56 protein-coding genes and 2 tRNA genes (1 of these 58 only partly in view) are annotated in these 55,656 nt (G+C 71.7%); 30 read left to right on the plus strand and 28 right to left on the minus strand.

Annotation, left to right across the window (positions count from 1 at the left end; genetic code table 11):
* Positions 1-539, minus strand: a 539-nt coding sequence (locus tag ABZ027_RS16315) for a LacI family DNA-binding transcriptional regulator (protein WP_356768644.1), incomplete at its 3' end; no start/stop codon positions are given.
* Between the two features lie 154 nt (positions 540-693).
* Here ABZ027_RS16315 and ABZ027_RS16320 point away from each other — a divergent pair.
* Entirely contained in the window at positions 694-1,863 is a 1,170-nt protein-coding gene (locus ABZ027_RS16320; RefSeq protein WP_356768646.1) for a Gfo/Idh/MocA family oxidoreductase, read from the plus strand.
* Between the two features lie 113 nt (positions 1,864-1,976).
* Positions 1,977-2,636: a hypothetical protein gene (locus ABZ027_RS16325; RefSeq protein ID WP_356768648.1), complete on the plus strand. Its 660-nt coding sequence runs from the start codon at positions 1,977-1,979 to the stop codon at positions 2,634-2,636.
* Positions 2,637-2,649: 13 nt separating this feature from the next.
* Here the strand turns inward: ABZ027_RS16325 and ABZ027_RS16330 are convergent, their stop codons facing one another.
* The gene (locus ABZ027_RS16330) at positions 2,650-3,684 is read right to left on the minus strand and encodes a LacI family DNA-binding transcriptional regulator (RefSeq protein WP_356768650.1); all 1,035 of its coding nucleotides are present in this window, start codon (positions 3,682-3,684) and stop codon (positions 2,650-2,652) included.
* A gap of 135 nt (positions 3,685-3,819) precedes the next feature.
* Here ABZ027_RS16330 and ABZ027_RS16335 point away from each other — a divergent pair, with 135 nt between their 5' ends.
* From ABZ027_RS16335 to ABZ027_RS16350, 4 genes are all read left to right on the plus strand, one after another.
* On the plus strand, positions 3,820-4,986 hold the full coding sequence (locus tag ABZ027_RS16335) for a phytanoyl-CoA dioxygenase family protein (RefSeq protein WP_356768652.1): 1,167 nt from the start codon (positions 3,820-3,822) through the stop codon (positions 4,984-4,986).
* Positions 4,987-5,001: 15 nt separating this feature from the next.
* On the plus strand, positions 5,002-5,778 hold the full coding sequence (locus ABZ027_RS16340; RefSeq protein WP_356768654.1) for an SDR family oxidoreductase: 777 nt from the start codon (positions 5,002-5,004) through the stop codon (positions 5,776-5,778).
* An 89-nt stretch (positions 5,779-5,867) separates the two neighbouring features.
* On the plus strand, positions 5,868-6,872 hold the full coding sequence (locus tag ABZ027_RS16345) for a Gfo/Idh/MocA family oxidoreductase (RefSeq protein WP_356768656.1): 1,005 nt from the start codon (positions 5,868-5,870) through the stop codon (positions 6,870-6,872).
* Positions 6,869-7,891: a Gfo/Idh/MocA family oxidoreductase gene (locus tag ABZ027_RS16350; RefSeq protein ID WP_356768658.1), complete on the plus strand. Its 1,023-nt coding sequence runs from the start codon at positions 6,869-6,871 to the stop codon at positions 7,889-7,891. The genes ABZ027_RS16345 and ABZ027_RS16350 overlap by 4 nt, the downstream gene beginning before the upstream one ends.
* Before the next feature lie 82 nt (positions 7,892-7,973).
* Here the strand turns inward: ABZ027_RS16350 and ABZ027_RS16355 are convergent, their stop codons facing one another.
* The 4 genes from ABZ027_RS16355 to ABZ027_RS16370 all read right to left on the minus strand — a co-directional run bounded on the left by ABZ027_RS16355 (position 7,974) and on the right by ABZ027_RS16370 (position 12,267).
* Positions 7,974-8,996 carry a Gfo/Idh/MocA family oxidoreductase gene (locus ABZ027_RS16355; protein ID WP_356768660.1) on the minus strand — a complete coding sequence of 341 codons (1,023 nt, stop codon included), beginning with the start codon at positions 8,994-8,996 and terminating at the stop codon, positions 7,974-7,976.
* Positions 8,997-9,215: 219 nt separating this feature from the next.
* The gene (locus ABZ027_RS16360) at positions 9,216-10,166 is read right to left on the minus strand and encodes an ATP-binding cassette domain-containing protein (RefSeq protein ID WP_356768662.1); all 951 of its coding nucleotides are present in this window, start codon (positions 10,164-10,166) and stop codon (positions 9,216-9,218) included.
* Between the two features lie 5 nt (positions 10,167-10,171).
* Entirely contained in the window at positions 10,172-11,242 is a 1,071-nt protein-coding gene (locus ABZ027_RS16365) for an ABC transporter permease (protein WP_356768664.1), read from the minus strand.
* A gap of 5 nt (positions 11,243-11,247) precedes the next feature.
* The gene (locus ABZ027_RS16370) at positions 11,248-12,267 is read right to left on the minus strand and encodes a sugar ABC transporter substrate-binding protein (RefSeq protein WP_356768666.1); all 1,020 of its coding nucleotides are present in this window, start codon (positions 12,265-12,267) and stop codon (positions 11,248-11,250) included.
* Between the two features lie 298 nt (positions 12,268-12,565).
* On the opposite strand from ABZ027_RS16370, the gene iolC reads away from it, so the two are divergent.
* From iolC to ABZ027_RS16385, 3 genes are read left to right on the plus strand one after another with little or no spacing between them, the layout of a single operon-like run.
* The gene (iolC, locus tag ABZ027_RS16375; protein WP_356768668.1) at positions 12,566-13,618 is read left to right on the plus strand and encodes a 5-dehydro-2-deoxygluconokinase; all 1,053 of its coding nucleotides are present in this window, start codon (positions 12,566-12,568) and stop codon (positions 13,616-13,618) included.
* Between the two features lie 58 nt (positions 13,619-13,676).
* Positions 13,677-15,566: a 3D-(3,5/4)-trihydroxycyclohexane-1,2-dione acylhydrolase (decyclizing) gene (iolD, locus tag ABZ027_RS16380; protein ID WP_356768670.1), complete on the plus strand. Its 1,890-nt coding sequence runs from the start codon at positions 13,677-13,679 to the stop codon at positions 15,564-15,566.
* Between the two features lie 38 nt (positions 15,567-15,604).
* Complete coding sequence (locus ABZ027_RS16385) at positions 15,605-16,390, plus strand: GntR family transcriptional regulator (RefSeq protein ID WP_356768672.1); 786 nt, start codon at positions 15,605-15,607, stop codon at positions 16,388-16,390.
* An 18-nt stretch (positions 16,391-16,408) separates the two neighbouring features.
* On the opposite strand, the gene ABZ027_RS16390 is transcribed toward ABZ027_RS16385, so the two are convergent.
* From ABZ027_RS16390 to ABZ027_RS16405, 4 genes are all read right to left on the minus strand, one after another.
* Positions 16,409-17,518 (minus strand): class I SAM-dependent methyltransferase, encoded by a 1,110-nt coding sequence (locus ABZ027_RS16390; protein ID WP_356768674.1) that lies wholly within the window; start codon positions 17,516-17,518, stop codon positions 16,409-16,411.
* A gap of 289 nt (positions 17,519-17,807) precedes the next feature.
* Positions 17,808-18,470, minus strand: coding sequence for an NUDIX domain-containing protein (locus ABZ027_RS16395; RefSeq protein ID WP_356768676.1), 663 nt, complete (start codon positions 18,468-18,470; stop codon positions 17,808-17,810).
* A 135-nt stretch (positions 18,471-18,605) separates the two neighbouring features.
* Positions 18,606-19,535: a carbohydrate kinase family protein gene (locus ABZ027_RS16400; RefSeq protein ID WP_356768678.1), complete on the minus strand. Its 930-nt coding sequence runs from the start codon at positions 19,533-19,535 to the stop codon at positions 18,606-18,608.
* Positions 19,532-20,218 (minus strand): class II aldolase/adducin family protein, encoded by a 687-nt coding sequence (locus ABZ027_RS16405; protein ID WP_356768680.1) that lies wholly within the window; start codon positions 20,216-20,218, stop codon positions 19,532-19,534. The genes ABZ027_RS16400 and ABZ027_RS16405 overlap by 4 nt, the downstream gene beginning before the upstream one ends.
* A 61-nt stretch (positions 20,219-20,279) precedes the next feature.
* On the opposite strand from ABZ027_RS16405, the gene ABZ027_RS16410 reads away from it, so the two are divergent.
* Positions 20,280-20,930 (plus strand): TetR/AcrR family transcriptional regulator, encoded by a 651-nt coding sequence (locus tag ABZ027_RS16410; protein WP_356768682.1) that lies wholly within the window; start codon positions 20,280-20,282, stop codon positions 20,928-20,930.
* On the opposite strand, the gene ABZ027_RS16415 is transcribed toward ABZ027_RS16410, so the two are convergent.
* From ABZ027_RS16415 to ABZ027_RS16440, 6 genes are all read right to left on the minus strand, one after another.
* Positions 20,924-21,658, minus strand: coding sequence for a DinB family protein (locus ABZ027_RS16415; RefSeq protein WP_356768684.1), 735 nt, complete (start codon positions 21,656-21,658; stop codon positions 20,924-20,926). The two genes, ABZ027_RS16410 and ABZ027_RS16415, sit on opposite strands and share 7 nt — an antisense overlap.
* A 167-nt stretch (positions 21,659-21,825) precedes the next feature.
* On the minus strand, positions 21,826-23,013 hold the full coding sequence (gene ugpC / locus ABZ027_RS16420; RefSeq protein WP_356768686.1) for a sn-glycerol-3-phosphate ABC transporter ATP-binding protein UgpC: 1,188 nt from the start codon (positions 23,011-23,013) through the stop codon (positions 21,826-21,828).
* Positions 23,014-23,103: 90 nt separating this feature from the next.
* Positions 23,104-23,937: a carbohydrate ABC transporter permease gene (locus ABZ027_RS16425; RefSeq protein WP_356768688.1), complete on the minus strand. Its 834-nt coding sequence runs from the start codon at positions 23,935-23,937 to the stop codon at positions 23,104-23,106.
* Positions 23,937-24,884, minus strand: coding sequence for a sugar ABC transporter permease (locus tag ABZ027_RS16430; protein ID WP_356768778.1), 948 nt, complete (start codon positions 24,882-24,884; stop codon positions 23,937-23,939). The genes ABZ027_RS16425 and ABZ027_RS16430 overlap by 1 nt, the downstream gene beginning before the upstream one ends.
* A gap of 2 nt (positions 24,885-24,886) precedes the next feature.
* Complete coding sequence (locus tag ABZ027_RS16435; protein ID WP_356768690.1) at positions 24,887-26,197, minus strand: ABC transporter substrate-binding protein; 1,311 nt, start codon at positions 26,195-26,197, stop codon at positions 24,887-24,889.
* Positions 26,198-26,465: 268 nt separating this feature from the next.
* Positions 26,466-26,539: transfer RNA gene (locus tag ABZ027_RS16440), tRNA-Pro, on the minus strand.
* Between the two features lie 126 nt (positions 26,540-26,665).
* On the opposite strand from ABZ027_RS16440, the gene ABZ027_RS16445 reads away from it, so the two are divergent.
* Both ABZ027_RS16445 and cobF read left to right on the plus strand, forming a co-directional pair.
* Positions 26,666-27,187 carry a DUF309 domain-containing protein gene (locus ABZ027_RS16445; RefSeq protein ID WP_356768692.1) on the plus strand — a complete coding sequence of 174 codons (522 nt, stop codon included), beginning with the start codon at positions 26,666-26,668 and terminating at the stop codon, positions 27,185-27,187.
* Between the two features lie 90 nt (positions 27,188-27,277).
* Entirely contained in the window at positions 27,278-28,063 is a 786-nt protein-coding gene (gene cobF / locus ABZ027_RS16450; RefSeq protein ID WP_356768694.1) for a precorrin-6A synthase (deacetylating), read from the plus strand.
* Between the two features lie 15 nt (positions 28,064-28,078).
* Here cobF and ABZ027_RS16455 read toward each other — a convergent pair whose 3' ends face one another.
* Both ABZ027_RS16455 and ABZ027_RS16460 read right to left on the minus strand, forming a co-directional pair.
* A complete protein-coding gene (locus tag ABZ027_RS16455) occupies positions 28,079-28,822 on the minus strand; it encodes a cobalt-precorrin-6A reductase (protein WP_356768696.1) in 744 nt (247 codons plus the stop codon).
* A 29-nt stretch (positions 28,823-28,851) separates the two neighbouring features.
* Complete coding sequence (locus ABZ027_RS16460) at positions 28,852-29,625, minus strand: sulfite exporter TauE/SafE family protein (protein ID WP_356768698.1); 774 nt, start codon at positions 29,623-29,625, stop codon at positions 28,852-28,854.
* Positions 29,626-29,786: 161 nt separating this feature from the next.
* Between ABZ027_RS16460 and ABZ027_RS16465 the strand changes: the two genes are divergently transcribed.
* From ABZ027_RS16465 to ABZ027_RS16480, 4 genes are all read left to right on the plus strand, one after another.
* Complete coding sequence (locus tag ABZ027_RS16465) at positions 29,787-30,596, plus strand: lysophospholipase (RefSeq protein WP_356768700.1); 810 nt, start codon at positions 29,787-29,789, stop codon at positions 30,594-30,596.
* A gap of 65 nt (positions 30,597-30,661) precedes the next feature.
* Entirely contained in the window at positions 30,662-30,919 is a 258-nt protein-coding gene (locus ABZ027_RS16470) for a WhiB family transcriptional regulator (protein ID WP_356768702.1), read from the plus strand.
* A complete protein-coding gene (locus ABZ027_RS16475) occupies positions 30,916-31,398 on the plus strand; it encodes a DNA starvation/stationary phase protection protein (RefSeq protein ID WP_356768704.1) in 483 nt (160 codons plus the stop codon). The genes ABZ027_RS16470 and ABZ027_RS16475 overlap by 4 nt, the downstream gene beginning before the upstream one ends.
* A gap of 51 nt (positions 31,399-31,449) precedes the next feature.
* Positions 31,450-31,782: a DUF3140 domain-containing protein gene (locus tag ABZ027_RS16480; RefSeq protein WP_356768706.1), complete on the plus strand. Its 333-nt coding sequence runs from the start codon at positions 31,450-31,452 to the stop codon at positions 31,780-31,782.
* A gap of 141 nt (positions 31,783-31,923) precedes the next feature.
* On the opposite strand, the gene ABZ027_RS16485 is transcribed toward ABZ027_RS16480, so the two are convergent.
* The gene (locus ABZ027_RS16485; RefSeq protein WP_356768707.1) at positions 31,924-32,379 is read right to left on the minus strand and encodes a potassium channel family protein; all 456 of its coding nucleotides are present in this window, start codon (positions 32,377-32,379) and stop codon (positions 31,924-31,926) included.
* Positions 32,380-32,586: 207 nt separating this feature from the next.
* On the opposite strand from ABZ027_RS16485, the gene ABZ027_RS16490 reads away from it, so the two are divergent.
* From ABZ027_RS16490 to ABZ027_RS16510, 5 genes are all read left to right on the plus strand, one after another.
* On the plus strand, positions 32,587-33,465 hold the full coding sequence (locus ABZ027_RS16490; RefSeq protein ID WP_356768709.1) for a hypothetical protein: 879 nt from the start codon (positions 32,587-32,589) through the stop codon (positions 33,463-33,465).
* Positions 33,466-33,607: 142 nt separating this feature from the next.
* Entirely contained in the window at positions 33,608-34,420 is an 813-nt protein-coding gene (locus ABZ027_RS16495; protein ID WP_356768711.1) for an SAM-dependent methyltransferase, read from the plus strand.
* Positions 34,421-34,472: 52 nt separating this feature from the next.
* Positions 34,473-35,873 (plus strand): glutamine synthetase family protein, encoded by a 1,401-nt coding sequence (locus ABZ027_RS16500; protein WP_356768713.1) that lies wholly within the window; start codon positions 34,473-34,475, stop codon positions 35,871-35,873.
* A 1-nt stretch (position 35,874) separates the two neighbouring features.
* Positions 35,875-37,008: an amidohydrolase family protein gene (locus ABZ027_RS16505; RefSeq protein ID WP_356768715.1), complete on the plus strand. Its 1,134-nt coding sequence runs from the start codon at positions 35,875-35,877 to the stop codon at positions 37,006-37,008.
* A 24-nt stretch (positions 37,009-37,032) separates the two neighbouring features.
* Complete coding sequence (locus tag ABZ027_RS16510) at positions 37,033-37,560, plus strand: NUDIX hydrolase family protein (protein WP_356768780.1); 528 nt, start codon at positions 37,033-37,035, stop codon at positions 37,558-37,560.
* A gap of 48 nt (positions 37,561-37,608) precedes the next feature.
* Here the strand turns inward: ABZ027_RS16510 and ABZ027_RS16515 are convergent, their stop codons facing one another.
* The 3 genes from ABZ027_RS16515 to pdxA form a co-directional block, all read right to left on the minus strand.
* Positions 37,609-38,307: an SDR family oxidoreductase gene (locus ABZ027_RS16515; RefSeq protein WP_356768717.1), complete on the minus strand. Its 699-nt coding sequence runs from the start codon at positions 38,305-38,307 to the stop codon at positions 37,609-37,611.
* Positions 38,304-39,113, minus strand: coding sequence for a DeoR/GlpR family DNA-binding transcription regulator (locus ABZ027_RS16520; protein ID WP_356768719.1), 810 nt, complete (start codon positions 39,111-39,113; stop codon positions 38,304-38,306). The genes ABZ027_RS16515 and ABZ027_RS16520 overlap by 4 nt, the downstream gene beginning before the upstream one ends.
* 94 nt (positions 39,114-39,207) lie before the next feature.
* On the minus strand, positions 39,208-41,526 hold the full coding sequence (gene pdxA, locus ABZ027_RS16525; protein ID WP_356768721.1) for a 4-hydroxythreonine-4-phosphate dehydrogenase PdxA: 2,319 nt from the start codon (positions 41,524-41,526) through the stop codon (positions 39,208-39,210).
* Between the two features lie 218 nt (positions 41,527-41,744).
* On the opposite strand from pdxA, the gene ABZ027_RS16530 reads away from it, so the two are divergent.
* The 8 genes from ABZ027_RS16530 (at position 41,745) to ABZ027_RS16565 (ending at position 49,952) form a co-directional block, all read left to right on the plus strand.
* The gene (locus ABZ027_RS16530; RefSeq protein WP_356768723.1) at positions 41,745-43,319 is read left to right on the plus strand and encodes an ABC transporter substrate-binding protein; all 1,575 of its coding nucleotides are present in this window, start codon (positions 41,745-41,747) and stop codon (positions 43,317-43,319) included.
* A 3-nt stretch (positions 43,320-43,322) separates the two neighbouring features.
* On the plus strand, positions 43,323-44,252 hold the full coding sequence (locus ABZ027_RS16535; protein WP_356768725.1) for an ABC transporter permease: 930 nt from the start codon (positions 43,323-43,325) through the stop codon (positions 44,250-44,252).
* 1 nt (position 44,253) lies between these two features.
* Positions 44,254-45,168, plus strand: coding sequence for an ABC transporter permease (locus ABZ027_RS16540; protein WP_356768727.1), 915 nt, complete (start codon positions 44,254-44,256; stop codon positions 45,166-45,168).
* Positions 45,169-45,171: 3 nt separating this feature from the next.
* On the plus strand, positions 45,172-46,035 hold the full coding sequence (locus tag ABZ027_RS16545) for an ABC transporter ATP-binding protein (protein ID WP_356768729.1): 864 nt from the start codon (positions 45,172-45,174) through the stop codon (positions 46,033-46,035).
* Positions 46,032-46,943 (plus strand): ABC transporter ATP-binding protein, encoded by a 912-nt coding sequence (locus ABZ027_RS16550; RefSeq protein WP_356768731.1) that lies wholly within the window; start codon positions 46,032-46,034, stop codon positions 46,941-46,943. Before ABZ027_RS16545 ends, ABZ027_RS16550 begins: the two co-directional genes overlap by 4 nt.
* Positions 46,940-47,920: an aldo/keto reductase gene (locus tag ABZ027_RS16555; RefSeq protein WP_356768732.1), complete on the plus strand. Its 981-nt coding sequence runs from the start codon at positions 46,940-46,942 to the stop codon at positions 47,918-47,920. The genes ABZ027_RS16550 and ABZ027_RS16555 overlap by 4 nt, the downstream gene beginning before the upstream one ends.
* An 83-nt stretch (positions 47,921-48,003) precedes the next feature.
* Positions 48,004-48,783, plus strand: a complete 780-nt coding sequence (locus tag ABZ027_RS16560; RefSeq protein ID WP_356768734.1) for an aldolase/citrate lyase family protein — start codon at positions 48,004-48,006, stop codon at positions 48,781-48,783.
* Positions 48,780-49,952, plus strand: coding sequence for an exo-alpha-sialidase (locus tag ABZ027_RS16565; RefSeq protein WP_356768736.1), 1,173 nt, complete (start codon positions 48,780-48,782; stop codon positions 49,950-49,952). Before ABZ027_RS16560 ends, ABZ027_RS16565 begins: the two co-directional genes overlap by 4 nt.
* Positions 49,953-50,128: 176 nt before the next feature.
* Here the strand turns inward: ABZ027_RS16565 and ABZ027_RS16570 are convergent.
* The 5 genes from ABZ027_RS16570 to tdh all read right to left on the minus strand — a co-directional run bounded on the left by ABZ027_RS16570 (position 50,129) and on the right by tdh (position 54,152).
* Positions 50,129-50,202 (minus strand) — tRNA-Pro (locus tag ABZ027_RS16570).
* Between the two features lie 207 nt (positions 50,203-50,409).
* Entirely contained in the window at positions 50,410-50,766 is a 357-nt protein-coding gene (locus ABZ027_RS16575) for an MmcQ/YjbR family DNA-binding protein (protein ID WP_356768738.1), read from the minus strand.
* A gap of 135 nt (positions 50,767-50,901) precedes the next feature.
* Positions 50,902-51,804, minus strand: a complete 903-nt coding sequence (locus tag ABZ027_RS16580; RefSeq protein WP_356768740.1) for a LysR family transcriptional regulator — start codon at positions 51,802-51,804, stop codon at positions 50,902-50,904.
* Between the two features lie 40 nt (positions 51,805-51,844).
* Entirely contained in the window at positions 51,845-53,068 is a 1,224-nt protein-coding gene (locus tag ABZ027_RS16585; RefSeq protein ID WP_356768742.1) for a glycine C-acetyltransferase, read from the minus strand.
* A 55-nt stretch (positions 53,069-53,123) separates the two neighbouring features.
* Positions 53,124-54,152, minus strand: coding sequence for an L-threonine 3-dehydrogenase (tdh, locus tag ABZ027_RS16590; protein WP_356768744.1), 1,029 nt, complete (start codon positions 54,150-54,152; stop codon positions 53,124-53,126).
* Positions 54,153-54,463: 311 nt separating this feature from the next.
* Between tdh and ABZ027_RS16595 the strand changes: the two genes are divergently transcribed.
* Complete coding sequence (locus ABZ027_RS16595; protein ID WP_356768746.1) at positions 54,464-55,069, plus strand: GPP34 family phosphoprotein; 606 nt, start codon at positions 54,464-54,466, stop codon at positions 55,067-55,069.
* A 39-nt stretch (positions 55,070-55,108) separates the two neighbouring features.
* Here the strand turns inward: ABZ027_RS16595 and ABZ027_RS16600 are convergent, their stop codons facing one another.
* Positions 55,109-55,656 carry the 3' portion of a GAF domain-containing protein gene (locus ABZ027_RS16600; protein ID WP_356768748.1) on the minus strand. The gene runs 34 nt beyond the window's last position, so the window shows 548 of its 582 coding nt (coding positions 35-582); its start codon lies beyond the right edge, outside the window; it ends in the stop codon at positions 55,109-55,111.

A 55,656-nucleotide genomic window follows, 5' to 3' on the forward strand; every position in this document is an offset into this window, starting at 1 on the left:
TGATCCGTATGCCCGCGCCCGTGGTCCGGCGCATGCTGGTGACTCAGGGGGCGCAACTGAGGGACCCGGAAGTCCACCCCGTCCGGCACCGGTTCACGGGCGCCCGCGACGACGACCGGCATCCGTGCGGCGACCGGGCCGAGCGCGGCCGGGTCGGGGAGGGTGCCGACCACGACCAGGCCGTCGACCTGGAGGTCCAGGAAGGGCCGGGCTAGGTCATGGCCGGTGCGACGGTTGAGACGGGCGTCGCCCAGCAGCATGTGCAGACCGTAGTCGTGCAGCAGCGAGTTGAGGCCGTCGAGCAGGTCCACGAACCAGGGGTTGCGCAGGTCGTTTAGGAGGACGCCCACGGTGCGGGTGCGCTGCTCGCTGAGGCTGCGGGCGGCGGCGTTCGGCCGGTAGCCGAGTTCGCGGACGGCCCGCAGCACCGCCTCCCGCCGCTCCGGCCGTACCCGCTCGGAGCCGCGCAGCACCAGCGAGACCAGCGACTTGGAGACACCGGCACGCTCGGCCACGTCCCGGATCGTCGGCTGTCTCATGCCCTGGACCGTTCCACGGCCCATCGGCCTTGTCAAAGGGCGGTGAAGGGCGGTGAAGGGCGGACAGAGGGCAGGCGACGGGGCTTGACACCCATCGGCGTGTTGCCCAGGGTGGGCGGGAAGAGGAATGGACCGGTCCAAAAGAGGGTGGCTCATGGTGGATACGCTCGGTGTCGCCGTCGTCGGGTTCGGCTGGATGGGCCGGGTGCACACGCAGGCGTACGCCCGGGTCCCGCACCACTATCCGCGGCTCGGGCTGCGCCCGGAGCTGGTGACCGTCGCCGAGGAGGTGCCCGGCCGGGCCGAGGAGGCCGCCGAACAGTTCGGCTTCGCCTCCACGACCCGTGACTGGCGGGAGGTCGCCGCCGATCCGCGGGTCCAGGCGGTCAGCATCACGGCCCCGAACTTCCTGCACCGCGAGATCGGCGTGGCGATGGCGCAGGCCGGCAAGCACATCTGGATCGAGAAGCCGGTCGGCCTCACCGTGGCGGACGCCCGGGCGGTGGCCGACGCGGTCACCGCGGCGGACGTCCAGGGCGCGGTCGGCTTCAACTACCGCAATGCGCCCGCCGTCGAGACGGCCCGGTCGCTGATCGCCTCCGGCGACATCGGCACCGTCACCCATGTCCGGATCCGGCTGTTCAGCGACTACGCGGCGCACCCCGAGGGGGCGCTCAGCTGGCGGTACGAGCGGGAGCGCGGCGGCAGCGGAGTGCTGGGCGACCTGGCCTCGCACGGCGCCGACCTGGCCCGCCATCTGCTCGGCGACATCACCTCCCTCACCGCCGACACGGCGATCTTCGTGCCGGAACGGGCCCGCCCTACCGGTGTCACCGCCGGCCACAGCCGTGCCTCGGGCGGCGAACTCGGCCCGGTGGAGAACGAGGACTACGTCAACTGTCTGCTGCGCTTCGCCTCCGGCGCCCGCGGCGTGCTGGAGGCCTGCCGGGTCTCGGTCGGCGAACAGAACAACTACGGCTTCGAGGTGCACGGCACCAAGGGCGCGGTGTTCTGGGACTTCCGCCGGATGAACGAACTCGGCGTCAGCCGCGGCGACCGCTACCAGGACCAGCCGGTCAGCACGGTGTATGTCGGCCCGGGCGACGGCGAGTTCGGCGCGTTCCAGCCCGGAGCGGCCAACGCGATGGGTTACGACGACCTGAAGGTCGTCGAGGCGTACCGCTTCCTCCGGTCGGTCGCCGAGGGGACCTCGCACGGGGCCACCCTCACGGACGCCGTGCACAGTGCCGCCGTACTGGACGCCATGGCGCGGTCCGCCGAGAGCGGGACCTGGGTGGACCTACACCCGGGAGAGTGGCCTTAGGACCACCCCGGATCCGGTTGGCAGGCCCCGCGACGGCAAGCCCCGGGGACGGCAGGCTTCGAGATGTCGGCACACACGCCGGCCGATCCGCCTCACCGACTCCGGGGGAATCCATGAACGAGAGCTTCGTCAGGCGCCTGACGGGCGTCACGGGCATCACCAGCGCCGCCGTCCTGATCGTCGAAGTACCGCTGTACTTCGTCTACTCGGGCCCGCCGCCGGACGCGAACGTCCTGACCAGGCTGCTGCTGCAAATTGTCGCGCTGGCCGTGCTGGTGGTGTTCATGACCGCCTTCCGGGAGCTGGTCAAGCGGGTGAGTCCCGCCCACGAGTGGGTCGGGTCGATGGCCTTCGCCACCGGGCTGGTCTACGCGACGGTCACCCTGGTCTCCAGTGGTCTGGAGGCGGGCGCGGTCATCGCGGCCGACCGCCCGATCGACCCGACCATCGACGTCAGCGGCACCTACATCCTCTATGGGTCGATCTCCCGGCTGATGCTCGCGCTGTTCCTGACCGCGTTCGGGTACGCCGTCTCCCGCACCCGACTGCTGCCGCGCTGGACCGGCCGGTCGGCGTACGTCCTCGCGGGGATCAACGTGGCGTTCGTGCCGTCCCTGTTCTTCGGCAACACACCGGCCCACTTCTACGCGGCGAACGGCTGGGGCACCACCGCGCTGATGGGGGCCGTGCTCAGCTACTGGCTGCTGGCTCTGGGCGTCTCCTTCTACCGGAGCGCCGGAACTCCGGCAACGGTGCCGGTGCCGACGCGCTGAGAGCGGCGGCGCCTCACCCTGCCGTCGCCTGGGGCGGCATGTTGTACGGCGTGACCACCTGGATCGCCGACGGCAGGGTCGGGCCGGCCGGCGGCAGGGCACCGTGGGCGCGCATCACGATGCGGCAGGCCTCGCGCATGTCCTGGCGCAGGTCGTGGTGGAGGACGGCGGACAGACGGTGCTCACGCAGCAGACGGGTGTTGTCATGGTCGAGGTCGTGCGCCACGAAGACCGCGCACGGGCGGTCCAGGTCCTCGAAGGCCCGCAGGGTGGCGATGTTGCCGCCGCCGATCGAGTAGACCGCGCGGATGTCCGGGTCGCGTCGCAGCGCGGCCCGGACCAGGTCGTACTGGGTGGCGTCCAGCCCCTGCCCCTCGGCGATCTCGACCAGGGCGCGCCGCGGGTGCCGGGCGCGCATCGCGCCGCGGAAGCCCATCTCGCGCTCCTCCTCGTTGCGGAAGAAGCCGCTGCTGAGGCTGGTGAGCACATTGCCGGGACGGTCGCCGAGCCACTGGCCCATGAGGTAGGCGGCGGTCGCCCCGGCGGCCCGGTTGTCTATGCCGACGTAGGCGAGGCGCGCCGAGGAGGGCAGGTCGGTGACGAGGGTGACGACGGGGATGCCCGCCTGAGCCAGCCGTCCGACGGCGGCGGCGACCTCGGGGACGTCGGGCGCCTTGAGCACCACCCCTTGCGATCCGCGCCGGGCGATCCGCTCCAGGGTCCTGGTCAGTTCCTCCACGGGGCCGGTCTCCCGGAAGTGGAAGCGCGAACGCACGACCGCCGGGTGCAGGGAGGGCAGCTCGGCCTCCAGGGCGGCCCGTACGGCGGTGGAGAACCGCTCCGGGGTCTGCATCACGATGTCGATCATGAAGGTGCGGCCGACCAGCCGGACCTGGGTGCGCTGGCGGTCCAGGTCCGCGATGGCCTGACGGACCTCACGTTGGGTGCTCTCCCGCACCCCGCCCCGACCGTTCAGGACCCGGTCGACGGTGGCCTCGCTCAGGCCCGCCTGACGTGCGATCTCACGGATCGGGAAGGGGTGGCCCACCGACGGCTCCTTGAGGGGTTTTTGATGGCTTGCCGCTGGTTGTTCGAGGGGTTTGTACTGACAAGAATGACAGAGCCGTGTCGCTGCCCCGTGACCGGACCCGTGTCGCATCCCGTGACCGAAAGAAGGACGACGATGTCCCTCACCGCCGCTCAGCAGCGGGCCTGGCTGACCGAGCAGGACTGTGATCTCGACGTCTTCCGCTCACTCGTCGAGCGCACGACGGACCTCGCCGACCATCCGCACGCCTCGGCCGTGGAGGACAACGTCCTCGTCTACGACAGTGAGCGCCTGCGCGCGGCGGGCGCGACCCGTGAGGTGCGGGCCGAGCTGATCCACGCTCTTACGGACGGCCCCGGCATCGTCGTCCTCCGGGCCGCCTTCCCGGACCCGGCCGTCGTCGACCGGCTCACCGGCGTCTTCGACGCCCTGATCACCGAGCAGCGCGCCTCGGGCGCCGCCGCGGGCGACCATTTCGCCGCGCCGGGCGCCAACGACCGGGTGTGGAACGCGCTGGAGAAGGCGGCCCTCTACGACCCCGAGGCGTTCGCCGACTACTACGCCAACGACATCCTCGCGCTGGTCTCGGGCGCCTGGCTGGGCCCGGGCTACCAGGTGACCTCGCAGGTGAACGTGGTCAACCCGGGCGGCGCGGCGCAGACCGTGCACCGCGACTACCACCTGGGGTTCCTCTCGAACGAGGCGGCCGCCGCCTACCCCGGGCATGTGCACCGTCTCTCGCCCGCGCTCACGCTGCAGGGCGCGGTGGCGCACTGCGACATGCCCGTGGAGTCGGGCCCGACGCTGTACCTGCCGTACTCGCAGACCTTCGAGCCCGGCTACCTCGCCTGGCGGCTCCCGCGGTTCCAGGCGTACTTCACGGCGCACCACGTCCAGCTCCCGCTGGCGAAGGGCGACGCCGTCTTCTTCAACCCGGCGCTGTTCCACGCCGCCGGCACCAACCGCACGCCGGACGTGCGACGCGTGGCCAATCTGCTCCAGGTGTCCTCGGCCTTCGGGCGGGCGATGGAGACGGTGGACCGGGAGGCGGTGACCAACGCGGTCTACCCGGTGCTGCGCAGGCGTCTGGCCGACGGTGTGGGCGAGGAGTGGCTGGAGCGGGTGATCGCGGCGAGCGCCGAGGGCTACCCGTTCCCCACCAACCTCGACAGCGACCCGCCCGTCGACGGGCTGGCACCGCCATCCCAGGCGGACGTCGTACGGCGGGCGCTGGAGCAGGGATGGACCCCGCGGGCGTTGCGTGACGAGTTGCGGGCCGGCGCCGTACGGCGCGAGAGCTGAAAGGGCTTGGACAGCATGGGACTTCTCGACGACAAGGTCGTCCTCGTCAACGGCGGAAGCCAGGGCGTGGGTGCCGCCATCGCCCGGGCCGCGGTCCGGGAGGGGGCGCGGGTCGCCGTCACCGGACGGCGACCGGAGCCCGGTGAGGCGCTGGTGGCGGAGCTGGCCGCGGCCGGCGGCAAGGCCATGTTCGTCCGGGCCGACCTGGCGGACGCCGAGCAGGCGAAGGGGTCCGTGGCCGAGGTGGTCGGGGCGTACGGCCGCGTCGACTGCCTGGTGAACTCGGCCGGCCTCACCTCCCGGGGCACGCTCCTCGACACCACGCCCGAGCTGTTCGACCAGCACATCGCGATCAACCTCAAGGCCCCGTTCTTCGCCATGCAGGCCGCCGTCGCGGACATGGTGGGCCGGGGTGCGCCCGGCACGGTCGTCAACATCATCACCTCCTCCGCGCACGGCGGGCAGCCGTTCCTCGCCCCGTACGTCGCAGCGAAGGCCGGGCTGATCGGCCTGACCCGCAACGCGGCGCACGCGCATCGCTTCGACCGGGTGCGGATCAACGGCCTGAACATCGGCTGGACCGCGACCGAGGGTGAGGACGCCACGCAGAAGGCCTTCCACGGCGCCGGGGACGACTGGCGCGAGGAGGCCGCCGCCCGGCTGCCGATGGGCAAGCTCGGCCAGCCGGACGAGATCGCCGACTTCGTCGTCCTCCTGCTGTCGGAGCGGTCCGGGGTGGTCACCGGTTCGGTGATCGACTGGGACCAGAACGTCCTCGGCGGCCTCGACTGACCTTCCCCCTCCGCTCGTAAGAACCCGCTCGTCAGAGCCCGCTCGTAAGAACCGCTCGTAAGACCCCGCACCCAAGGAGCAACACCGTCATGCGCATCGGAATCCTCGGCCTCGGCCGCATCGGCGCCTTCCACGCCGAAACCCTCTCCGGGCTCGACGCGGTCGAGTCGCTCGTCCTGGCCGACCCGTTCGCGGACGCCGCCAAGTCCGCCGCCGAGCGGTTCGGCGGTGAGGTCGTGGACTCCCCCGAGGCCGTGCTGGCCGCCGGGGTGGACGGCATCGTGGTGGCGGCGGCCACCGACGCGCACCCCGCGCTGATCCTGGCCGCCGTCGAGGCGGGTGTGCCCGTGTTCTGCGAGAAGCCCGTCGCGAAGACCATGCGCGAGGGCGTCGAGGTGCTCAAGGCCGTCCAGGGCACGAACGTGCCGATCCAGATCGGCTACAACCGCCGCTTCGACGCCGGCTTCGTCGCCGCCCGTGCCGCCGTGCAGGGCGGCGAGCTGGGCACGCTGCACACCGTCCGGTCGACCACACTGGACCCGGCGCCGCCGCCGGCCGCGTACATCGCCGCCTCCGGGGGCATCTTCCGGGACTGCTCGGTGCACGACTTCGACATCATCCGCTGGGTGACCGGCCGGGAGGTGACCGAGGTGTACGCGGTCGGCGGCAACCGGGGCGCCGACTACATCAAGGAGGCGGGCGACGCCGACACCACAGGCGCGATCCTCACCCTGGACGACGGAACCATCGCTGTGGTCTCCAACTCCCGCCACAACGCCCGGGGTTACGACGTCCGCATGGAGATCCACGGTTTCACGGACTCCATCGCCGTCGGCCTGGAGGACAAGCTGCCGCTGCGTTCGGTCGAGCCCGGCGTGACCTTCCCGGCCGGTACCCCGCACGACTTCTTCATGGACCGCTTCACCGCGGCCTACCGTGCCGAACTCACCGCGTTCACCGAGGTCGTGGCCGGCACCCGGCCCTCCCCGTGCACGATCGAGGACGCCCTGGAGGCGGGCTGGATCGCCGACGCGTGCACGCTGTCGCTGCACGAGCACCGCCCCGTCACCATCCAGGAGGTACGGCAGGCATGAGCGGACCGGGTCCACAACCGCTGCGCATCGGCGTGCTGGGCGCGGCACGCATCACCGAACGCTCCCTGGTGGACCCGGCCAGGGCGGCCGGCCACCGCCTGGTCGCGGTGGCGGCCCGCGAGCGGTCGCGGGCCGAGGCCTTCGCGACGGCCCACGGCGTGGAGCGGGTGGCGGACTCCTACGCCGACCTGCTCGCCGACCCCGAGGTCGACGTCGTCTACAACCCGCTCGCCAACGGCCTGCACGGGCCGTGGAACCTGGCCGCCCTCGCGGCGGGCAAGCACGTCCTGACGGAGAAGCCGTCGGCGAGCAACGCCGAGGAGGCAGCCGAGGTACGGGAGGCGGCGGTGAAGGCGGGCACCGTCTTCATGGAGGGCTTCCACTACCTCTTCCACCCGGTCACCCGGCGCCTGCACGAGATCCTGCGCAGCGGCGAACTCGGGGAGCTGCGGCGGGTGGAGACCATGGTCGCCATACCGGCGCCGGAGGACGGCGACCCCCGCTGGTCGCTGCCCCTGGCCGGCGGCGCCGTGATGGACCTGGGCTGTTACAGCCTGCACGCGGTGCGGATGCTGGCCCCCTGGGCGGGCGGCGCGCCGCGGCTGGGCTCGGCGCGGGGCGGGCAGCGGGCACAGGCGCCCGGCGTCGACGAGTGGCTGGACGCCGAGCTGGAGTTCCCGGGCGGGGCCACCGCGTCGGCGCGCTGCCACATGGCGTACGACCGACTGGAGATGAGCTGCCGGATCATCGGTACCCGGGGCGAGGCGAGCGCGCCGAACTTCGTGCTGCCGCAGCGGGACGACCGGGTCGTGGTTCGGACGGCGGAGGGTGAGCGCACCGAGCGGCTCGGTACGCGGTCGTCGTACGCGTACCAGCTGGAGGCGTTCGCGGCGGGTGTCCGCGAGGGCACCGAGCTGCCGCTCGGCCCGGACGACGCGGTGGCGACGATGACGCTGATCGACGAGTGCTACCGCACGGCCGGTTTCGAGCCGCGGCCGCGCACTGCGCTCGCGGACTGAGAGTCCCTGGGGGTTTCGTGGAAAGCGGGCCGGGAATCCCCGGCCCGCTTTCCACCACCCGGCCAGGAGAGTCGACAGCCCGTCACCCCCGGTACAGCGCGGGCCGGTCGAGCAGGTCCACCTCGACCCGGCCGCCCTCCCGCAGCGAGCGCACCCCGGCCTCGCACACCGCCGCCGCCGCGTAACCGTCCCACACGCTCGGGCCGGTGACCTCGCCGCGACGGGTGGCGTCGACCCAGGCCTGGATCTCGCGGTCGTAGGCGTCGGCGAAGCGTTCCGTGAAGTCCTGGTCGATCGTGCCGCCCCAGCGGCCTGCCATGTTGGTGACCATGGCGTGGCCGTCGCCGACGCGTGCGGTGCCGCGTTCGCAGACCACTTCGGCCTGGACCTGGTAGCCGAAGCCGCAGTTGACGAACATCTCGACGTCGACGATCGCGCCGCCGTCGGTCTCGAACACGACGAACTGGGGGTCCTGGAGGTCGTCGGGCGCGTTCGCCGACCGTAGCGGACGCAGCACGGTGACCGCCGTGATCTCGTGCCCGAACAGCCAGCGGGTCACGTCCGTCTCGTGCGCGACGGAGTCGCTGATGAGCATGTCGCTGGTGAACCCGGGCGGACTGGCCGCGTTGCGATGCCGGTTGTGGAGCATCAGCGGACGGCCCAACTGCCCCGTCTCCAAGAGGGACTTGAGCTTCATGTACTCGGCGTCGTAACGCCGCATGAAGCCGACTTGGACCCTGCGTCGCCCCAGGCTCACCTCCGCCTCCATGACCCGCGCCGCGGAGGCCGCGTCCGGGGTGAGCGGCTTCTCGCACAGGACGGGCAGGTCGCGCTCGAAGGCCGCCAGCAGGGCCGCCTCGTGGGCGGGGCCGGGGGAGGCGACGAGGACGGCGTCGACGTCGGCCGCCGCCATCGCGGCGACGGGGTCGGTGTGGGCGGCGCAGCCGTCGACGGATGCCGCGACGGCCCTGGCGCGTTCCGCGTCGACGTCCACGACGGCGGTCACCCGGGCTCCGCTGACGAGTCGCTGGATCCGGCGCACATGGTCGGCGCCCATTCTTCCGGTGCCGATGACGGCGATTCCGAGCGGATCACGCTGGGTCATGGTCGTCCCTCCGGGATGGTCGGGCGCCGCGGGACCTCAGGAACGTACGGGTGCGACCGCGATCGGCGGTGGCCGGCCCGGCTCGCACGGCTCCCTGTGCTGTTCGACGATCACGAACGGTTCCCCTACGGGGCTCCCGGACCGGAGGGGCCGCGGTGCGGGCCGGTGAGGACCCTGCCCGCGGACACCTTCAGGTTCCGTCCGTCCGGGACGGCCGTCTCAGGCCTTCTCCTCGGCCTTCTCCTCGGCCTTGTCCTCGCCCACGGTGGTGGCGGGGGCAGGGGTGGTGGCGGGCAGGTCGCCCTCTTCGGGGAGCTCGTCCACGTCGACGCCGCGTACCTGGGCGAGTTCGTGTTTGAGCGCGGTGAGTTCGGCGCCGCCTGCCATGTGGTTGGTGAGATCTTCGAGGCTGACCTGGTCGCGGGAGGCGTTCAGATCCATGGTGCCCAGGCGCAGGACGCTGAAGTGGTCGCCCACCATGTAGGCGTGGTGGGGGTTGTGGGTGATGAAGATGACGCCGAGGCCGCGGTCGCGGGCGGCGGCGATGTACTTCAGCACCACGCCGGACTGCTTGACGCCGAGGGCGGCGGTGGGCTCGTCGAGGATCAGGACGCGGGCACCGAAGTAGACGGCGCGGGCGATGGCCACGCACTGGCGCTGACCGCCGGAGAGGGTACCGATGGGCTGTTCCAGGTCGTCCAGGACGATGCCCATGTTGCGCAGTTCCTGGTCGGCGGTCTTCTTCATCGCCTCGATGTCGAGACGGCGCACGGGCCAGGGGCCCTTGGTCATCTCCGAGCCGAGGAAGAAGTTGCGCCACACCGGCATCAGCGGGACGGTGGCGAGGTCCTGGTAGACGGTGGCGATGCCCTTGTCGAGGGCCTCGCGCGGGGTGGAGAACCGCACGGGGGTGCCGTCGACGAGGAAGTCGCCCTCGGTGTGCTGGTGCAGCCCCGAGATGATCTTGATGAGGGTGGACTTGCCGGCGCCGTTGTCGCCCAGCACGCAGGTGACGTTGCCGGGATGGACCCTCAGGTCCACGCCATGCAGGGCGCGGATGTTGCCGTACGCCTTGCCCGCCCCCCGCAACTCGACGATCGGGACGTCCTGCTGCTCGGGCTCGGTGTCCGCGAGGACGGCTCCGTGCGTACCGGTCTTGTTGGTCGTCATAGGGGTCACCTCCGGGTCGCCGACTGGCGGACCCACAGATTGATCAGGACGGCGCCCAGGAGCATCACGCCGAGGAAGGCCTTGAACCAGTCGGGGTTCCAGCCGGCGAAGACGATGCCCTGGTTCACCATGCCGAACATGAAGGCGCCGAAGACCGGGCCGATCGCCGAACCGTAGCCGCCGGTCAGCAGACAGCCGCCGATGACCGCCGCGGCGATGTAGATGAGCTCCTGGCCCACGCCCTCGCCGGACTGCACGGTGTTGAAGGTGAACAGCTGGTGCATCCCGACGAACCAGGCACCGAAGCCGACCAGCATGAACAGGGAGATCTTGGTGAAGGTCACGGGCACGCCGACCGCCCGTGCGCTCTCCTTGTTGCCGCCGACCGCGAAGATCCAGTTGCCGTACTTCGTGCGCAGCAGCACCCAGGTGGCCAGCGCCGCGAAGATCAGCCAGTACACCACGGTGATCTTCACCGTGACACCGCCGACCTGGAAGGTCGAAGCGAAGATCTTCTTCGCCTGGTCGAAGCCGTCCATGGTGCTGATGTCGTCGGTGGCCACGTTGGTGGTCACCAGCTTGGTGACCGCGAGGTTCACACCCTGCAGGATCAGGAAGGTGCCCAGGGTGACGAGGAAGCTCGGCAGGCCGGTCTTGACCACCATCCAGCCGTTGAAGAAGCCGATCGCCAGCGACACGACCAGCGCGGCGATCACACCCATCCACACGTTCAGGGTGAGTTGGTAGCTGAGCATGCTCGCGGTCAGCGCCGAGGTGATCACCGCGACACCGGACGACAGGTCGAACTCGCCGCCGATCATCAGCAGCGCGACCGGCAGGGCCATGATGCCGATCGTCGACGACTGGTACAGGACCGTGGACATCGCGCTGCCCTCGCGCACCGGGGGCGCGGCGATCAGGAAGAACACGTACACGGCGGCGGCGCCGAGGAAGACCCCGACTTCGGGGCGGGCCAACAGCCTCAGGACCAGGGGGCGTTGCGAGGTCCGGCCGTCGGACTGCTTCGGGCCGGGGGCCGGCGGTGCGCTCACCGCCGGCTCAGCCTGCTGGGTCATACCGCTCACCGAGTGCCCTTCGCGGCGTACGCGGCCACCTTGTCGACGTTGGTCTTGTCGACGAAGGCCGGACCGGTCAGCACGGGCTGCTCACCGCCGCCGCTGTAGTTGCCGTTGTTCTTGTAGAGCCACAGGGAGTCCACCGCGAGGTAGCCCTGGAGGTAGGGCTGCTGGTCGACGGCGAACTGGATGGTCCCCTTGTCGATGGCTCCGGTCAGTTCCTTGTTGAGGTCGAAGGTGGCGATCTTCGCCTTGCTGCCCGACTCGGACACCGACTGCACCGCGGTCAGCGCGAAGGGGGCGCCCAGGGTCACGACGTAGTCGATGGACTTGTCCTGGCTGAGCTTGGCGGTGATCGTCGACTTCACGGACGGCATGTCGGCGCCGTTGACGAAGAGCGTCTGGGTCTTGCCCTCGAACGTCTTCTTCACGCCGTCGCAGCGCTGGGTGAGGCCGATGTTGCCCTGTTCCTGGACGACACAGACGGCGCTCTTGGCGCCGGCCTCGTTCAGCCGCTTGCCGAGCGCCTCGCCCGCGACGGTCTCGTCCTGGCCGAAGAACTCCATCAGGCCGAGCTTCTGCCAGTCGCTCACACCGGAGTTGAGGCCGACCACGGGTATGTTCGCGGCCTTCGCCTTGCTCACGACGTCCTTCATGGCGTCCGGCTTGGCGAGGGTGATGGCGATGCCGTCGACCTTCTGGTCGATCGCGTTCTGCACCAGGTTCGCCTGGTTGCCCGCGTTCGGGTCGGCCGAGTAGACCAGCTTGATGTTGTCCTTGGCGGCGGCGGCCTCCGCGCCCTTGCGGACGATGTCCCAGAAGGTGTCGCCGGGCGCCTGGTGGGTGACCAGCGCGACGGTCATCCGGGGAGTGGTGGCCTTGCCCGCGGAGGCACCCGACCCGCTCTCCTCGGCCTTCTTGCCGCCGGAGCTGCTGGAACAGCCTGCGAGGGTGAGGGCCGCCGCCGCGGCCACCGCCACTACGGGTACGACTCTGCGGGAACGGAAGCGAGAAGAGCGGTCCATCTTTCCTGCACCTCACTGTGCGACGGGAGAACGTCGGGAAAGGGAAGGGATCACGGGGATCCGAGGAGGCCCGGGACCTGGAGGGTTCCGGGTCGTGCGCCGCGAAAAAGCGACAACTGCGCTGGGACGGGATCCAATCCCTTGACACGGCCGCTGTCAATACTTTGTCAAGACATCATTTCACGAGCAGGTCCGAATGTAAGTACAAAGTATTGACAGTGTCACCCTTCGGGTCCTACACCTGGGACAACGGGTCCCGAGGACCCGCGTCCCCAGTCCGGACCGAGGAGCGTCGCGCATGGCAGGTTCAGCCCAGCACTTCGACGTGATCAGTATGGGCCGTATCGGAGTTGATCTCTACCCGCAGCAGTCCCAAGTGCCGTTGGCGCGCGTGGAGACCTTCGGGAAGTTTCTCGGCGGTTCGGCGGCGAACGTGGCGGTCGCCGCCGCCCGGCTCGGCCGCCGCGCCGCGGTGATCACCCGCACCGGCGACGACCCCTTCGGCACCTATCTCCACCAGACGCTCACGGAGTCCGGCGTCGATGACCGCTGGGTGACGCCGGTGGAGGGCCTGCCGACCCCGGTGACGTTCTGCGAGATCTTCCCGCCGGACCACTTCCCGCTGTACTCCTACCGTCGGCCGAGCGCCCCTGACCTGCGGATCCACACCGACGAGTTGGACTACTTCGCCATCCGGTCGGCCCGGATCCTGTGGATCACAGGTACCGGTCTGAGCGGGGAACCGAGCCGGTCGGCCACGCTCGCCGCGCTCAAGGCCCGCGGCCCGTCCGGGACGACCGTCTTCGACCTGGACTGGCGGCCGGCCCTGTGGGACGACACCTCCTGGGCGGATCCCGAGGAGGCCCGCCCGTACTACAGGGAGGCCCTGCGGCACGCCACCGTCGCCGTCGGCGATCTCGACGAGTGCGAGGTCGCCACCGGAGTCCGCGAACCGCGGGCGTGCGCCGAGGCGTTGCTCGCGGCGGGCGTCGAACTGGCCGTGGTGAAACAGGGCCCGGACGGCGTGCTCGCCGTGCACCGGGACGGTACGGCGGTAGCGGTACCGCCGCTTCCGGTCGAGGTGGTCAACGGGCTCGGCGCGGGCGACGCGTTCGGCGGCGCGCTGTGCCACGGGCTGCTGTCCGGCTGGGACTTGCCGGACGTCATGCGGTACGCCAACGCGGCCGGCGCCCTGGTCGCCTCCCGCCCCGCCTGCTCCACCGCGATGCCGACCTGTCCCGAGGTCGAGGACCTGCTCGACGGCGTACCGCGGCCACGCGCGGCGCAGCGGCTCCCCGCCCAGCCTTACCCCTCGGACCCGGGCGCGACGGTCCCGAGCGCGACGGCCTGACCGGAATCCCTCGTGAGCGCCCGCCCCCTCTCCCCCGCCCCTTCCCAGTGAGGTCCCGATGAGTCAACCCACGAGCGTCCGCCTGACCGTCGCCCAGGCGCTGGTGCGGTTCCTGTCCGTCCAGTACACCGAGCGGGACGGCGTACGGCACCGGCTGATCGCCGGTACCTGGGGCATCTTCGGTCACGGCAACGTGGCGGGTGTCGGCCAGGCGCTTTTGGAGGCAGGCATCGGGGAGGGGGCCGCGATGCCGTTCCACCAGGGCCGCAACGAGCAGGCGATGGTGCACGCGGCGGTGGGTCACGCACGTCAGCTCAACCGCCTCTCCGCGCAGGCGGTGACCACCTCCATCGGGCCGGGCGCGACGAACCTCGTCACCGGCGCGGCCCTCGCCACCGTCAACCGTCTGCCGGTGCTGCTGCTGCCCGGCGACTACTTCGCCACCCGCGCCGCCGACCCGCTCCTGCAGCAGCTGGAGCACCCGACCGAGGCCGACGTGTCCGTCAACGACACCCTGCGCCCGGTCTCCCGCTTCTTCGACCGCGTCACCCGGCCCGAGGCCCTCATCCCCTCGGCGCTGAACGCCATGCGGGTGCTGGCGGATCCCGCCGAGACCGGCGCGGTCACCCTCGCCCTGCCGCAGGACGTGCAGGCGGAGGCGTACGACTGGCCGGCCGAGTTCTTCGCCGACCGGGTGTGGCGCGTACGGCGTCCCGCGCCCGACCCGGTCGAACTGGCCGAGGCGGTACGGGCGATCCGGGCCGCCGAACGCCCGCTGATCGTCGTGGGCGGCGGCGTGCACCACAGCGAGGCCGAGGCCGCGCTGCGGGCCCTGGTGGACGCCACCGGCATCCCGGTCGCCTCCACCCAGGCGGGCAAGGGCTCGCTGCGCCACGACCATCCCGCCGACCTCGGCGGCATCGGCCACACCGGCACCGCGGTGTGCGACGACATCGCCCGCGCCGCGGACCTGGTGATCGGTGTCGGAACCCGCTACAGCGACTTCACCACCGCCTCCGGCACGCTCTTCCAGCACCCGGGCGTCCGGTTCCTGAACCTCAACATCACGGCGTTCGACGCCCACAAGCTGGCGGCCAGAACGCTCGTCTGCGACGCGAGAGCCGGCCTGGAAGCGCTCACCGCGGGCCTCGACGGCCACCGGGTGGATCCCGCCTACGCCACCGAGTACGGCGCCGGCAAGGAGCGCTGGGAGCGGGTGGTGGCAGCCGCCTACCGTGCCGACGACGAGCACGCCGTGCCGACCCAGACCCAGGTGCTGGGCGCGCTTGACTCCGTGGTCGGCGACGACGACGTGGTGATCAACGCGGCCGGCTCACTCCCCGGCGACCTGCACAAGCTGTGGCGGGCCCGCAGCCCGCGCCAGTACCACCTGGAGTACGGCTACTCCTGCATGGGCTACGAGATCCCGGCCGCGATCGGCGTCCAGCAGGCCGCCCCGGGCACCGCCGTGTGGGCGCTGGTCGGCGACGGCACGTACCTGATGATGCCGACGGAGATCGTCACCGCCGTCCAGGAGGGTCTGCCGGTCAACCTGGTCCTGATCCAGAACCACGGCTACGCCTCCATCGGCGGCCTCTCCGAGTCGGTGGGCGGTGAGCGTTTCGGCACCGCCTACCGTTACCGGGCCGCCGACGGCACCTTCTCCGGCGCCCCGCTGCCCGTCGACCTCGCCGCGAACGCGGCCAGCCTCGGCATGGACGTACTGCGCGCCAAGACCGTGCGGGAGCTGCGCGAGGCGCTGGGCACGGCCCGCGCCTCGGACCGTCCGACGTGCGTGTACGTCGAGACCGGCACCGATGGCCCGAGCGCTCCCCCGGCCGAGGCCTGGTGGGACGTGCCGGTGGCCGAGACCGCCTCCCGCGCGGCCGCCGTACGGGCCCGCGAGGCGTACGACCGCGAGGTCGCCACCCGCCGCCACCACCTGTGATGCCCCGCTCCCGGCCTTTATCAGAGGAAGGTACGTCCATGGCGAAGACCGGCGGCGACCCGCGATCCGTGGCCGCCCCCGCGCTCGGCTCCCTGGACTTCGCGCTGGACCGCTCCAGTCCGGTGCCGCTGTACTACCAGCTCGCCCAGCAGCTGGAAGCGGCGATCGAGCACGGCGTCCTCGCCCCCGGCAACCTCCTGGGCAACGAGGTCGACCTGTCCGTACGCCTCGGCCTGTCCCGTCCGACGGTCCGCCAGGCCATCCAGTCCCTGGTCGACAAGGGACTGCTGGTGCGCCGCCGCGGGGTCGGCACCCAGGTGGTGCACAGCCAGGTCAAGCGCCCACTCGAACTCAGCAGCCTCTACGACGACCTGGAGGCGGCCGGTCAGGGACCCGCGACCCGGGTGGTGCGCAACGAGGGCGTCGCCGCGTCCGCCGACGTGGCGGCCGCCCTCGGGATCGCCGAGGGCAGCGAGGTCACCTGCCTGGAGCGGCTGCGCTCCACCCACGGCCAGCCCGTGGCCTTCCTGGTCAACTACCTGCCCGTGGGCCTGCTCGACCTCGACACGGCCCGCCTGGAGTCGACCGGCCTCTACCGCATGCTGCGCGCCGCCGGCATCACCCTGCACAGCGCCCGCCAGACCGTCGGCGCCCGCAGCGCCACCGCCGAGGAGGCCGACCTCCTCGACGAGAGCGAGTGCACCGCCCTGTTGACCATGCAACGCACCGCGTACGACGACACCGGCCGCCCGGTCGAGTACGGGACGCACATCTACCGCGCGTCCCGGTACACCTTCGACTTCCAGCTACTGGTCCGACCCTGATCCCCCTGAGCCCCGACGTCACCGCACGGCAAGCCGCCACAGGGAGGTGACCTCGGCCGCGCGGGCGGTGTGCAGTGGATCGCGGGGGTCCCGTGACCTCGGGTGCCTGGGGCGGGTGTCGAGCCGGCCGGTGACGCGCAGGCCCGCCTCGTCGATGAGGGCGAGCAGGTCCTGACGGCTGCGCAGGCCGAGGTGTTCGGCCAGGTCGGAAAGGACGAGCCATCCTTCGCCACCTGGGGTGAGGTGGGCGGGGAGCCCGTCGAGGAAGCCGCGGAGCATGGCCGAGTCGGGGTCGTGTACGCCGCGTTCGAGGTCCGAGGCGGGCCGTCCCGGCAGCCACGGCGGGTTGCAGACGACGAGGTCGGCGCGGCCGTCCGGGTACAGGGCCGGTCCGGTCACGGCGACGCGCGCGGCGACGCCTAGCCGCCGGACGTTGTCGCGCGCACAGGCCAGGGCGCGCGGGCTGATGTCCGTGGCCACGACCTGTTCGAGGCCGCGCCCGGCGAGGACGGCGGCCAGCACGCCCGTCCCGGTACCCAGGTCGAATGCGGTTCGGCCATGGACGGGAGCCTGCGCGACGAGGTCGACATACTCACCGCGGACCGGGGCGAACACCCCGTAGTGCGGGTGGACCCGGGCCTTGAGGACCGGGACCGCCACGCCCTTGAGCCGCCACTGCCAGGCACCGAGCACGCCGAGCAGTTCCCGGAGCGAGATCACCACGGGGCCGCGCGAGGGACCGTACGCCGCCGTGCACGCCTCGCGTACGTCGGGTGCCCGGCGCAGGTTCAGGGTGTGGCCGTCCTCCAGCTGGACGAGCAGCCTGCCGAGGACCCGGGCGCGGTGGGCCCGGGCCCGGCGGTGCAGGTGGTAGGTCTCCAGCGGGTCGCTCCCCGGCATGCGCGAGGTGCGGTCGACGCGTCGGCCCATGGCGGTCAGGAGCTGACGGGCGCCCTGGTAGTCGCCCCGCCAGAGCAGCGCGACGCCCTCGCAGGCCAGACGGTGCGCGGTGGCGGCGCGCAGGCTCTCGTCGGCGACGACGATCCGGCGCGGCGGCGGGGTGTGGCCCTCGGAGTGCCAGCGGGCGGCGTGGGTGGTGTGGTCCTCGGTCCAGTGGATGGTGGACACGGCGTACTCCTCGTGAAGGAACGTGCAGGGGGGCACGAAGAGCACTTCGACGAGGGGCGTGGCGAACCGCCCGTGGTGGGCACGGGCGATCGCCCGGGCCAGGGCACGGGTCAGTCGGGCCGGGGATCAGGCCGGGGCGGTTACCGCTCCCGCGTCGAAGCGCGTGAGGAGCGGTCGCCGAGCACCATGCCGAGTGTCACGAGGAGTCCTTCACCGTAGTGGGCCGGTCAGGTTATCAATCGTCCCCAGTTCTCTTCGAGTCGAGGGCGCGAGCCGGGGGTTGGGAGGCTCAGCCGGCGAACGGTCCCTCCAGGGCGGCCCATTGCAGGAGCATGATCGTCTTGGCGTCGGCGATCTCCCCGGTCCGGATCATCTCCAGGGCGCGGCGGAAGGGCAGTTCGAGGATCTCGATGTCCTCGCCCTCCTCGTCCAGGCCACCCCCTTCGTGGGTGTGGGTGGAGGGCCCGTAGGCGGCGGCGTAGAAGCTGACGCGTTCGGTGACCGAGCCGGGGCTCATGTAGACGTCGAAGACGTGCCGGACCTCGCCGATGGTGTGCCCGGTCTCCTCCACGACCTCCCGCCGTACGGCGATCTCCGGGTGCTCGTCCTCGTCGTCGAGGAGCCCGCCGGGGGTCTCGACCAGCATGCCGTCGGGATGTCCGTTGACGTACACCGGGAACCGGAACTGCCGGGTGAGCAGCACGGTCTCGCGTTCGGTGTCGTACAGCAGCATGGTGGCGCCGTTGCCGCGGTCGTGGGTCTCGCGCTGCTGGGTCGTCCAGGTGCCGTCGGCGTGCCGGTAGTCGAAGGTGGTGGCCCGCTCGACGTACCAGTGGCTGGACAGCAGGGTCACGTCGCGCACCTTGACGCGCGGGTTGCCGGTCAGGTCGAGGCCGGTGCGGTCGAGTCCGGTGCGTCCCCGGCGGTCGGGGGTGTCGACACCGGCGGTCATCGGATGCCTGCCGGAAGGGAGGCGGAGTACGAGTTGGTCATGCCCGCTTCTACCATTGCGGGCCGGGCGCTCGGGGGTCACCCGCGGTTTCCGTGTCCCGCGCGCCCGGGACCAGGGGGTTGGGTTCAGTGCGGCTCAGGAGTGGGTTTTCTGGATCATGGAGAACTCGTCGGCCTCGGCGAGGTCGAAGTCCCCGTGGTCGCTGCCGAGTCCCTGCGCCACCAGCGCGGCCGCCGCGCAGCCGAGAACGGCCGCCTCACGGGGTGTGCGGCTGAGGCTGATCCCGCGCAGGAAGCCCGCGGAGAACGCGTCGCCGCAGCCGGTGCTGTCGACGACGTCGATCGCGAAGGCGGGGACCGTCTCGGTGCCCTCGGCCGTCACGACCAGCGCGCCGTCGCCGCCGCGGGTCACCGCGACCACGCCGACACCGGCGGCCAGCAGCTTGTGGGCGCCCGCCATCAGGTCGTCCTCGCCGGTGAAGCCGAGGAGTTGGTCGTCGTTGGGCAGCAGATGGTCGACGTACGGCAGCGCCTGCTCGATCTGGTCGAAGCTGCCGAGCACACCGGGCGCGAGCAGGTCCATGGAGGTGACCACGCCGTGCTCCTTGGCGTGCGACAGGATGCGCGCGGCGACGTCGACACCGATGAGCTCGGGGCCGCCGAGATGCAGGTGTGTGGCCTCGGCGACGGCGTCCCAGGGCACGTCGTCGAGACCGTAGGTGACGTTGGCGCCGAGCAGATGGAGGGAGGGGCGGTCGCCGTTGGGACGGATGGGCAGGACGCTCGCGGAGGTGGAGGTGTCGGCGCGGCGGACCAGCAACTCGGTGTCGATGCCCGCCCGGTTGAGCAGTTGCACCAGCAGGTCACCGGTGGGGTCGGTGCCGATCGCGCCGGCGGTGCGGACCGAGGCGCCCAGCTTGGCGAGGGTGAGGGCGGTACCGCCGGCCGTTCCGGCGGCGGTCATCCGGATGTCGTCCACCAGGGTCGCGCCCTGTCCCTCGGGTATCTCCTCCACCGGCCGTACCAGTACGTCCAGTACGTGCACGCCCATCGTGACGACCTTCATCGGGGTCCCTCCTGCTCGGGTGGTAAGGGCTGGGTGGTGCCGTAGTTCCGTGCGAGCGCGGCCTCTATCACCGCGAGTTGCTGCTGTTCGTCGAGGACGCGGGGCGGGCCCAGGGCCGCCGCGCGCTGGTAGACACCACAGGCCCACTCCAGCAGCAGCGCGTGTTCGACCGCCTTGTCGAGGGTCGGTGCGTGGGTGAGCGAGCCGTGGTTGGCCATCAGTGCGGCGCTGCGGCCCTCGAGCGCCGCGAGCACCGATGCGGCGAGTTCCGGGGTACCGAAGGTGGCGTACGGCGCCACCCGTACGGTGCCGCCCAGGGTGAGCAACTGGTAGTGGACGCAGGGTAGTTCGTCGAGGACGCAGGACAGGGCGGTGGCCATGGGGGCGTGCGTGTGCACGACCGCGCCGGTGCCGTAGCGCCGATAGACGCCCAGGTGCAGGTCCAGCTCCGAGGTCGGGCGCAGGGTGCCGGCCACGGTCTTCCCGTCGAGATCGACGACGGTCACCTGGTTTGGGGTCAGCTCGGCGAGCACCGCGCCGGTGGCGGTGATCGCGACCCGCTCCCCCGCACGCACGCTGACGTTGCCCGCCGTACCGATGAGCAGGCCCTCGGCCCCCAGCCGGCGGCACGCGGCGGCTACCGCGGCCCGCTCCTCGTCCAGCGCCGAGCTTGAGTCGGTCATGCGCGCGACGCTAACCTAAACCTGAAACAATGTCACATTCACCTGTGGAGGTCGTTGTCGCGTGAACGAGCCGACCACCGACCTCGGCCGGACGGCGGGGCTCGCCTCCCTCCGGCGTACCCCCCAGCAGGCCCGCAGCAGGGCGCGCCTGACCCGGGTTCTGGAGGCCGCCGAGCGGGTGCTGGTCGACGAGGGGGTCGAGGCGCTCACCACCACCCGGATCGCGGCGGAGGCGAGGGTGTCGGTGGGGTCGCTGTACCAGTACCTTCCCGACCGGGGCGCGATCATCGAGGCACTGGCGGCCGGCTACTTCGCGAAGCTCGAAGCCACGATGGACGACCTCGTCGGGGCCGCGGCGGCCGAGCGCTGGAACGACCCGGTCGGTGTCCTCGTCGACGCGTACACCGAGATCTACCGCACCGAACACGGTTTCCGCGCCCTCTGGTTCGGCAGCGGCCTGACCGAGCGGACCCGCGCCGCGGACCGCGAGCACAAGCGCCGGATGGCCGACGGGATCCGCCGGATCCTGCTCGCCCTCGGCCTCGCCGGCGACGACGAGGCACTCGCCCGTTCCTGCCATGCCGCGATCCTCACCGCCGACGCGCTCGCCCAGGAGGCGTTCCGCGCTGACACCAGGGGCGACGCGGCCCTCCTCGACGAGGCGAAGACCATGCTGCGCGGCTATCTGACGGCCGTCACGGCACGCTACTGAGCCCTGGCCCGTGCGCCGTTGGTGAAGCGGGTCCGCCACAGGTCCCGGAGCAACGCGATCTCGGCCATGTGGTGGATGAACTCGATGTTGGCCCCCGCCAGCACGGAGGCGTACGGGTAGTCGGCGTCGTTGCTGTACGGGTACTGCGAGAAGCCGACCGTGTCGAGCTGCTCCTCGGTGACGTTGGCGACGCTGTCACGCCAGCGGTCGATCACCTCCCAGAACCGTTCGAGTGCCAGGTCGGCGGAGGGGGTGAAGTCGACCAACAGCTTCGGCTCGTGGCGTCGTTCACCGAAGGTCCACTCCCAAGGGCCCGCGAAGTGGAAGTGCAGGTGCCCCAGCCGCCACGCGATGGTCGTGACCGGGGTGTCGTCGGGCTCCGGTTCAGCGGTGCCGGCGAGGATCTGCTCGACCCGTTCGGCACTCACGCTCCAGTCATCGGCGATCTCGGCGACGGTCATGCCGCCGGCCGCCTGCCGGGCGACCTCGGCGTACTCACTTGCCGGGATCTGCCCCTCGCCCAGATCGAGCACCCACTCGCCCGGCCCGAACGCCCTGGGCGTCACCGCCTCGCCCCGGCGCCGGATCGACCAGCAGTCGGGCACCGGCTCCCACAGGTACTCCTCGTCGCCGAGCCCCGCCAGGCGCGCCCGGGCCGTGTCCCTGGCGTCGTCGAACTGGCCGAGCAGTAAGCCCAATCGGTCGGTCCGCACACCCTCGGTCTGCATGCCTGACTCCCTCGCCGTCGCGTCTCGTACCCCATTGCTCAGGCGGAAGCTAACGGCTCACCCCACGGGGCGCGACCGATTTCCTCGCGGAGGACAGCCCGGAGACCGGCCGCACATGCTGGATCGCCGATGCCGGGACGCGGATCGGTGCCCTGTGCGGCGCGTCGTCAGTCCGCCCTCACCGGGTGTGTGAGGTTCGCTCCGGTCGCCGGGTCGAACACGTGAGCCTTGGCCATGTCGACCTGCATCTCGACCGGTTCGCCCTCACGGGCACGCGTGGCGGCGTCCAGGCGGGCCACGATCTGATGGGTGTCGGCGCCGGTGTCCCGCAGGCCCGAGTCCGCGGCCAGCTCCTCCAGTTCGGTGGTCGTCGCGGGGCCGCCCTCCGCGGTGAAGTAGACATACACATCGGAGCCCAGCGACTCCAGTACGTCCACGGTGGCGGTGAACGCCGGGCCCGTCCGTTCCCGGTCGTGGGACAGGGCCGCGTCCTCGAAGGCCTCCGGCCGCAGCCCGAGGATGACCTCGCGGGGCGCGTTCGCCCGCTCCAGCGCCTGCCTCGTACGGTCGTCGAGGGGCAGGTCGCCCAGGGGCGAGCGCAGGGTGCCGTCCTCCAGGGTGGCGTTGAGGAAGTTCATCGCCGGGGAGCCGATGAAGCCGGCGACGAAGATGTTGCGTGGGGCGTCGTACAGCTCGGCTGGTGTGCCGATCTGCTGGACCAGGCCCTGCCTCATGACCACGACGCGGTCGCCGAGCGTCATCGCCTCGGTCTGGTCGTGGGTGACGTACACGGTGGTCGTGCCCAGGCGCCGCTGCAGCCGGGAGATCTGGGTCCGCATCTGTACCCGGAGTTTGGCGTCCAGGTTGGACAGCGGCTCGTCCATCAGGAACGCCTTGGGATCACGGACGATCGCCCGTCCCATCGCCACCCGCTGGCGCTGACCGCCCGAGAGGTTGGCGGGCTTGCGGTCCAGGTGCTCGGTCAGGTCGAGGATCCGGGCGGCTTCCGTCACCTTGGCGTTGACGGTGTCCTTGTCCACCTTGGCCAGGCGCAGCGGGAAGCCCATGTTCTCCCGGACGTTCATGTGCGGGTACAGGGCATAGCTCTGGAACACCATGGCGACGTCGCGTTCCTTGGGAGCCAGGTCGTTGACGACTCGGCCTCCGATGCGCAGGGTGCCCTCGGTGATGTCCTCAAGTCCGGCGATCATGTTCAGGGTGGTGGACTTGCCGCAGCCCGACGGACCGACCAGGATCACGAACTCGCCGTCGGCGATCTCGAGGTCCACGTCCTTCACGGCGAGGGCCCCGTCGGGAAAGCGCTTGGTGACTCCCTCAAGGATGATCTCGGCCATGGATGGTGCCTCCTTGCCTTCATGCCTTCCGGGTCCGAGTACTGCGGTCGGTGTCTCGGTCCGGCGGCCTGTCTGCCGCGGTCGGCCCGTTCACCCCTTGACTGCCCCGGAGGTCAGTCCGGCGACGATCCGCCGCTGGAAGAACAGGACGAAAACGATGATCGGGATGGTGATGACCACAGCGGCGGCGGCGATCGACCCTGTGGGCTGCTGGAACTGGGAGCTCCCGGTGAAGAACGCGATCGCGGCCGGCACCGTGCGCGCGGCCTCGGTGGAGGTCAGCGAGATCGCGAAGAGGAAGTCGTTCCAGCAGAAGATGAACACGAGAATGGCCGTGGTGAACACACCCGGCGCGGCCAGCGGCACGATGACCCTGCGGAAGGCCTGCGCGGGCGTCGCCCCGTCCACCTTGGCGGCCTTCTCCAGGTCCCAGGGGATCTCCCGGAAGAACGCCGACAGGGTGTAGATCGCCAGCGGCAGCGAGAAGGTCATGTACGGGATGATCAGCCCGATCCAGGTGTCGAAGATCCCGATGTTCCGCTCGATGTTGAACAGCGGAGACACCAGCGAGATCGGCGGGAACATGGCGATCAGCAGCGACATGCCGATGAGGACCTGCTTGCCGGGGAACCGCAGCCGGGCCACCGCGTAGGCGGCCATGGTGCCGAGCGCCACCGCGATGACGGTGGCGATCAGGGCGATGCCGATCGAGTTGATCAGCGCCCTGGTGAACTCGGAGGTCGCGAAGATGCCCCGGTAGTTCTCCCAGGTCCAGTCCCTCGGGATGTAGTCGCCGTCGGTGAGGGTGCTGGGGTCCTTGAACGACAGCGCGGCGATCCACCACACCGGGAACAGGGCGTACAGCACCACCACGACGTTGATGACGGCCCATCGGGTCGCGTGTGTCTTTCCTACTTCGGCCATCAGCGCTTCACCTCCGCGCCCGGTGCGGCCGCGCCGAACAGCTTGACGAACGTGAAGGCGATGATCCCGACACAGATGAAGATCAGGACCGAGATCGCCGACCCGATGCCCAGGTTCAGCGCGGTGAACAGGTTGTCGTATCCGAGGATCGACAGGGAGCCGGTGTCCTGGGCGCCCGCGGTCAGGATGTAGATGTTGTCGAAGATCCGGAACGCGTCCAGGGTGCGGAAGAGCAGCGCCACCAGGATGGCCGGCTTCATCAGCGGCAGCATGACCTTGATGAACCGCTGCCAGGGTGTGGCGCCGTCCACCATGGCCGCCCGCAGGGTCTCCTCGGGGACCAGGGCGAGGCCAGCGAGCAGCAGCAGCGCCATGAACGGGGTCGTCTTCCACACCTCCGCGAGGACGATCAGCCACAGGGCGGGCCACTGCTCGGTCAACGGGGCGTCCCCGCTGGGCAGCAGTCCGGCGAGGTAGCCGAGGTCCGGTGTCCAGGCGTACTGCCAGGAGAAGGCGGCGACCACGGTGACGATGCCGTACGGGATGAGGACCGAGGTGCGGACGACGCCGCGCGCGAAGATCGTGCGGTGCATGACCAGGGCGAGACCCATGCCGAGGGCCAGTTCGATGGCCACGGACACGACGGTGATGAACAGCGTCACCCAGAACGCGTCCCACCAGAACGTCGAGGTCAGCACGGCCCCGTAGTTGCTCAGGCCCACCCACTTCGCCTGTCCGGGAAACCGCAGGTCGTAGCGCTGGAGGGACAGGTAGACGGCGTATCCGATGGGGTAGGCGGTCACGGCGAGCATGACGATGACGGCGGGTGCGCACAGCAGCCAGCCGAGCCGTCGCTCCTGCCGGGCGCCCGCCGAGATCGCCGCCCGTTCCTGCTTGGAGGGCTCCGTCTTCGGGGGCTGGGGGGCTCCGGCCGGTTCGGCTTGCATGCTCACGGGATCACACCCTCGGATCGCAGGGCATCGTCGATCTGGTCCCTGATGGTGTCGACGGAGCTCACCGGCTCGATCCCCGACGGCGGGGAGAGCGTGTGGGAGATCGCGATCGAGATGTTCTGGTAGGCCGGAGTGAGCGGACGCACGCTCGCCGCTTCCAGGGAGGTCAGCACCTCACGGGAGAAGGGGTATGCCTTCATGAACGCCGGGTCGTCGTACAGGGCGCGCAGGGTGGGCGGCAGTCCGCCATCGAGCGCGGCGGTGAGCTGGTTGTCCCGGTTGCGCAGGCACAGGGCCGCTTCGAAGGCCAGGTCGGGGTGGCGCGAGTAGGCGCTCACGGCCAGGTCGATGCCGCCGATGGTGGGGCGGGCGGGGCGGCCCGCGTCGACCCGGGGGTACAGGGCCCAGCGGAAGTTCTTGAACAGGTCCGGGTTGTTCGCCTTCATCGACGGATAGACGAACGGGTAGTTGATCTCGAACGCCGCCGTTCCCGACTCCATGGCGAGGCGGTTCTGGTCCTCCATCTGGTTGGACAGGGAGGGGTCCGCGGCCGGGGATTTCGCCAGCCGGCGCATGATCTCGGCGGACTGGACGGCCGGCGGGCCGAGGGAGGGCTCGGTCGCGGCCGGGTTGAGGATGGAGCCGCCCGCGCTGTTGATCAGCGTGTTGAACCAGACGGTCAGGCCCTCGTACTGGGCGCCCTGGATCTCCACGAAGTGCGGTTTGCCCTGCCGGGCCAGGGAACGGGCCATGGCGATCATCTCGGCCCAGGTCTTGGGCGGGGTGGGCACCAGGTCCTTGCGGTACCAGAGGAGTTGGGTGTTGGTGTTGTACGGGACCGCGTACAGCCTGCCCTTCCAGGTCGAGGTCTGCAGCGGTACCCGCAGCGTGCCCTCGGTGGCCCGCTGCTTCACCGTTCCGGTCCACTCGCGGATCCAGCGGGCCTCGGCGAACTCCGCGGCCCAGGTGACGTCCAGGCCCAGGATGTCGAGGGAGTCGTCCTCGGCGGCGAGTCTGCGGACCATCTGCTGCCGCTGGCCGTCGGCGGCGCGCGGAAGCTTGTTGTAGCTGATCCGGTAGCGGCCGCCGGACGCCTGGCTGCACCGGTCGGCTGCCTTCTGGAGCGCACCGGAGTCGTCGGGGAAGTTGTACCAGTTGAGGGTGGGCCTACCGGAGCCCTCGTCACTGCCACAGGCGGCGAGAACCGACGCCAGCAACGGCAGTACGGCGAACGCCCGCAGCCATCGCGTCCCGCTGCGACGTCTCTTCTGACCCGAAACGGGCCGGCAGCCGCACCTCACGTTCACGCGCTCCACACCTCGCTTCCGGACGGCGGCACGGGACCAGGGCCTCGCGGAGTTCCCCGGCGAACACTAGGTGCCACAAAAAGCAAGATCAAGCACATATCGTGACAAATCACCCAACGCGGCTCATCAGTGGAACCGAGAAACAAGGTGCGTCACAGGGCCGCCCCATGGCGCCCGGCCCCCATCCGGCGCCATTCCGGCCCTCGGGTACGACGAAGAGGCCACCTCCGGTTCACCGGAAATGACCTCCGACCTGCTGCTTCACAAGTCGGGACGACAGGATTTGAACCTGCGACCCCTTGACCCCCAGTCAAGTGCGCTACCAAGCTGCGCCACGTCCCGATGCGCCTCCCACGGTGAGCCGTGGGAACGCGCGGACAGAACTTTACCGCACGTCGGGGGCCTGCTCGATGGGGGAGGGCGTGGGGTGGTCGCGGCCGTCGGGGGGCGGCGCGGGACAATCGACGTATGGGCAGTGCATCCGCAGGACGGCAGGCCGGCGCGCGGGACCGGGACGACGAGGGGCGGGCCCGCAACGCCCGGCCCCGGGACGGGCTGGGGCGGCCACTGCCGTACGGCTCGGACGGTGTCGCCCGGCAGCCCGAGGGCGTCGTCCGGGCCCCGCGGGAGAGCGTCGCGGAGGCGCAGTCGCTGCTTGACGGGGGAAAGCCCTTCCACGCGCACGAGGTGTTCGAGGACGCCTGGAAGTCGGGGCCCGAGGACGAACGCGCGTTGTGGCGGAGCCTCGCCCAGCTCGCCGTGGGGCTCACCCACGCGGCCCGGGGCAACGTGACGGGCGGCGCCCGGCTGCTGCGACGCGGCGCGGACGCGCTGGGCCAGTGGGCGTCGGCCACCGGGCGTCACCGGCCGTACGACATGGACCTGACGGGGCTCACGGCGTGGGCTCGGGCGCTGGCGGAGACCGTGGAGCGGGACGGCGAGGGCGTGGACGCGCGGGATCGGGCGCCGCGGCTGCGGGGGGTGTCGTAGGCAAGGCACCGGCATCGCCAGAAAAACCGCACCGTCCGCCGACGTGGACGCGGTGTCCGCGGTGCCGGTGGGGTGGGGCAGACTCGGGGCGTGCGAAAGATTCATGTCATCGGTATCGGCGCGGGCGACCCCGACCAGCTCACCCTGCAGGCCGTCAAGGCGCTGCGCGACACGGACGTGTTCTTCGTCCTGGACAAGGGCGAGGTGAAGGCGGACCTGGTGGGACTGCGCCGGGACATGCTGGACGCACATGTGCCGCGGGGGACGTACCGCGTGGTCGAGGCGCGTGATCCGGAGCGCGACCGGGCCGCGGGCGGCGCCGCCTACTCCCCGGCCGTCGGGGACTGGCGCAGCGCCCGCGCGGAGATCTACGCGCGGCTGATCGCCGAGGAGTTGGGCGAGGGCGAGAGCGGCGCGTTCCTGGTGTGGGGCGACCCCGCGCTGTACGACAGCACGATCGGGATCCTGGACGAGATCCTCGACCGGGGCACGGTGGACTTCGGGTACGACGTCGTGCCGGGCATCAGCAGCGTCTCGGCGCTGGTCGCCCGGCACCGCACGGGCCTGAACCGGGTCGGCCGGCCCGTGCAGATCACCACCGGCCGGCGGCTCGCCGAGGGATTCCCCGACGGCGTGGACGACGTGGTCGTGATGCTCGACGCCCATCAGACCTTCCTCCGGTACGCCGACCAGGACATCGACATCTACTGGGGCGCCTACATCGGCACGCCGGACGAGATCCTCGCCGCCGGCCCGATCGCCGAGACCGCGCCCCGTATCGAGCGGCTGCGCGCCGAGGCCCGCGAGCGCAAGGGCTGGATCATGGACACGTATCTGTTGCGCAGGCGTCGCCCCGGGCCTGACGACCAGCGCTAAGTGCATGTGCCTCGGTCAGTGAGGGTCGAGGCCGAGCCACGCCAGTACCCCCGCCACGTCGGGCACCGTGGTGACGGCTTCGGGCAGGGGCGGTCGCTGTACGACCACCACCGGCAGGCGCAACGCGCGTGCGGCCGTGAGCTTGGCGGCCGTGGCCGCTCCCCCGCTGTCCTTGGTCACCAGGACGTCGATGCGCTGGTCGTACAGGAGGGCCGTCTCGTCGGCCACGGTGAACGGCCCCCGGGCCAACAGGACTTCGGTGTGCGGCGGCGACGGCGGCTGGGGCGGTTCCACCGACCGTACGACGAAGTGCAGGTCCGTGAGGTCGGCGAAGGCGGCCAGGCCCAGCCGTCCGGTGGTCAGGAACACCCGTCGGCCGAGCCGCGGCAGCAGGTCCGCGGCCGCCGACAGGGAGGCGACCGGATACCAGCGGTCCGCGGGGCCGGGGTGCCAGCCCGGGCGGCGCAGCACCAGCGCCGGGACACCGGTCGCCGCCGCGGCCCGTGCCGCGTTCGCGGTGATCGACTCGGCGAAGGGATGGGTGGCGTCGACGAGTGCGTCCACGCGCTGCTCGCGCAGCCAGTCGGCCAGCCCGTCCGCTCCCCCGAAGCCCCCGATCCGGACCTCGCCGGCGATCGCCCCGGGACGCGCCACGCGCCCGGCGAGCGAGGTCGTGACACGGACACTACGCGCCACCAGGGCGGCGGCCAGCTCACGTGCCTCGGCGGTACCACCGAGGATGAGGACGTGCGTGGACATGGCGAGAGCCTACGACCCCAGGGCCTGTCCTAGCGGAGCAGCAGTTGCAGGCCGCCCAGGATCGTCGCCGCGATCACCAGTCGTTCGAACAACCGCTGGTTGATCCTGTTCACAGCCCATTTGCCGGTGAACGCCCCCGGCACCACGAACACCGCGAGCGCCGCGTCGAGGAGCAGCGAGTGGCCGTCGATCAGGCCGAGGCCGACGCTGAAGGGCACCTTGGACACGTTGACGATCAGGAAGAAGAACGCGGAGGTCCCGAGGAAGCCGAGCTTGCGGAAGCCGGCGGAAAGGAGATACATCGACATCACCGGACCGCCCGCGTTGGCGACCATCGTGGTGAAGCCGCCGAGGACGCCGTACGAACGGGCCTTGACCCGGCCCGCCCGGCCGGCGACGGGGTCCGGCTGCTCCTGTGCGTCGGTCGTGCGACGGCGCCACACCGTCACTCCGGCCATCAGCAGCAGGATCGCGCCGATGGACGTGCGGACAACCCCGTCGTCCGCCCACACCAGGAACAGCGTCCCGGCGAGCACACCCACGGCGACCGCCGGGAACAGCCGCCACAGGGTGGGCCAGTGGGCGTGCCGACGGTAGGTGAGCACGGCGAGCACGTCTCCGGCGATCAGCACCGGCAGCAGGACGCCGGTGGAGGCCCGGGCGGGCAGCACGGCCGCGAAGATCGCCAGGCTGACGGTGTTGGCCCCGCTGACGGCGGTCTTGGAGAAACCGACGAGGAAGGCGGCGAAGGCGAGGGCGGCGAACTCCCAGCCGGATATGTGCCAGAGGGTCATCGTGTTCATGCGAACACCGATGCTATGTGCAAGGAACCGGCGCCCGGAGGAGCGTCTCGTCAGGTGGCCGGTGCCGGTACGGTTCCCGCGTCCTGGTGAGCGCCGTATGGACCGGTCCGCCGGCCCCTGGGAAGATCCCCAGGAGCCGCACCGACCCCTCCGGAGGAGACATGACCGACTCCCGTGAGCACGTCCTGCCCGGAACCCGGGGCGCGATCAGCGCGCGGGAGTGGCCGGCCGAGCGACCCCGGTATGTCGCGCTGCTCGTCCACGGGTACGGCGAGCACATCGGCCGGTACGAGGAGCTCGCCGGGGTTCTGGTGGGACACGGAGCGGCCGTGTTCGGGCCGGACCACGTCGGGCACGGCAGGTCGGCGGGCGAGCGCGTCCTGATCGAGGACTTCGAGGACGTGGTCACCGACGTGCACACCGTGGCCGGGGCCGCCCGGAGCGGGTATCCGGACGTACCGGTGGTGATGGTCGGGCACTCCATGGGCGGCCTGATCGCGGCCCGTTACGCACAGCGTCACGGCGACACGCTCGCCGCGCTGGTGCTGTCCGGGCCGGTGATCGGCACGTGGGAGCTGCCCGAGCGGCTGCTGGCCCTGGACGAGATCCCCGACACCCCGATCAGCCCGGCCGCGCTCTCCCGCGACCCGGCGGTGGGGGCGGCCTACGCGGCGGATCCGCTGGTGTGGCACGGACCGATGAAGCGGCCCACGCTGGAGGCGTTCGCGCGCACCCTGAAGACCGTGTCCGGCGCCGGTGACGTGGGACGGCTCCCGCTGCTGTGGCTGCACGGCGAGGAGGACCGGCTGGTGCCGCTCGCCGGGAGCCGGGTCGGCGTCGAGGAGCTGAGCGGCGGCCGGCTGACCGAGCGGGTCCGTCCGGGCGCCCGGCACGAGGTGTTCCACGAGACGGACCGGGCGGCAGTTTTCGCGGAGGTGACTCGCTTCGTGGACGAGGTGCTCACGAGCTGAGACAGCACACGTCAGGCGAGGCCACGGGGTGTTTGCACCACTTCGACCTGGGCACCCGCGCTGCCATGGAGTGGTTGCGCCGTGCTGCCTGCGTGGGGATGGACCCCGAGGTGTTCTTTCCCGTGGGCACGACCGGACCGGCGCTGCGAGACATCGCGGCCGCCAAGCAGGTCTGCGCCCGCTGCCCGGTGATCCCCGAGTGTCTGGCGTTCGCGCTGGACTGCGGGCAGACCTCGGGCGTGTGGGGCGGTACCTGCGAGGAGGAACGGGACGCGCTGCTCCGTTCGGCCGGAGAAGACGCCAGAAGGAGAAGCATCGTATGACTGTCGTGAAGAGCACGATTCCCGACTCCGCCCGACAGGTGGTCGGGGACGCGCTGCAGAGCACTCTGGTGGACCTCATCGGGCTGTCCCTGATCGGGAAGCAGGCCCACTGGAACCTCGTGGGACCGCGTTTCAGGTCGATCCACCTGCAGCTCGACGAGGTGGTGACGGCCGCGCGCGAGTTCTCCGACACCGTGGCGGAGCGCGCAGCGGCGCTCGGGCTGCCGCCGGACGGCCGGCCGGAGACCATCGCGTCGGCGTTCACACTGCCGAGCCCGAAGGACGGCTGGGTACGGGACACCGATGTCGTCCAGGTGCTGGTCGAGGCCCTGGAGGCGGCCATCGGGCGACTGCGCGAGCGTATCGAGGCCACCGACAAGGCCGACCCCGTCACCCAGGACCTGCTGATCACCATCACCGCCGAGCTGGAGAAGCAGCGCTGGATGTTCGACGCGGAGAACTGGCCCAGGGCCGACTGACCGGCACCCGTCCCACCCCGGTTCGAACTCGTATGCAAGGAGGGGCACTTGATGACCGACGCCCTCGAAATGGACGCCCTGTGGGAGGACTTCCACCGCGTGGTGAACATGACCTCGCAGGAGCTGGCCGCCTGGCTGCGGGTGCGTGACGCCGACGAGAACGCGGAGCCGCTGCCGGAACACGCGGGCACGCCCACGGGGCAGCACGTCCTGGCCATCCTCCAGAAGCGGCGCACGGATCTCACCGACGACGACATCCGCGTGATGTACGACGTCGTGGACACCGTCTCCGAACAGACGAACGCGGAGAACGAGCCCGAGGCGGAGGAGACGCGCCGTCGGCAACGCCTGATGACGATCGGTCACGACCCGCTGAGGCCGTGACCTGAGAACAGTGAACGGCAGGGTGCGCGTCACCCCCGGTCACCCCCGGCAAGGACGAACAGCGTCGCCCCGGCCCCACGCGGTCCGGGGCGCTGCCGCGTTGCGGCAGAACGGGCAGGTACGAGCCGCGCTGCCGCGGTGTCAGTCGTCCTTCGGCCGGCCCGCGAGCAGTCGTTCCAGGCGGTCGAAGCGCTCGTGCAGGGCGTGGACGTCGCTGCCGATCTCGCGGGCGATCCGGCCGCGCCGTTTCTTCTCCCGGCCCACGAACCAGGTGGCCAGGGCCGCCGTGACCATGCCGTACGTGGTGATGCCGACGACCATCATCACCGCACCGACGATCCGGCCCCACAGGGTCACCGGGTAGAAGTCGCCGTATCCGACGGTGGTCGCCGTCTCCACCGACCACCACAGGGCTCGCGGATAGGTCGTCAGATTGGCGTTCCTCGCGCCCTGTTCGGCGACGATCACGGCCCACGAACCGGTGAGCATCACGACCAGGAGGACGATCAGCGCGGCACCGGCCGCCCTGAGGTGGAGGGAGTGTCCCTCGCGGTCGAGCAGCACCGCGACCGCTCTGGCGAGGAATCCGGGCAGCATGACCGCTCCTTGGGGTCCGGGGCCGGGTGCGGACGGTGTCGTACTCAGGACAGTGTCGTCGTGGGGACGCGGTCGGGCATGCCGGGCGGGGCGTTCGAGTCGCCGTCGTCGAAACGGTCCGCTCACCCGAACGGGCCGCTGCGCTGGTGTGCCGCGCCGGCCGGTGGTCGGCTGGGGGGCATCTGTCGATCCTGGAGGCGTCCCGCCATGACCGCTCGCCCGCCCCGCTCCCCTCGCCGCACGGTCACTGGGGGTGCCCCCGCCGTCCGCTTCCTCGCGTCGGCCCTGGTGGCGGGCGTGCTGCTGACCGCCTCGGCCTGCTCGGACGACGACGGTGACGGCCAGGGTCCCCAGGACGTCGCGTCGCCGGTCGCGGACGGGACGCGGGCCGCCTCCCCGCTCACCGCGACGTCACCCTCTCCCTCGGGCGGACCCCGTCTCACCGTTGCCGGAGCGCGGGCCGCGCTGATCACCGAGGCGGACATCGAGGACGACTGGACGAAGGTCGCGGACGCCGCGTCCTGGCGCGACACACTGCTGGTCGACAAGGTGGACGTCGCCGACTTCCTCACCGCCAAGGCCGACGCCGCCGACTGCCAGCGGCTGCTCGACTCGCTCTACGACGACGACCTGCTGGGCAAGCCGTCGGGGGCGTCCGCGCTGACCGGCTTCGAGGAGGGCGACTCCCGGCTGCTCTACCAGGCCGCCTCATACGACGACAAGGCCCTGGTCGACTCCCTGGACTGGCTGAAGTCCCTGCCGACGGAGTGCGACGAGTTCACCGCGATCGACTCGGCGGGCGACAAACGCACGGTCCAGGTGACCGAGAACCCGGTGCCGAAGGAGGGCGACGCCCGGCAGGGACTGCAGGTGGTGGTGCAGGGCACCGCGGACGACGTGCCCACCACGCTCACCCTGGACGTGGCCGTCGTAAGGGTGGGCACCGACGCGATCACCGTGACCGCCGGCGGGCCCCACGGCGGCGCGAGCGACTCCGTCGAGCGGGCGGTCCAGCAGGGCACCCCTCGCCTGAAGGACGTGCAGGCCGGCCGGACACCCCCCGCGGACCCGAGTGAGATCGACTGACCGCCTCCCGCGCCTCCCCGTCCGTCGCCCTCGCCGTCCCGCCCACTCACCGCCGCCCGCACCGCAGCGGCCGTTCCCGGGACAACGCTGATCATCGGGCGGCACAATGGCGACGACGGCAGGCGCGAGAAGGAGCACAGACGTGAGCGACAGCCACACCCCCTCAGACACGTCGGCGAGGCTGAACACCTCTGTGGCGCACAACGCGCGCGTCTGGAACTACTGGATCGGCGGCAAGGACAACTACGAGGTCGACCAACAGGTCGGGGCCCACGTCGCGGGAATGTTCCCGATCATCCGGGAGGTCGCCCGCGCCGACCGCTGGTTCCTGGGCCGCGCGGTGCGGTTCCTCGCCGAGGAGCGGGGCGTACGGCAGTTCCTCGACATCGGGACCGGGCTGCCGACGGTCGACAACACCCATGAGATCGCCCAGCGGATCGCCCCCAACTCGCGGATCGTCTACGTCGACAACGACCCGATCGTCCTGGTCCACGCCCGCACCCTGCTCACCAGCACCGCCGACGGCGTCACCGACTACATAGACGCCGATGTGCACGACCCGGACGCCATCCTCGAACGCGCCGCGAAAACCCTCGACTTCGACCAGCCGATCGCGGTGATGATGCTGGGCATCCTCAACTTCGTGCTGGACGCCGAGAAGGCCCAGGACATCTCCCGCCGGGTGATGGCGGCGATGCCGTCCGGCAGTTACCTGGCCCTCACCCACCCCACCTTCGACGCGGACCTCGGCGGCGAGGGCCAGATCCCGGCGATGACGTTCTGGAACGAGAACGCCACCCCGCCGATCACCGCCCGCAGCCGCGCGGACATCGCCGCCTTCTTCGACGGACTTCAGCTGCTGGAGCCGGGTCTGGTGTCGTGTTCGCGGTGGCGTGCCGAGCCCGACTCCCCCGTCGTGGTACCGCAGTTCGGCGCGGTGGCCGTGAAACCCTGACGCAGGCGCCGACCCCGGCCACGGGTTCGGCCGGGCTCGCCGAGGAGGACGTATGACCACGCTTGCCGACCCCGTCCCCGGCGGGCGTCCCGGGGACGTCGAACGGGCCGCGGCGCTCGCCGGGGAACTGTCCGGGCGCGGCGTGCACGGCGTCGTCCTCGCCTACGTCGACACCGCGGGCGTCACCCGGGTGAAGACCGTCCCGACGGCCCGGCTCACCGCGGCGGCGGCCTGGGGGGTCGGCATGTCCCCGGTGTTCGACACCTTCCTGGCGAACGACTCGATCGTCTCCACCGACGTGCTCGGTTCGCCGGACGGCGATCTGCGGCTGTACCCGGACCTGGACCAGTTGGTGGTGCTGGCCGGGCAGCCTGGCTGGGCGTGGGCGCCCGTCGACCGGATCACCCAGGAGGGCGCGCCTCATCCGGGGTGCGGCCGGACCGTCCTGCGCCGGATCGTCCGGGAGGCCGCCGACCACCACGGCCTCACCTTCCGGGCCGGCATCGAGGTCGAGTGGTCCGTGAGCCAGGGGCCGTCCGGCGGCAACTTCGTGCCGGCGACGACCGGACCGGCGTACAGCGCCACCCGGCAGGTCGAGCTCAGCGACTACACCGCCGACCTGCTGGCCGCGTTCGCCGCGCAGGGGGTCGAGGTGGAGCAGCTCCATCCCGAGTACGCGGCCGGGCAGTTCGAGGTGTCGGTGGGCGCGCTCGATCCGGTGGCGGCGGCCGACCGGAGCGTGCTGGTGCGGCAGACCGTCCGCGCGGTCGCGGCCCGTCACCACCTCGCCGTCTCCTTCGCTCCGGCGGTCTTCGCGCAGGGGGTCGGCAACGGCGGCCACATCCACCTCTCCGCCTGGCGGGACGGCGTGAACCTGCACTCCGGGGGCGCGGGCCGGTACGGCATGACCAAGGAGGCCGAGTCGTTCACGGCGGGAGTCCTCGCCCATCTGCCCGCTCTCACCGCGGTGACCGCTCCGAGCCCGGCGAGCTACCTCCGGCTCAGACCGTCGCAGTGGGCCGGGGTGTTCACCGCCTGGGGCCGCGAGACCCGGGAGGCGGCGGTACGGGTGATCACCGGGATGTCGGGCGTGCGCGACCAGGCCGCGAACCTGGAGGTGAAGCCCGTCGACCTGGCCGCCAACCCGTATCTGGCGCTCGCCTGCCTGATCGCCGTCGGCCTGGACGGGGTGACGTCCTCGGCCGCGCTGCCGGAGGAGATCACCGGGGACCCGGCCCGGTTCGGGGCCGAGGACGCGGCGGCCCGCGGTGTGCGCCGACTGCCCACCTCGCTGGACGAGGCGGTCGAAAAGTTCCGCGAGGACGCAACGCTGCGGGACGCGCTGGGCCCGGTCCTCGCGGACGCGGTGATCGCCGTACGGCTCGGGGAGAGCGCCGCCGTCCACGGGCTGGACGACGAACGGGTGGCGGCGGCGTACCGGTGGACGTACTGACGTGGGCGCGGGTCCCGTCCACGAGAGGCTCGCCGCCGTGCGGCTGGTGGACCACCACTGCCACGGGGTGGCGACAAACGACCTGGACCGGCCGGGGTTCGAGTCGCTGCTCACCGAGGGCGAGCCCTGGCCGGGGATCTCGCCCTTCGACAGTCCGGTCGGGGTGGCCGTACGCCGCCACTGCGCTCCCCTCCTCGACCTGCCGCGCCACGCCCCCGCCGACGAGTACCTCGCCCGCCGGGCCGAACTCGGCGCCCCCGAGGTGAACCGCCGCTTCCTGACCGCCGCGGGCACCGGGGTGTTCTGCGTGGACACCGGCCACACGCCGGTCCCCCTCAGCACACCCCGGCAGGTGGCGGAGGCCGCCGACGCCACCGCGTACGAGGTGGTGCGGCTGGAGAACGTCGCCGAGTCCGTGGCCGCCGCCGGAGTCGAACCGGACGCGTACGCCGAGACGTTCCGTGCGGCGGCGGAGTCGGCCGCGCGACGGCCGGGTGTGGTCGCGGTGAAGTCGGTCGCCGCCTACCGCACCGGCTTCGACCTGGATCCCGTACGGCCCTCGGCCGAGGCTGTCACCGAGGCGGCCCGCCGCTGGCTCGCCGACGGCGGCCGGCTGGCCGACCCGGTTCTCGTACGGCATCTGCTGTGGACGGCCGTGGACCTGGGGCTGCCGCTTCAGCTGCACACCGGGTTCGGGGACGCGGACATCCGTCTGCACCGGGCCGATCCCACGCACCTGACGGACTGGCTGCACCTGACCACCGGCACGATCCCCGTGCTGCTGCTGCACTGCTGGCCCTACCAGCGGCAGGCCGCCTACCTGTCGGCGGTGTTCGAGCAGGTGTACCTCGACGTGGGTCTCACCCTGCATCATGTGGGCCCCGCCCGGGCCCGGGCGATCCTGACGGAGGCGCTGGAGATCACCCCGTTCCGCAAACTGCTGTACAGCTCCGACGCCTATGGTGTGGCCGAGTTCTACCACCTCGGCGCGCTGGCCTTCCGCCAGGGCCTCGCCGGTCTCCTGCAGGACCGGGTGGACGCCGACGAGCTGAGCCTGCCGGACGCCCTGCGCATCGCCGTCTGGGCCGGTGCGGACAATGCTCACCAGGTCTACCGCTTTCCAGCCACCTCCTGAAAGTATGATCAAGCAATGTCTGACATGACCGATACCACGCCCGGTTGGCTGAGTTCCGACGAGCTCGAGTCCGCGCGCGCCCGCATGCCGATCCTGTACGTCGAGGCGGTGCCCGTGCGCGTCGACGACAGCGGCGAAGTCACCAGCATCGGACTCCTGCTCCGCATCGGTCCGGACGGGACGGTCAGCCGGACCCTGGTGTCCGGCCGGGTGATGCACCACGAGCGCGTCCGGGACGCCCTGCTGCGCCACCTGGAGAAGGATCTCGGCCCGGTCGCCCTGCCCCGGGTGCCGACCTCCCTGCAGCCCTTCACCGTGGCGGAGTACTTCCCGACCCACGGCGTCACGCCGTACCACGACCCGCGCCAGCACGCGGTGTCGCTCGCCTACGTGGTCCCGGTCACCGGCGACTGCCGCCCCCGGCAGGACGCCCTGGACCTGGTCTGGTTCAGCCCGCAGGAGGCCCTGTCCCCGGCGGTGCAGAGCGAGATGCCGGGCGGCCACGGAGTCCTGCTCAAGCAGGCACTGGCGCATGTGGGCTGCGTGGTCTGAGGTCCACCGTCCTTCCAGGGGCACCGGAGGGCGCTGTTCAGGCGCCCGTCACAGTGAGGCCCCGGCGCACTGGACGAGCTGCTGGCCGGTGATCGCGCCGCCGTCCGGTCCGAGGAGGAACGCGGTCAGCCCCGCGACCTCGTCGGCGGAGACGAACCGGCCGAGGGGCGGATGCGCCGGAGGCGTGCGGGCGCGGCCGGGGTCGGACAGCATCGGCGTATCGGTGGGGCCGGGGGCGACGACGTTGACGGTGATGCCGCGGCCGGCCAGCTCGGCGGCCCACGAGCGGGCGAGCGCGGGCAGCGCGGCCTTGGTCGCGGCGTACTGGCTCTTGCCGGGCACCCCGGTCGCGGTGCGGCTGCCGACGAGGACCACCCGGGCCCCGTCGGGCAGCCGGTCCGCGAGCGTGTCGAGGAGGATCGTGGCGGCCTGGACGTGCACCCGCCACATCAGCTCGCCGTCGTCGGCGGACAGTTCGCCCAGCGGTGCCGAACGCTGGAGGCCCGCGGCATGGACGACCGCGTCGGGGGCGGGCACCCGGTCGAGGATCCGGACCAGCGCGGTGGGCTCGGCCAGGTCCGCCGGGAGCCAGGTCAGTCCCGGCGCGGGCACCGGACGGCGGCGGCTGATCCCGGTGACCTGCCATCCGTCCCGCAGCAGGCGACCACTGATCGCCTCGCCGATGCCCGAACTGACGCCGGTGACCAGGGCGTGCCGCGCCTTGGACAGGGCCGTCGTGGAGGTCATGAGGACGGCGTGTGCTCCGGCTCGGTGGACTGCGCCACCTCGGTCAGGACCACCTCGACGCCGCGCCCGCGCAACTCGTCCACGATCGACGGCTCGGCGCCGTCGTCGGTGACGAGGGTCCAGTCGGCGGGGAGCTTCGCCCAGGCGTGGAAGGGGCGACGGCCGAGCTTCGCCGCGTGCGCGAGGACGTAGACATGGTCGGCGCGGCGGGCCATCAGTTCCTTCAGCCGCGTCTGGCGCAGGTCGGCCTCGCAGATGCCGTGCTCGGGCGAGATGCCGTCGGTGCCGAGGAAGACCCGGTCGAAGGTCATCCGTTCCAGCGCCGCCTCGGTCAACGGGCCGACGAAGCCCTGGCTCAGGGGTCGCAGGGTGCCGCCGAGACACTCGACGTGCACGGTCTCGACGTCGGAGAGCTCCTGCAGGGCCGTCAGCCCCGTGGTCGCGACCGTCAGTTCCATCGCCGAGCGCAGTTCGTGAGCGAGGGCGCCCACGGTCGATCCGGCGTCCAGCAGCACGGTCTCACCGGCACGCACCTCGGCGGCGGCCCGGCGCGCGATGGCACGCTTCGCCTCGAACGCCTCACCCGTGCGCTGCCGGAGCGACGCCTCGGGGTGGGCGGTCAGCGCCATGGCGCCGCCGTAGGTGCGGGCCAGACGGCCGTCGGCGGTCAGCCTGGCGAGGTCCCGGCGGATCGTGGAGGCCGTGACGCCGAAGCGCTGCGACAACTCCTCGACGCTGGTGAGGCCGGTCGTGGTGGCCACGTGCAGGATCCGTTCACGCCTGGCCTTGGATCCGATGGGAGACATCTGTCGTGGAGTCCTTTTCTGCGGAGTCCTCTGCGGCGCGGACTGCGAATACCGCGCGGGCTGCGAATACCGCGCGGACTGCGAAGCGGCGGTCTCAGCGGACCGGTAGGGACGACATCTCGGCTGCCTGGCGCACGGCCTCGACCATGCTACCGGCCTCGGCCACGCCCTTGCCCGCGATGTCGAAGGCCGTGCCGTGGTCCACCGAGGTGCGGATGACGGGCAGCCCCACGGTCAGGTTGACGCCCGCCTCGATGCCCAGCACCTTCACCGGGCCGTGTCCCTGGTCGTGGTACATCGCGACGATCAGGTCGTAGTCGCCGCGCCCGGCGAGGAAGAAGGCCGTGTCGGCCGGGAGGGGGCCGCGGGCGTCGATGCCGTCGGCGCGCAGCACCTCGAGAGCGGGGACGATCTTCTCCTCCTCCTCGCCGTAGCCGAACAGTCCGTTCTCGCCGGCGTGCGGGTTGATGCCGCAGACACCGATGACCGGCTTCGCGACCCCGGCCCGGACCATCGCCTCGTGGCCGCGCCGCACCGTGCGTTCGACCAGGCCGGGCTCGATCCGCCGTACGGCGTCGATCAGGCCGATGTGGGTGGTGACGTGAATGACCTTCACCTTGGGTGTGGACAGCATCATCGACACCTCGTCCACGCCGGTGAGGTGGGCCAGCAGCTCGGTGTGGCCCGGGTAGAGATGCCCGGCCAGGTGCAGGGCCTCCTTGTTGAGCGGCGCGGTGCAGATGCCGTGCACGACGCCCTTCAGCGCGAGGTCCGCGGCGACCCGTACGTACTGGTAGGCGGCCTCGCCGGCGCGGGCGGACAGTTCGCCCCAGGGCAGGTCGGCGGGGAGCAGACCGAGGTCGACGACGTTGACCCGGCCCGGCGGGAACTCGGCCTCGGCCGGGGTGGTCACGGTGACGATGTCGCAGTCGGTGCCCTGGATCGCGGCGGCCTGCCGGAGCCGTTCGGCGTCGCCGATGACGACGGGGCGGCAGCGGGCGAGGGTGTCCGGATGCAGCAGCGCCGGGACGATCACCTCGGGGCCGATGCCCGCGCCGTCCCCCATGGTCACCGCGATGAGCGGCAGCGAACGGTGGTGGTCGGCGGTCGGGGTCACGTTCACCGGGAGGTCTCCTTGCGGTGGGAGGTGGGGAAGGTCCGGCCGGAGCGCCGTGGCGATCCGCAGCAGGGAGTCGGTGCCGCCGAAGCTGCCGGGCCGGGTGACGACATGGCGTCCGTCGGGTGTGAGTGCGTGGACGGCGCCGTGGTGGATCTGGCCGAGCGGCGCCAGGTGCGGAACACCGAGCGCGTCGAGGACGCGGCGGGCGGTCTCACCGCCCGTCAGGACGAGGTCGGCGTCGCCCGCTCGGTCGGCGGCGAGGCGGGCGAGTCCGGACACCAGACGGTGGGCCGAACCGGGCCGGATGCCCGGACCGCTGTCGATGCTGAGGACGGTGACGCCGTCCGACGCGTCGTCAGACGGATTGGGCACGCCCGGGGGTGACGGGGCGTAGGAGTTCGGGGCGTCGGAGTTCAGAGCGTCGGGGTGCACGCGTACATGGCGCGCGCCGAGCTCCGTAAGGTGCGCGATCTGCGCAGGCGCCGAGGGGGCGGCGGTGCCGACGACGACCAGAAGAGGACGTCGCCGACGCCGCGCGGCCGGAGCCGCAGCCCGACTGCCCTGCTCCGTTCCGGTCGGCGTCGACACCCCCTCGGTACGCCTCAGCAGGCGGCCGACCGACGCGGCCAGGCCGCCCGTGCCCAACAGACGGACGCCGGGCCCGCAGGCGAGCGCCGCCTCGACGATCAGGTCGAGGTCGGTGTCCGTCTCGGCGTCGCACACCGGAAGGTGTCCGAAGGCGATCGCGGCGCGCAGTGCGGCGGGCAGCGCGTCGCCCCGTACCGCGTCCAGCGGGACGAGCGTCGTACGGCAGTCGTCCAGCGCGGCGGGGATCGACGGCGGGGGTGCGGCGCTCTCCGCCCGCCAGGCGTCGGTGGTGTGCAGGGGGACGCCGTCGAGATGGACGACACCGCCGCGGACCGTGCGGCCGAGGGCGGGCAGTGCGGGGGCGACGACGACGCCCTCGGCGCCGTCGGCAAAGGCGGCCGTCTCGGCGGCGAGGTTGCCCCGCAGGAGCGAATCGACCTTTTTCAGCACCAGGACGTCCGGCGGCACGGCGCGCAGGGCCTCGTGTACCCGCCGGGCCGCCTCGGCCGCGGGCAGGCTCCGGCAGTCGAGGTCGATGACGAGTGCCTCGGCGTCCGGCAGCGGGTCCGAGGAGGCGGGACCGAGCACGATCCGGCTCGGAACACCGAGCGCCACCGCCGTCTCCGCCGCCCCGGACAGGTCGTCGGCGAGGGCGAGGACACGCCGCGGCGCCCGCTCGCCGCGAAAGGGGGAGGGGAAAGACACGTCATCCTCCTGGACCCGTGGTGGACCGGTGGTCGAACGAGGCACGCGGGGCGGCCTCGCCGCTCGATGATGACACAGCCTGCGCGATGTGCGCGAGACCCCTTGCGTGATTCGCGCAACCGTGGAACGGTTTCCGGCGCGACAGAAACCGACGGCGTCCTGCGGGACCGGACGTCGTCCCGAGCCCGTCGCCGCACAGAAACCCCGAGAGGTCGACGATGACCCGAACTCCCCCGAGTGAGACGCCCAGCCGTCGCACCCTGCTGCGCTGGGGCGCTGCGGGCGGCGCCGGTCTCGCTCTCTCCCCGCTGGCCGGCTGCGCCGGCCCCACCGGCGCCCCCGGCCCCGGCACCCTCACGCTCGGGCTGAACCGCTCACTGGTCAGCCTGGACAACAAGCTCAACCAGTTCGACGCCGCGGTGACCGTGCAACGGGCGGTGCGCCAGGCCCTGACGGCCATCGGTCCGGGCATGCGACTCGGCCTGGTCCTCGCCGACCGGTTCGAGATGACCGCACCGACCACCTGGAGCGTCCGCCTGCGCGACGGGATCCGCTACTCCGACGGCCGGCCGGTGACCGTCGACGACGTGGCCACCGCGGTGCGGATGTACGGAAAGGTCGCCGGCTCGTTCATCCTCGGCCTGTTCCCCGAACTCCCCGAGGTGGAGGCGACCGGCGAGCGCACCTTCCGGCTCCACACCCGCAAGCCGGTGCCCGTCCTGGACCGGCTGATGGCCAACATCCTCATCACCCCGGCGAAGGACAACCGCCCCGAGGAACTCCGCTCCGGCGTCGGCACCGGCCCCTACCGGGTGGCCGGCGCGAACAGCGGCGCGGGCGAATACACCCTGGCCCGTGTCCCGGAGTACTGGGGCAGGCGGCCGGCCGTCGAACGGGTCCGGGTCCGCTTCGTGCCCGAGGAGTCGAGCCGGGTCGTCTCCCTGCGCAGCGGCGAACTGGACGTCATCGACACCATCACCCCCGACTCCGCCGAACAGCTCACCGGGCTGCCCGGCGTGCACCTGGAGCGGACCTCCGGGGTGCGGATCTGCCAGCTCTTCTACAACTTCCGCAAGCCGCGGAAGCACCCGCTCGCCGACCCCCGGGTGCGCCGGGCGCTGTCGTACGCCATCGACGGCGAGTCCATCGTCCGGGACGTGCTCACCGACTCGGCCGAGCAGGCCCGGGGAGTCGTCCCCCTCAGTCTCCAGGGCGCCGAACGCACCGGCAGCTATGTCCACGACCCGTCCCGGGCACGGCAGTCGCTCAAGGCCCTGGGCGCCGACGGGCTGCGGATCAGGATCATCTGGGAGTCGGGCGAGTTCGCCGCGGACGCCTCCGTGATGGAGGCCGTCGCGGAAATGCTGAAGGAGGTCGGTGTCCGCGCCGACCTGCGACAGTTCGAGCCCGGCGGCGACATCCTCAAGTGGCGGCAGGGCAAGGGCGGCGACTGGGACGTCATCGGCAACGGCTTCCCCGGCCCCACCGGCCAGGCCGTCACCATGCTGCAGGCGATGTACGCGGGCACGGCCGAGGACGAACGCACCGGTGACGCGTTCATGGGCTACGTCGTCCCGAGCATCGCCCGCGGGCTGTCCGACGCGGCCACCGAGACCGACACCGCCATCCGCGACCGCAAACTGGCCGTCGCCCAGCACGCCGTCTGGGACAGCTGGCCGGCGATGTGGGCCTTCGTACCGAAGACCGTCCTCGCCCGCCGCGCCCGCGTCGACGGCATCCGGCTGCTGCCGGTCAACTCCTACGACCTGACCGCCCTGCGGCTGGAGGGCTGAGCCGTGACCAGGTACCTCGCCCGGCGTCTCGGCCAGAGCCTGCTGACCGTATTCCTGACCCTCTCCACGGTCTTCGTGCTGGTCAGGCTCGCTCCCGGAGACCCCGCCTCCGCCTACGCGGGGCCGACCGCCACCAGCGCCGACCTGGAGCGGATCCGCAGCCAGTTCGGCCTCGACAAACCCCTGATCACCCAGTACGGCGTCTTCCTGCGCGACCTCTTCAGCGGCGATCTCGGCACCAGTTACTCCTTCCACGACTCCGCCCTCAACGTGGTCCTGGACCGCATGCCGTACACGATCACGCTCTCCGTCGCGGCGATCGCCGTCACCGTGGCCGTCGCGGTCCCGCTCGGCGTGTGGATGGCACGCCGCGCCGACACCTCGCGCGAACTCGCGGCCAACGTCCTGACCATCGCCGGGCAGTCGATGCCGGACTTCTGGACCGGCGTGATGCTGCTGACCGTGTTCGCCGTGCTGATGCCGGTGCTGCCCGCCTCCGGCTTCACCTCCTGGAGCGGCCTCGTCCTGCCGACACTCACCATCGCGACCCTCCAACTCGCCCTCATCTCACGGCTGGTGCGCCGCGAGATGACCACGGCGCTCGCCTCGCCCTACATCACCGTGGCCCGCTCACGCGGTGTCTCCGAACGGGCCCTCACCTGGCGGTACGCCCTCGCCAACTCGTCCGTCCCGCTGGTCACCGCGATCGGCACCCGCTTCGCGGCACTGCTCAACGGAGTCGTCGTGGTCGAGGTCGTCTTCGGCTGGCCAGGGGTCGGCTCCCTCGTCGTCCGCGCGCTGGAGACCCGCGACTACCCGCTCATCCAGGCGACCGTCCTGGTCACGGCGACCCTCGCCATCCTCGTCCAGCTCCTCGTCGACCTCGCCTACCCGCTGCTCGATCCGCGGGTACGACTCGGAAAGGCGGCCTGACATGTCCGCCACGCTCACCCCGTCCGACTCCACCGCCCGGCCCAGCGCCGTCACCGCGAGGCAGCTGGCCCGCGCCACCGCCACGAGGCAGCGCCGCACCGCCCGCCACAAGCTGTGGGCCGGAGCCCTGTGCACCGCGCTGGTCGCCCTGCCGGTGGCCCTCGCGTCCCTGATTCCGCTGCCGGACCCGGACGCCCAGAACCTCGCGGGGCGCCGGCTGCCACCGCTCACCGGCGGGCACCTGTTCGGCACCGACCAGCTCGGACGCGATCTGCTCTCCCGCATCCTGCACGGCGGTCAGGTGTCGCTGTCCGTGGGCATCCTCGCCGTCCTCGTCTCCGGCGTCATCGGGATCGCCGCGGGCTCGGCGGCCGGCTACTTCGGGGGCTGGATCGACACGGTCGTCAGCCGTCTCCTGGAAGCGCAGTTGGCGCTGCCCCTGCTGATGATGCTGCTGCTCGTCGTCGCCCTCTTCGGCCCGTCGGTCACCGTCATCACCTGCGTGATCGCCATCGCCCAGTGGCCGGAGGTGGCCCGGCTGACCCGCTCCCTGGTCCTCGTCGAGCGCGAGAAACCCTATGTGGCGGCCGCCCGTCTGCTCGGCATGCGCAGCTGGTCCGTCCTGGGACGGCACATCATCCCCAACATCCTGCGCCCCGCGAGCCTGGTGGTCCTGCTGCTGCTCGCCCAGGCCGTGCTCCTGGAGAGCGCCCTCAGCTTCCTGGGCGCCGGGCCGCAGCGGCCGTTCGCCACCTGGGGCCGCATCATCTCCGACGGCCAGGACTACATCACCACCTCGTGGTGGCTGGTCACGCTCCCCGGCCTGGTCATCGCCGTCCTCGTGGTCGGCGTCAACCTCATGGGGGACGGTCTGCGCGACCGCATCCGCACGACGAAGCCGGCGAAGGGAGCCTGAGCCATGACCCGCGACACCCCGCCGCCCTCCGGCGCCCTGCTGGAGGTCGAGGACCTGCAGATCGAACTGCTCACCCATCGCGGTGTCGTCCGCGCCGTCGACGGCGTGAGCTTCACCGTCCGACGCGGTGAGACCGTCACGCTGATCGGAGAGTCCGGCTCCGGCAAGTCCACCACCGCGATGGGCGTGCTGCGGCTGCTGCCGGAGAGGCTCGCCGTGCTGTCCGGCACCGCCCGCATCGGCGGCGAGGACGTCGTCGCCGACCCGGAGGCCGCCCGGCGGGTGCGCGGCCGCACCGTGTCACTGATTCCCCAGGACCCGATGACCGCGCTCAGCCCCGTCCACACCATCGGGCGGCAGCTCGGCGACGCCCTGCGGCTGCGCCACCCCGGACTGTCCCGGGCCGAAACCCGCGAGCGCGGCACACACCTGCTGGACCAGGTACGGATCAGCAGGCCCGAGACCCGCTGGAAGGCGTACCCGCACCAGTTCTCCGGCGGCATGCTGCAGCGCATCCTGATCGCCGTCGCGCTGGCCGCCGAACCGCGGCTGCTGGTCGCCGACGAACCCACCTCCGCCCTGGACGCCACCGTCCAGGCGAGCGTCCTCGACCTGCTGATGGAACTGCAGGAACGCACCGGCGTGGGCATGCTGATGATCACTCACGACCTCGGTGTCGCCCGGCTGGTGTCCGACCGCATCCACGTCATGAAGGAGGGCCGGTTCGTCGAGTCGGGGCCGGCCGAGCAGATCGTCGAGCGGCCCGCGCACCCGTACACCGGGAAACTGCTGGCGGCCGTCCCGAGCCTCGCCCGCTGGGACGAGGACGGGCTCGACGCCCCCAGCACACAGGGAGCAGCCCGATGAGCCCAGCAGCAGTGACACCGGACGCGGCGGACCCGTCGGCGTTCCTCGCCGTCGAGGACCTCGTCGTCGACTACCCCACGCCGACCGGCACCGTGCGGGCCGTCGACCATGTCAGCTTCAGCGTGCCCCGCGGCGGCTCGCTCGCCGTCGTCGGCGAGTCGGGCAGCGGCAAGTCGACCATCGCCTGCGCGGTCGTACGGCTGCTCAAGCCCGCCTCCGGGCGGATCGTGCTGGACGGCACCGACCTCGCCGCGCTGCCCGAGCGGCGTCTGAGGCCACTGCGGCGCCGCGTCCAGATGGTCTTCCAGGACCCCTACGGATCTCTCGCCCCGCACCTGACCGCGCTGGAGGTCGTGGCCGAACCGCTGCGCGTGGCGGGCGTGCGGGACAAGGCCGAACGGCACCGCCGCGCCGCCGAACTGCTGGACCGCGTGGGGCTGCCGGCCACGGCACTGCACCGGCGGCCCGACGAGTTCTCCGGCGGGCAGCGGCAGCGCATCGGCATCGCCCGCGCCCTCGCCTCGAAGCCCGACCTGCTGGTGTGCGACGAGGCCACCTCGGCCCTCGACGTGTCCGTGCAGGCCCAGGTCCTCGATCTGCTGCGCGAACTGCGCGAGGAGACCGGCATCACGTACATCGTCATCGCCCACAACCTCGGCGTGGTGCGCGAGATCAGCACCGACGTCGTCGTCCTGAAGGCGGGACGGGTCGTCGAGCACGGCCGTACCGCCGATGTGCTCGCCGCGCCCGCCGACCCCTACACCCGCGCGCTGCGCCGCGCGGCCCTCGACCCCACGGCGATCAGGGGACTCAAACCCCGCACCCGGGCGGCCTCGACCCCGGCCACGGCGGAGTCGCGCACGTCCGACACCCCCCTCACCGTCTCACCGGAAGGAACCGTCACATGACCACCGGCATCGACCTGCCGAACGTGCCCGTGCCCCTGTCCCGGCTGGTCCTCGGCACCATGACGTTCGGGGACACCGTCGACCGGGCTGGCGCCGCGGACATGCTCGCGACGGCGCTGGAGGCGGGCATCACCGGCGTGGACACCGCCAACGGCTACGCCGGCGGCGAGAGCGAACGCATCCTCGCCGAGCTGCTGCCCGCCCACCGCGACCGGATCGTGCTCGCCACCAAGGCGGGCATGCCGCACCCCGACCAGGGGGAGCACGCGCCGCTGTCCGCCCCTGGTCTGCGGGCCGCTCTGGACGGCAGCCTCAAACGCCTCGGCACAGACCGGGTGGACCTCTTCTATCTGCACCAGCCCGACCGGGCCACGCCCCTCGCCGAAACCCTCGCCACCGTCGCCGAGTTCGTCGCCGAGGGCAAGGTCCTCGCGCTCGGGGTCTCCAACTACGCGGCCTGGCAGATCGCCGAACTCGTCCGCGTCGCCGACGAGGTGGGCGCGCCACGCCCGGTCGTCGCCCAGCAGCTGCACAACCTGCTCGCCCGCCGGATCGAGGAGGAGTTCGTCGAGTACGCCGCCGTCACCGGTCTGCGCACGATGGTCTACAACCCGCTCGGCGGCGGCCTCCTCACCGGGCGGCACCGCTACGAGAAGGCCCCCGAGGGCGGACGGTTCGGCGACTCCCGGCTCGCTGACATGTACCGGCAGCGCTACTGGGACCCGCGCCTGTTCGACGCGGTCGCCGAACTGACCCGGGTCGCCGAGGGCGCGGGCATCCCGCTCGCCGAACTGGCCCTGCGCTGGCTCCTGGACCGGGACTCGACCGACGCCCTGCTGCTCGGCGGTTCCCGCACCGGCCACCTGCGCGCCAACCTCGCCGCCGCCCAGGCCGGACCGCTGCCCGCCGACGTCACCGCGGCCTGCGACGAGGTCGGCGCCGGCCTGCGCGGCCCCATGCCCGCCTACAACCGCTGAGCCACCACCCCCACGGGACCTCGAAGCACCCGCCCGCGCTGCCCCTGCCCCCTCCCCCGCGCCCCTGTGAGGAACAACCGCCCATGACCCCCGCAGAGTTCACCGCCGCCCTGCGCGCCCGCGAGCAACTGCTCGGCTACTGGTGCCTGATGGACGCGCCGGTGGCCACCGAACGCATCGCCCGCCTCGGCTACGACTACGTCGCCCTGGATGCCCAGCACGGCCTGTTCGGGTACTCCGGCATGCTCAACAACCTCCTCGCGATCGACAACCGGGGCTCCACGGCCGTCGGCCTGGTCCGGGTGGAGGCCAACGACCCCGCCCCGATCGGCCGTGCCCTCGACGCGGGCGCGGCCGGAGTGATCGTGCCGCTGGTCGACACAGCCGCGCAGGCCGCCGAGGCCGTCGCCGCCGTCCGCTATCCGCCGCTCGGCCGGCGCTCCTACGGTCCGATGCGCTCGGCGCTGAGGATCGGCCCGGACCCGGCCGACGCGCACGACGCCACGGTCGTCCTCGCCATGATCGAGACGGCCGAAGGGCTCGCCGACGTGGAGGCGATCTGCGCGACGCCGGGCCTCGACGGCGTCTACGTCGGCCCTTCCGACCTGCGCATCGCCCTCGGCGGCGCCTCGTCCACGGACCCGGCCCTGGCCGACGCCTTCGAGGCGGCGCTCGGCACCGTAAGCGAGGCGGCGGCCGCCGCCGGGATCGCCGCGGGCATCCACAATCCGGACGGCACGAGCGCCGCCAAGCGCCTCGCCGAGGGCTTCACCTTCGCCACCGTCGCCTGCGACCTGGTGCACCTGGAGCAGACCGCCCGCGATCACCTGGCCGCCGCCCGGACCCCTGGAGAAGCACTGTGACCAACGCGCTCCTCGACGCCTTCGACCGCGTCGACACCACGCTGCCCGCGCCGGCCGTGCAGAACCACGCGGCCAACCTCACCGCGCTGCCCGGCGGGGAGCTCGGCTGCGTCTGGTTCGGCGGCACGCAGGAGGGCATGGCGGACATCAGTGTGTGGTTCTCGCGCCTCGCCCCGGGCACCACCACATGGACCGAGCCGGTCCGTCTCTCGGACGACCCGACACGCTCCGAGCAGAACCCCGTGCTCTTCCCCACTCCCTCCGGCGCCCTGTGGCTGCTGCACACCGCCCAACGGGGCGGCGACCAGGACACCGCGGAGGTACGGCTGCGCGTCAGCCACGACAACGGCACGACCTGGGAGGCGACCCGAACGCTGTTCGCCGCGACGTCCGGGGGCGGCGGCGTCTTCGTCCGTCAGCCCCCCGTCGTCCTGCCCACCGGTCGTCTGCTGCTGCCCGTCTTCCGCTGCCGGACCGCGCCCGGCGAGAAGTGGTCCGGCGACCTCGACACCAGCGCCGTCATGATCAGCGACGACGAGGGCGGCACCTGGCGCGAGGAGCCCGTGCCCGGCTCCACGGGCCTGGTCCACATGAACGTCCACCGGTTGCCGGACGGCTCACTGCTCGCCCTCTACCGCAGCCGGCGCGCCGACGCCGTGCACCGGTCCGTGTCGCTGGACGACGGTGACACCTGGAGCGAGCCGGAGCCGCTCGGGCTGCCGAACAACAACTCCTCCATCCAGTACGTCCCGTTGGCCGACGGCCGTCTGGCCCTCGTCTACAACCACAGCAGCGCCGCCGACGCGACCGCCCGCCGCGTCTCCCTCTACGACGAGATCGACGACACCGGCGGACTCGCCGACCACCGGACCACGGGCGGCTCGGCGACCACGGCCGTCCGGCAGACTCCCTCGACCGCGTTCTGGGGCGCCCCGCGCGCCCCGCTCAGCCTCGCCCTGTCGTCCGACGGCGGCCTCAGCTGGCCGCTGCGCGTCGACCTGGTGACCGGGGACGGCCACTGCCTGACCAACAACTCCCGCGACGGCCTCAACCGCGAGCTGTCCTACCCCTCGGTGGCACAGACACCGGACGGCGCTCTCCACGTCGTCTACACCCACCACCGCAAGGTCATCCGCCATATCCGGCTCAGCCCGCGCCGGGAGCGGTGATGTGAACGAACGCCCGCTCCCCGGGCCTTCGGGCCCGCGGGGCTGCGGTCGCGGTCGACGTCGAACTCATGGGCCGGGATGCCGGGCGGCGCCCCAACAAGCTGATCGTGAAAGCCGCGCACAGGCATGCGAAAAGGGCCCCCGCGGGCTTTCGCCCGAGAAGACCCTTCGCACCGTCGGGACGACAGGATTTGAACCTGCGACCCCTTGACCCCCAGTCAAGTGCGCTACCAAGCTGCGCCACGTCCCGATGCCCGTCTGACCTGGGGTTTCCCCCGGTCGATCGCGCATGGAAACAATACCGCACTCGAGTCGGTGGTCGCGCACCCGTTTGTCCGCGACCGCCCTCGACCAGTCTCCTGCTTGATTCGGCCGGGGCGGCCGAAGCCCCCTCCGCCTCGGCCACCACGCTCGTCCCGGATCATCCCACGCGACACTGACAACACCCAAGGGGCCTTTAGTCCCCTGTCGCCACTCCCAACTCGGGGTAGGCCTCCAGGAGCCGGGAGGGCGCCGCCTGGCGCCAGGAGTCGGCGAGGATGTCCCGCAGTTCGTCCTCCTCCAGGGCCGAGAGGCGGGCCCGCACCCAGGCGAACTGCGCCTCGTGGCCGGCGATCCAGAATTTGTCCGGCTCCGCGAGGACCAGTTCGTCGCGCTCCTCCTTGGGGCAGCGCACCGCGAGGGAGGTCTCGTCCTCGGGCAGCGTGGCGAACATCTTCCCCGCGACCCGGAACGTGGGCATGTTCCACGCGACCTGCTCCGTCGTGTCCGGCAGGGACAGGGCGATCCGTCGTACGTCTTCGGCATCCGGCATGACAGGCACGGTAGCGGCTGGCACTGACACTCACCTGGTGAGAACGGTCGCCGGGGGTTCCGGGCGACCGTGGAGGTGTTGGGCGGCGGCGCCCGCGGCCGGGTTCACGACCGGCCGTTCTCCGAAACCGCCGGGTCACATCGGCGCCACGTCCGCCAGCGCGTCCAGCACGGGGCGGATCAGAGGGTGTCCCTCCGCTCCTCGTCGTACCGCCGCGAACACCCGACGGGTGGGCGCGACCCCGTCGACGGGGCGCACCACCACGCCCGTGAGGTCCATGCCGCGCAGGGCGGAGCGGGGGACGAGGGCGACGCCCGCGTCCGCCGACGCCAGGGCCACCACCGCGCGGAAGTCGTCCGAGGAGTGTTCGAGGCGGGGCTGGAATCCCGCGCTCTCACAGGCGAGGACCACGACGTCGTGACAGGGGTTGCCCGGGTAGGGGCCGATCCAGGGGTCCTTCGCCAGTTCCGCGAGGGGCACCTCGTCGGCGTCTGCGAGGCGGTGGCCGACCGGGACGACGGCGTCGAAGGGCTCGGCGTACAGCGGAACGTGGACCAGACGGGGGTCGTCGGCGGGCGGGGCGCCGCGGTACTCGACGGCGACCGCGACATCGACCTGCCGGTCGAGGACCATCGGCAGGCTGGCGTCGCCCTCGGCGTCCTGGACGCGGATGCGGATGCCGGGGGCGGTTCCTCCGAGGCGGGCCACCGCGGGCGCGACCACCAGGGCGATGCCGGTGGCGAACGAGGCGACCGTGACCGTGCCGGCCTCCCCCGAGCCGTAGGCGGCGAGTTCGGCCTCGGCCCGCTCCAGCTGGGCGAGGACCGTGTGGGTGTGCCGGAGCAGGATCTCGCCGGCCGGAGTGAGCCGTACCCCTTTGGCGCCGCGCTCGACCAGTCGGTGGCCCGTCTCCTGCTCCAGGGCCGCCAACTGCTGCGAGACCGCCGAGGGGGTGAGGTACAGCGCGGCGGCAGCCGCCGTCACCGTGCGGTGGTCGGCCACCGCACGAAGGATGTGGAGCCGCCGCGCTTCGATCATGTGAACGATTATCGCAAGGTGTCCGGCCGGTCGACCCCGGTCAGACCTCCCCCTCGCTGGTCCCCGCTCCTTCGCCCGCCAGCTCCGCCCGCGCCGCCACGAACGCGTCGACCGCGCGGTTCACGTCCTCCGTGGAGTGCGCGGCCGACAGCTGCACGCGAATGCGGGCCTGCCCCTGCGGTACGACCGGGTAGGAGAAGCCGATCACATAGACACCGCGTTCCAGCAGCAGCTCCGCCAGGCGGCCGGCCCGGGCCGCGTCCCCGATCATCACGGGGGCGATCGCGTGGTCGCCGGACAGCACGTCGAAGCCCTCCTCGGACATCCGGCGGCGGAACAGGGCGGTGTTCTCGGCGAGCCGCACCCGCAGGTCGTCCGCCGACTCCAGCAGGTCGAGCACCTTGAGGGAGGCCGCGGCGATCACCGGGGCCAGGGTGTTCGAGAAGAGGTACGGGCGAGAGCGCTGGCGCAGCAGCGCGACGATCTCCGCGCGGGCGGCGACGTACCCGCCGGAGGCTCCGCCGAGCGCCTTGCCGAGCGTGCCGGTGATGATGTCGACGCGGTCCATCACGCCGTGCAGTTCGGGGGTGCCGCGCCCGCCGGGGCCGACGAAACCGACGGCGTGCGAGTCGTCGACCATGACCATCGCGTCGTAGCGGTCGGCGAGGTCGCAGATCTCGCGGAGCGGGGCCACATAGCCGTCCATCGAGAACACTCCGTCGGTGACGATCAGCCGGCGCCGGGCGGACTGCGCCTCCTTCAACTGCCGCTCCAGGTCGGCGAGATCGCGGTTGGCGTAGCGGAAGCGGCGGGCCTTGGACAGGCGGATGCCGTCGATGATCGAGGCGTGGTTCAACGCGTCGGAGACGACCGCGTCCTCGGGCCCCAGCAGCGTTTCGAACACACCGCCGTTGGCGTCGAAGCAGGAGGAGTACAGGATCGTGTCCTCCTGACCGAGGAAGGACGACAGGCGGCCCTCCAGTTCCTTGTGCACCTCCTGCGTACCGCAGATGAACCGTACGGAGGCCATGCCGTAACCCCAGCGGTCCAGGGCCGCGTGAGCGGCGGCGATCACTTCGGGGTGGTCGGCGAGGCCGAGGTAGTTGTTGGCGCAGAAGTTGAGGACCTCGCCCGGGCGGCCGCCCCCGGACACGCCGACGGTCGCGGACTGCGGGGTGTCGATGACGCGCTCGGGCTTGTGCAGACCGGCGGCGCGGATCTCGTCGAGGGTGGTGCGCAGGTCGTCGCGCACGGAGTCGAACATCGGGAGCTCCTGAGGTGCTGGCGCTGGAGGGGAATCGGGAAGAAAGTCGCGTCGTTCAGGCGGTCCAGTCGAGGATGACCTTGCCGCCGCGCCCGCTCGCCGCGTCGGCGAACGCCGCCTCGAAGTCGCGGTGACCGTAGCGGCCGGTGATGACGGGAGCGAGGTCGAGCCCGCCTTCGAGCAGGACCGACATGGCGTACCAGGTCTCGAACATCTCCCGGCCGTAGATCCCCTTGACGGTGATCATCGAGGTGACGATCCGGGCCCAGTCGACCGGGAACTCCTCGGACGGCAGGCCCAGCATCGCGATCCGGCCGCCGTGCGTCATGTTGGCGATCATGTCGCGCAGGGCCTCAGGGCGACCGGACATCTCCAGTCCGATGTCGAAGCCCTCGCGCAGGCCGAGTTCCCGCTGCCCGTCGGCGATCGTCGCGCGCGTGACGTCGAGCGCGAGGCTCACGCCGATCTTCCGGGCCAGCTCCAGCCGCTGCTCGCTCACGTCGGTGACCACCACGTTGCGGGCGCCCGCGTGCCGGGCCACCGCGGCGGCCATCAGACCGATCGGGCCCGCGCCGGTGATCAGGACGTCCTCGCCGACCAGCGGGAACGACAGCGCGGTGTGCACGGCGTTGCCGAACGGGTCGAAGATCGCGGCGACGTCGAGGTCGACCGGGACGCGGTGCACCCACACGTTGGCGGCGGGCAGCACCACGTACTCGGCGAACGCCCCGTCGCGGCCGACGCCGAGGCCGACTGTGGCCCGGCACAGGTGCCGCCGGCCGGCGAGGCAGTTGCGGCACTTGCCGCACACCAGGTGGCCCTCGCCGCTGACCCGGTCACCCGTCGTGATGTCGGTGACGTCCCGGCCGGTCTCGACGACCTCGCCGACGAACTCGTGCCCGATCACGAGCGGGGTGCGGATCGCCTGCCTCGCCCAGCCGTCCCAGGACCGGATGTGCAGGTCGGTGCCGCAGATGCCGGTGCGCAGCACCTTGATCAGTACGTCGCCGGGTCCGACGGCGGGCTCCGGGACGTCCACGAGCCACAGCCCGGGCTCCGCCTTCTCCTTGACCAGCGCCTTCAACGCTACGGCTCCTGAGGTGAGACCCCGGGGCGTGGGCATGCCGAAGAAGCCCGCGTCCGGGGAGAGGGGTGTGATCGCGAAGCAATCTGCCGTACGGCGGCTCCCCCGTCCATCGAGGATTTCTTAAGCCGCGCCACAGCTGCGCTTCACACCGCCCACATCACCACCGCGGATCGGCTGTACGCACCACATGGTCGAAGGAGGACACACAGCCCCCGAACGTCAGCGAGAATCGATCAGGAACGACTTGTCCGTATCGACCAGCCTCGGAGCTCTCGCCCCGCACTCGGCCGACTGACGTGGAGCCGCTCATGACCACCGCACGGGACCTCGCGATCGTCGCCCTGGACGCGGCGAGTGACAAGCCGCTGGAGCAGGGCGATCTGTCGCTCGTGCTCGCGGGAGCCGAGGTGTTCGACCTCATCGAGGCGCACGCGCTCGTCCTGGAGGGCGATCGCATCCTGCCCAGTGCCCAGGCACCCACGGGCGACCGCCTGCTGGACGAGGCGGCCTCGGCGCTCGTACGGCGGGAGCCGTACGAGTCGGTCGAGGACTGGCTGTGGCGCCGGGGCCGAGGGCTGTCCTCTGCCTACGTCGACGATCTGCACCGGATCGGCCTGACGACCCGGCCGCGGGGCCTCCGGATCCCACTGCGGACCGGGCGGACCGAACCGGTCGACTCGACGGCCCGGCGCGAGGCCGAGGAGCGCTGGGCGGCGGGCGAACCCGTCCTCGCCGCCCTGGCTGCCGCGGCCGGGATCGGCGACGAACCGACCGACGGCGCCGAGGACCTCGCGGACGACGCGACCACGACCGTACTGGCCGCCGTCGGCGACGCGGTGATGGAGCTGGAGGCCGTACGCCAGCGGAAGGCGATCGAGGACGCCGCCTTCGACAACGTGTGGCGTGGCTACTAGTGCGGCTCGGTCAGGTCGGTTGTGGCGCGGGTGCCGCCGTCACAGCAGTGGGAGCCCGTCGGCCTCGGGTCGCTCCAACCGGGCCGCCAGCTCCGCCGCCGAGGCCTTGATGGTCTCCAGGCCGGGCCTCCCCCACGGCCGCGGCTCCACGTCGAGGACGCACATGGTGCCAAGCACCATCCCCGTGCTGTCGATCAGTGGTGCGCCCAGATAGGAGCGGATGCCGAACTCGTCGACGACCGCGTTGCCCGCGAACCGCGGGTAGTCACAGACGTCCTCCAGGACCAGCGCCTTGCGCCGGACCACGACATGGGGGCAGAAGCCCTGGTCGCGGGAGAGCTCACGTCCCATCACCGGCGTGCTGCCATCGGCCTTCACGACGCGCGGCGCCACCGTCGGGCGGTGCAGGCCCGCGAAGAACTGCCGGTTCTCATCGATGAAGTTGACCATGGCGTACGGCGAACCGGTGAGCTCGGCGAGGTGGTTCGCGTAGGCGTCGAGGGCGGGCTCCGGGTGTTCTCCCAGGCCCAGCAGGGCCAGCCGCCGGGCGCGGGCGGGGGCCTCCTTGTCCTCGGGGGTGAGCAGCA

It is taken from the genome of Streptomyces sp. NPDC006332 (genome assembly GCF_040612855.1).
Taxonomy (GTDB): domain Bacteria; phylum Actinomycetota; class Actinomycetes; order Streptomycetales; family Streptomycetaceae; genus Streptomyces.

Coding starts and splice junctions, on each gene's coding strand:
- ABZ027_RS16320 (WP_356768646.1), top strand. CDS start 694: ATGGTGGATACGCTCGGTGTCGCCGTCGTCGGGTTCGGCTGGATGGGC.
- ABZ027_RS16325 (WP_356768648.1), top strand. CDS start 1,977: ATGAACGAGAGCTTCGTCAGGCGCCTGACGGGCGTCACGGGCATCACC.
- ABZ027_RS16335 (WP_356768652.1), top strand. CDS start 3,820: ATGTCCCTCACCGCCGCTCAGCAGCGGGCCTGGCTGACCGAGCAGGAC.
- ABZ027_RS16340 (WP_356768654.1), top strand. CDS start 5,002: ATGGGACTTCTCGACGACAAGGTCGTCCTCGTCAACGGCGGAAGCCAG.
- ABZ027_RS16345 (WP_356768656.1), top strand. CDS start 5,868: ATGCGCATCGGAATCCTCGGCCTCGGCCGCATCGGCGCCTTCCACGCC.
- ABZ027_RS16350 (WP_356768658.1), top strand. CDS start 6,869: ATGAGCGGACCGGGTCCACAACCGCTGCGCATCGGCGTGCTGGGCGCG.
- ABZ027_RS16355 (WP_356768660.1), bottom strand. CDS start 8,996: ATGACCCAGCGTGATCCGCTCGGAATCGCCGTCATCGGCACCGGAAGA.
- ABZ027_RS16360 (WP_356768662.1), bottom strand. CDS start 10,166: ATGACGACCAACAAGACCGGTACGCACGGAGCCGTCCTCGCGGACACC.
- ABZ027_RS16365 (WP_356768664.1), bottom strand. CDS start 11,242: ATGACCCAGCAGGCTGAGCCGGCGGTGAGCGCACCGCCGGCCCCCGGC.
- ABZ027_RS16370 (WP_356768666.1), bottom strand. CDS start 12,267: ATGGACCGCTCTTCTCGCTTCCGTTCCCGCAGAGTCGTACCCGTAGTG.
- iolC (WP_356768668.1), top strand. CDS start 12,566: ATGGCAGGTTCAGCCCAGCACTTCGACGTGATCAGTATGGGCCGTATC.
- iolD (WP_356768670.1), top strand. CDS start 13,677: ATGAGTCAACCCACGAGCGTCCGCCTGACCGTCGCCCAGGCGCTGGTG.
- ABZ027_RS16385 (WP_356768672.1), top strand. CDS start 15,605: ATGGCGAAGACCGGCGGCGACCCGCGATCCGTGGCCGCCCCCGCGCTC.
- ABZ027_RS16395 (WP_356768676.1), bottom strand. CDS start 18,470: ATGACCGCCGGTGTCGACACCCCCGACCGCCGGGGACGCACCGGACTC.
- ABZ027_RS16400 (WP_356768678.1), bottom strand. CDS start 19,535: ATGAAGGTCGTCACGATGGGCGTGCACGTACTGGACGTACTGGTACGG.
- ABZ027_RS16405 (WP_356768680.1), bottom strand. CDS start 20,218: ATGACCGACTCAAGCTCGGCGCTGGACGAGGAGCGGGCCGCGGTAGCC.
- ABZ027_RS16415 (WP_356768684.1), bottom strand. CDS start 21,658: ATGCAGACCGAGGGTGTGCGGACCGACCGATTGGGCTTACTGCTCGGC.
- ugpC (WP_356768686.1), bottom strand. CDS start 23,013: ATGGCCGAGATCATCCTTGAGGGAGTCACCAAGCGCTTTCCCGACGGG.
- ABZ027_RS16425 (WP_356768688.1), bottom strand. CDS start 23,937: ATGGCCGAAGTAGGAAAGACACACGCGACCCGATGGGCCGTCATCAAC.
- ABZ027_RS16430 (WP_356768778.1), bottom strand. CDS start 24,884: ATGCAAGCCGAACCGGCCGGAGCCCCCCAGCCCCCGAAGACGGAGCCC.
- ABZ027_RS16445 (WP_356768692.1), top strand. CDS start 26,666: ATGGGCAGTGCATCCGCAGGACGGCAGGCCGGCGCGCGGGACCGGGAC.
- ABZ027_RS16455 (WP_356768696.1), bottom strand. CDS start 28,822: ATGTCCACGCACGTCCTCATCCTCGGTGGTACCGCCGAGGCACGTGAG.
- ABZ027_RS16460 (WP_356768698.1), bottom strand. CDS start 29,625: ATGAACACGATGACCCTCTGGCACATATCCGGCTGGGAGTTCGCCGCC.
- ABZ027_RS16465 (WP_356768700.1), top strand. CDS start 29,787: ATGACCGACTCCCGTGAGCACGTCCTGCCCGGAACCCGGGGCGCGATC.
- ABZ027_RS16470 (WP_356768702.1), top strand. CDS start 30,662: ATGGAGTGGTTGCGCCGTGCTGCCTGCGTGGGGATGGACCCCGAGGTG.
- ABZ027_RS16475 (WP_356768704.1), top strand. CDS start 30,916: ATGACTGTCGTGAAGAGCACGATTCCCGACTCCGCCCGACAGGTGGTC.
- ABZ027_RS16480 (WP_356768706.1), top strand. CDS start 31,450: ATGACCGACGCCCTCGAAATGGACGCCCTGTGGGAGGACTTCCACCGC.
- ABZ027_RS16485 (WP_356768707.1), bottom strand. CDS start 32,379: ATGCTGCCCGGATTCCTCGCCAGAGCGGTCGCGGTGCTGCTCGACCGC.
- ABZ027_RS16490 (WP_356768709.1), top strand. CDS start 32,587: ATGACCGCTCGCCCGCCCCGCTCCCCTCGCCGCACGGTCACTGGGGGT.
- ABZ027_RS16500 (WP_356768713.1), top strand. CDS start 34,473: ATGACCACGCTTGCCGACCCCGTCCCCGGCGGGCGTCCCGGGGACGTC.
- ABZ027_RS16510 (WP_356768780.1), top strand. CDS start 37,033: ATGACCGATACCACGCCCGGTTGGCTGAGTTCCGACGAGCTCGAGTCC.
- ABZ027_RS16515 (WP_356768717.1), bottom strand. CDS start 38,307: ATGACCTCCACGACGGCCCTGTCCAAGGCGCGGCACGCCCTGGTCACC.
- ABZ027_RS16520 (WP_356768719.1), bottom strand. CDS start 39,113: ATGTCTCCCATCGGATCCAAGGCCAGGCGTGAACGGATCCTGCACGTG.
- ABZ027_RS16530 (WP_356768723.1), top strand. CDS start 41,745: ATGACCCGAACTCCCCCGAGTGAGACGCCCAGCCGTCGCACCCTGCTG.
- ABZ027_RS16540 (WP_356768727.1), top strand. CDS start 44,254: ATGTCCGCCACGCTCACCCCGTCCGACTCCACCGCCCGGCCCAGCGCC.
- ABZ027_RS16545 (WP_356768729.1), top strand. CDS start 45,172: ATGACCCGCGACACCCCGCCGCCCTCCGGCGCCCTGCTGGAGGTCGAG.
- ABZ027_RS16550 (WP_356768731.1), top strand. CDS start 46,032: ATGAGCCCAGCAGCAGTGACACCGGACGCGGCGGACCCGTCGGCGTTC.
- ABZ027_RS16555 (WP_356768732.1), top strand. CDS start 46,940: ATGACCACCGGCATCGACCTGCCGAACGTGCCCGTGCCCCTGTCCCGG.
- ABZ027_RS16560 (WP_356768734.1), top strand. CDS start 48,004: ATGACCCCCGCAGAGTTCACCGCCGCCCTGCGCGCCCGCGAGCAACTG.
- ABZ027_RS16575 (WP_356768738.1), bottom strand. CDS start 50,766: ATGCCGGATGCCGAAGACGTACGACGGATCGCCCTGTCCCTGCCGGAC.
- ABZ027_RS16580 (WP_356768740.1), bottom strand. CDS start 51,804: ATGATCGAAGCGCGGCGGCTCCACATCCTTCGTGCGGTGGCCGACCAC.
- ABZ027_RS16585 (WP_356768742.1), bottom strand. CDS start 53,068: ATGTTCGACTCCGTGCGCGACGACCTGCGCACCACCCTCGACGAGATC.
- ABZ027_RS16595 (WP_356768746.1), top strand. CDS start 54,464: ATGACCACCGCACGGGACCTCGCGATCGTCGCCCTGGACGCGGCGAGT.